At 62.5% G+C, this 56,209-nt stretch carries 51 protein-coding genes, 7 tRNA genes and 1 pseudogene (2 of these 59 only partly in view); 45 read left to right on the forward strand and 14 right to left on the reverse strand.

Annotated features, from left to right (window positions below; genetic code table 11):
- Together LOY53_RS07225 and LOY53_RS07230 are read left to right on the forward strand one after the other, a co-directional pair.
- On the forward strand, nt 1–1,150 hold the 3' portion of the coding sequence (locus LOY53_RS07225) for an autotransporter outer membrane beta-barrel domain-containing protein (protein WP_408981352.1). 1,049 nt of this gene lie to the left of the window's left edge; only the last 1,150 of its 2,199 coding nucleotides appear in the window; the start codon falls outside the window, past its left edge; it ends in the stop codon at nt 1,148–1,150.
- Nucleotides 1,151–1,210: 60 nt separating this feature from the next.
- Nucleotides 1,211–2,710, forward strand: coding sequence for a hypothetical protein (locus LOY53_RS07230; RefSeq protein WP_258703793.1), 1,500 nt, complete (start codon nt 1,211–1,213; stop codon nt 2,708–2,710).
- A gap of 8 nt (nt 2,711–2,718) precedes the next feature.
- Here LOY53_RS07230 and LOY53_RS07235 read toward each other — a convergent pair whose 3' ends face one another.
- From LOY53_RS07235 to LOY53_RS07250, 4 genes are all read right to left on the reverse strand, one after another.
- Nucleotides 2,719–3,450: a molecular chaperone gene (locus tag LOY53_RS07235; protein ID WP_258703794.1), complete on the reverse strand. Its 732-nt coding sequence runs from the start codon at nt 3,448–3,450 to the stop codon at nt 2,719–2,721.
- Between the two features lie 77 nt (nt 3,451–3,527).
- Nucleotides 3,528–4,073 carry a fimbrial protein gene (locus tag LOY53_RS07240; protein WP_252827101.1) on the reverse strand — a complete coding sequence of 182 codons (546 nt, stop codon included), beginning with the start codon at nt 4,071–4,073 and terminating at the stop codon, nt 3,528–3,530.
- Nucleotides 4,074–4,279: 206 nt separating this feature from the next.
- Nucleotides 4,280–4,690, reverse strand: a complete 411-nt coding sequence (locus tag LOY53_RS07245; protein WP_258703795.1) for a PA2817 family protein — start codon at nt 4,688–4,690, stop codon at nt 4,280–4,282.
- Nucleotides 4,691–4,777: 87 nt separating this feature from the next.
- On the reverse strand, nt 4,778–7,225 hold the full coding sequence (locus LOY53_RS07250) for an acyl-CoA dehydrogenase (RefSeq protein ID WP_252827105.1): 2,448 nt from the start codon (nt 7,223–7,225) through the stop codon (nt 4,778–4,780).
- Nucleotides 7,226–7,509: 284 nt separating this feature from the next.
- On the opposite strand from LOY53_RS07250, the gene LOY53_RS07255 reads away from it, so the two are divergent.
- From LOY53_RS07255 to LOY53_RS07265, 3 genes are all read left to right on the forward strand, one after another.
- Nucleotides 7,510–8,133: a glutathione S-transferase gene (locus LOY53_RS07255; RefSeq protein WP_099453294.1), complete on the forward strand. Its 624-nt coding sequence runs from the start codon at nt 7,510–7,512 to the stop codon at nt 8,131–8,133.
- Between the two features lie 133 nt (nt 8,134–8,266).
- Nucleotides 8,267–9,199 carry an ABC transporter ATP-binding protein gene (locus LOY53_RS07260; protein WP_252827106.1) on the forward strand — a complete coding sequence of 311 codons (933 nt, stop codon included), beginning with the start codon at nt 8,267–8,269 and terminating at the stop codon, nt 9,197–9,199.
- Entirely contained in the window at nt 9,196–9,975 is a 780-nt protein-coding gene (locus tag LOY53_RS07265; RefSeq protein WP_016500910.1) for an ABC transporter permease, read from the forward strand. The genes LOY53_RS07260 and LOY53_RS07265 overlap by 4 nt, the downstream gene beginning before the upstream one ends.
- Here LOY53_RS07265 and LOY53_RS07270 read toward each other — a convergent pair.
- Nucleotides 9,859–10,485: a DUF2062 domain-containing protein gene (locus LOY53_RS07270; RefSeq protein WP_252827107.1), complete on the reverse strand. Its 627-nt coding sequence runs from the start codon at nt 10,483–10,485 to the stop codon at nt 9,859–9,861. The two genes, LOY53_RS07265 and LOY53_RS07270, sit on opposite strands and share 117 nt — an antisense overlap.
- A gap of 141 nt (nt 10,486–10,626) precedes the next feature.
- Here LOY53_RS07270 and LOY53_RS07275 point away from each other — a divergent pair, with 141 nt between their 5' ends.
- From LOY53_RS07275 to murB, 8 genes are all read left to right on the forward strand, one after another.
- A complete protein-coding gene (locus LOY53_RS07275; protein WP_252827108.1) occupies nt 10,627–12,843 on the forward strand; it encodes a DNA internalization-related competence protein ComEC/Rec2 in 2,217 nt (738 codons plus the stop codon).
- 156 nt (nt 12,844–12,999) lie between these two features.
- Nucleotides 13,000–13,635 carry a MotA/TolQ/ExbB proton channel family protein gene (locus LOY53_RS07280; RefSeq protein ID WP_027596066.1) on the forward strand — a complete coding sequence of 212 codons (636 nt, stop codon included), beginning with the start codon at nt 13,000–13,002 and terminating at the stop codon, nt 13,633–13,635.
- Nucleotides 13,632–14,066 (forward strand): biopolymer transporter ExbD, encoded by a 435-nt coding sequence (locus LOY53_RS07285; protein ID WP_027596067.1) that lies wholly within the window; start codon nt 13,632–13,634, stop codon nt 14,064–14,066. Before LOY53_RS07280 ends, LOY53_RS07285 begins: the two co-directional genes overlap by 4 nt.
- Complete coding sequence (gene lpxK, locus LOY53_RS07290; protein WP_252827109.1) at nt 14,066–15,076, forward strand: tetraacyldisaccharide 4'-kinase; 1,011 nt, start codon at nt 14,066–14,068, stop codon at nt 15,074–15,076. The genes LOY53_RS07285 and lpxK overlap by 1 nt, the downstream gene beginning before the upstream one ends.
- Before the next feature lie 43 nt (nt 15,077–15,119).
- Nucleotides 15,120–15,305: a Trm112 family protein gene (locus LOY53_RS07295; RefSeq protein ID WP_003247142.1), complete on the forward strand. Its 186-nt coding sequence runs from the start codon at nt 15,120–15,122 to the stop codon at nt 15,303–15,305.
- Nucleotides 15,302–16,066 (forward strand): 3-deoxy-manno-octulosonate cytidylyltransferase, encoded by a 765-nt coding sequence (gene kdsB, locus LOY53_RS07300; protein WP_099453299.1) that lies wholly within the window; start codon nt 15,302–15,304, stop codon nt 16,064–16,066. The genes LOY53_RS07295 and kdsB overlap by 4 nt, the downstream gene beginning before the upstream one ends.
- Entirely contained in the window at nt 16,066–16,530 is a 465-nt protein-coding gene (locus LOY53_RS07305) for a low molecular weight protein-tyrosine-phosphatase (RefSeq protein ID WP_258703796.1), read from the forward strand. Before kdsB ends, LOY53_RS07305 begins: the two co-directional genes overlap by 1 nt.
- Nucleotides 16,527–17,546 (forward strand): UDP-N-acetylmuramate dehydrogenase, encoded by a 1,020-nt coding sequence (gene murB / locus LOY53_RS07310; protein ID WP_258703797.1) that lies wholly within the window; start codon nt 16,527–16,529, stop codon nt 17,544–17,546. Before LOY53_RS07305 ends, murB begins: the two co-directional genes overlap by 4 nt.
- Nucleotides 17,547–17,737: 191 nt before the next feature.
- On the opposite strand, the gene rne is transcribed toward murB, so the two are convergent.
- Nucleotides 17,738–20,947 carry a ribonuclease E gene (rne, locus tag LOY53_RS07315; protein WP_258703798.1) on the reverse strand — a complete coding sequence of 1,070 codons (3,210 nt, stop codon included), beginning with the start codon at nt 20,945–20,947 and terminating at the stop codon, nt 17,738–17,740.
- Between the two features lie 801 nt (nt 20,948–21,748).
- On the opposite strand from rne, the gene rluC reads away from it, so the two are divergent.
- Genes rluC through sppA form a run of 3 tightly spaced genes read left to right on the forward strand, consistent with a single transcriptional unit; the run spans nt 21,749 to nt 24,381 of the window.
- On the forward strand, nt 21,749–22,705 hold the full coding sequence (rluC, locus tag LOY53_RS07320) for a 23S rRNA pseudouridine(955/2504/2580) synthase RluC (RefSeq protein ID WP_252827113.1): 957 nt from the start codon (nt 21,749–21,751) through the stop codon (nt 22,703–22,705).
- A gap of 3 nt (nt 22,706–22,708) precedes the next feature.
- Complete coding sequence (locus tag LOY53_RS07325) at nt 22,709–23,368, forward strand: HAD family hydrolase (protein ID WP_258703799.1); 660 nt, start codon at nt 22,709–22,711, stop codon at nt 23,366–23,368.
- A 23-nt stretch (nt 23,369–23,391) separates the two neighbouring features.
- The gene (sppA, locus tag LOY53_RS07330; RefSeq protein ID WP_252827115.1) at nt 23,392–24,381 is read left to right on the forward strand and encodes a signal peptide peptidase SppA; all 990 of its coding nucleotides are present in this window, start codon (nt 23,392–23,394) and stop codon (nt 24,379–24,381) included.
- 157 nt (nt 24,382–24,538) lie between these two features.
- Here sppA and LOY53_RS07335 read toward each other — a convergent pair whose 3' ends face one another.
- On the reverse strand, nt 24,539–25,117 hold the full coding sequence (locus LOY53_RS07335) for a nucleoside triphosphate pyrophosphatase (protein WP_252827116.1): 579 nt from the start codon (nt 25,115–25,117) through the stop codon (nt 24,539–24,541).
- A 96-nt stretch (nt 25,118–25,213) separates the two neighbouring features.
- On the opposite strand from LOY53_RS07335, the gene LOY53_RS07340 reads away from it, so the two are divergent.
- The 12 genes from LOY53_RS07340 (at nt 25,214) to LOY53_RS07395 (ending at nt 35,106) form a co-directional block, all read left to right on the forward strand.
- The gene (locus LOY53_RS07340) at nt 25,214–25,741 is read left to right on the forward strand and encodes a YceD family protein (RefSeq protein WP_252827117.1); all 528 of its coding nucleotides are present in this window, start codon (nt 25,214–25,216) and stop codon (nt 25,739–25,741) included.
- 13 nt (nt 25,742–25,754) lie between these two features.
- Nucleotides 25,755–25,937 (forward strand): 50S ribosomal protein L32, encoded by a 183-nt coding sequence (rpmF, locus tag LOY53_RS07345; RefSeq protein WP_003247154.1) that lies wholly within the window; start codon nt 25,755–25,757, stop codon nt 25,935–25,937.
- A gap of 3 nt (nt 25,938–25,940) precedes the next feature.
- Nucleotides 25,941–26,951: a phosphate acyltransferase PlsX gene (gene plsX, locus LOY53_RS07350; RefSeq protein ID WP_099430112.1), complete on the forward strand. Its 1,011-nt coding sequence runs from the start codon at nt 25,941–25,943 to the stop codon at nt 26,949–26,951.
- A 126-nt stretch (nt 26,952–27,077) separates the two neighbouring features.
- Nucleotides 27,078–28,016 (forward strand): ACP S-malonyltransferase, encoded by a 939-nt coding sequence (gene fabD / locus LOY53_RS07355; RefSeq protein ID WP_252827118.1) that lies wholly within the window; start codon nt 27,078–27,080, stop codon nt 28,014–28,016.
- 15 nt (nt 28,017–28,031) lie between these two features.
- Nucleotides 28,032–28,772 (forward strand): 3-oxoacyl-ACP reductase FabG, encoded by a 741-nt coding sequence (gene fabG, locus LOY53_RS07360; protein ID WP_252827119.1) that lies wholly within the window; start codon nt 28,032–28,034, stop codon nt 28,770–28,772.
- Nucleotides 28,773–28,976: 204 nt separating this feature from the next.
- A complete protein-coding gene (gene acpP, locus LOY53_RS07365; protein WP_008096410.1) occupies nt 28,977–29,213 on the forward strand; it encodes an acyl carrier protein in 237 nt (78 codons plus the stop codon).
- A gap of 188 nt (nt 29,214–29,401) precedes the next feature.
- Nucleotides 29,402–30,646 (forward strand): beta-ketoacyl-ACP synthase II, encoded by a 1,245-nt coding sequence (gene fabF / locus LOY53_RS07370; protein WP_027596081.1) that lies wholly within the window; start codon nt 29,402–29,404, stop codon nt 30,644–30,646.
- A complete protein-coding gene (gene pabC, locus LOY53_RS07375; protein WP_258703800.1) occupies nt 30,646–31,461 on the forward strand; it encodes an aminodeoxychorismate lyase in 816 nt (271 codons plus the stop codon). Before fabF ends, pabC begins: the two co-directional genes overlap by 1 nt.
- Nucleotides 31,462–31,465: 4 nt before the next feature.
- Entirely contained in the window at nt 31,466–32,668 is a 1,203-nt protein-coding gene (gene mltG / locus LOY53_RS07380; RefSeq protein WP_252827121.1) for an endolytic transglycosylase MltG, read from the forward strand.
- A gap of 9 nt (nt 32,669–32,677) precedes the next feature.
- The gene (tmk, locus tag LOY53_RS07385) at nt 32,678–33,310 is read left to right on the forward strand and encodes a dTMP kinase (protein ID WP_258703801.1); all 633 of its coding nucleotides are present in this window, start codon (nt 32,678–32,680) and stop codon (nt 33,308–33,310) included.
- Nucleotides 33,303–34,289 carry a DNA polymerase III subunit delta' gene (locus LOY53_RS07390; RefSeq protein ID WP_258703802.1) on the forward strand — a complete coding sequence of 329 codons (987 nt, stop codon included), beginning with the start codon at nt 33,303–33,305 and terminating at the stop codon, nt 34,287–34,289. Before tmk ends, LOY53_RS07390 begins: the two co-directional genes overlap by 8 nt.
- Nucleotides 34,290–34,320: 31 nt before the next feature.
- A complete protein-coding gene (locus LOY53_RS07395; protein WP_258703803.1) occupies nt 34,321–35,106 on the forward strand; it encodes a TatD family hydrolase in 786 nt (261 codons plus the stop codon).
- Nucleotides 35,107–35,328: 222 nt separating this feature from the next.
- On the opposite strand, the gene LOY53_RS07400 is transcribed toward LOY53_RS07395, so the two are convergent.
- The gene (locus LOY53_RS07400; protein ID WP_258703804.1) at nt 35,329–36,462 is read right to left on the reverse strand and encodes an aminotransferase class V-fold PLP-dependent enzyme; all 1,134 of its coding nucleotides are present in this window, start codon (nt 36,460–36,462) and stop codon (nt 35,329–35,331) included.
- A 72-nt stretch (nt 36,463–36,534) separates the two neighbouring features.
- Between LOY53_RS07400 and LOY53_RS07405 the strand changes: the two genes are divergently transcribed.
- The 4 genes and pseudogenes from LOY53_RS07405 (at nt 36,535) to LOY53_RS07420 (ending at nt 39,477) form a co-directional block, all read left to right on the forward strand.
- Nucleotides 36,535–37,170, forward strand: a complete 636-nt coding sequence (locus tag LOY53_RS07405; protein ID WP_027596088.1) for a TetR/AcrR family transcriptional regulator — start codon at nt 36,535–36,537, stop codon at nt 37,168–37,170.
- A gap of 96 nt (nt 37,171–37,266) precedes the next feature.
- Nucleotides 37,267–38,234, forward strand: a pseudogene (locus LOY53_RS07410) (GTP 3',8-cyclase MoaA).
- Between the two features lie 66 nt (nt 38,235–38,300).
- A complete protein-coding gene (locus tag LOY53_RS07415) occupies nt 38,301–38,906 on the forward strand; it encodes a DUF4823 domain-containing protein (RefSeq protein ID WP_085273686.1) in 606 nt (201 codons plus the stop codon).
- 10 nt (nt 38,907–38,916) lie between these two features.
- Entirely contained in the window at nt 38,917–39,477 is a 561-nt protein-coding gene (locus tag LOY53_RS07420) for a DUF1285 domain-containing protein (RefSeq protein WP_258703805.1), read from the forward strand.
- 158 nt (nt 39,478–39,635) lie between these two features.
- On the opposite strand, the gene LOY53_RS07425 is transcribed toward LOY53_RS07420, so the two are convergent.
- Nucleotides 39,636–39,711, reverse strand: a tRNA-Asn gene (locus LOY53_RS07425).
- A 73-nt stretch (nt 39,712–39,784) separates the two neighbouring features.
- On the reverse strand, nt 39,785–40,981 hold the full coding sequence (locus LOY53_RS07430) for an amino acid aminotransferase (RefSeq protein WP_099453315.1): 1,197 nt from the start codon (nt 40,979–40,981) through the stop codon (nt 39,785–39,787).
- Between the two features lie 287 nt (nt 40,982–41,268).
- Between LOY53_RS07430 and uvrB the strand changes: the two genes are divergently transcribed.
- Entirely contained in the window at nt 41,269–43,284 is a 2,016-nt protein-coding gene (uvrB, locus tag LOY53_RS07435; RefSeq protein WP_027596093.1) for an excinuclease ABC subunit UvrB, read from the forward strand.
- Between the two features lie 74 nt (nt 43,285–43,358).
- Here the strand turns inward: uvrB and LOY53_RS07440 are convergent, their stop codons facing one another.
- Nucleotides 43,359–44,849: an MDR family MFS transporter gene (locus tag LOY53_RS07440; RefSeq protein ID WP_172961391.1), complete on the reverse strand. Its 1,491-nt coding sequence runs from the start codon at nt 44,847–44,849 to the stop codon at nt 43,359–43,361.
- A gap of 49 nt (nt 44,850–44,898) precedes the next feature.
- On the reverse strand, nt 44,899–45,954 hold the full coding sequence (locus LOY53_RS07445; RefSeq protein WP_186682014.1) for an HlyD family secretion protein: 1,056 nt from the start codon (nt 45,952–45,954) through the stop codon (nt 44,899–44,901).
- 143 nt (nt 45,955–46,097) lie between these two features.
- Here LOY53_RS07445 and gltX point away from each other — a divergent pair, with 143 nt between their 5' ends.
- The 12 genes from gltX to LOY53_RS07505 all read left to right on the forward strand — a co-directional run bounded on the left by gltX (nt 46,098) and on the right by LOY53_RS07505 (nt 52,364).
- On the forward strand, nt 46,098–47,579 hold the full coding sequence (gene gltX / locus LOY53_RS07450) for a glutamate--tRNA ligase (RefSeq protein ID WP_027596096.1): 1,482 nt from the start codon (nt 46,098–46,100) through the stop codon (nt 47,577–47,579).
- A 280-nt stretch (nt 47,580–47,859) separates the two neighbouring features.
- A tRNA-Ala gene (locus LOY53_RS07455) sits at nt 47,860–47,935 on the forward strand.
- A gap of 72 nt (nt 47,936–48,007) precedes the next feature.
- A tRNA-Glu gene (locus LOY53_RS07460) sits at nt 48,008–48,083 on the forward strand.
- A 53-nt stretch (nt 48,084–48,136) separates the two neighbouring features.
- Nucleotides 48,137–48,212: transfer RNA gene (locus LOY53_RS07465), tRNA-Ala, on the forward strand.
- A gap of 41 nt (nt 48,213–48,253) precedes the next feature.
- Nucleotides 48,254–48,329: transfer RNA gene (locus LOY53_RS07470), tRNA-Glu, on the forward strand.
- Between the two features lie 65 nt (nt 48,330–48,394).
- Nucleotides 48,395–48,470 (forward strand) — tRNA-Ala (locus tag LOY53_RS07475).
- Nucleotides 48,471–48,512: 42 nt separating this feature from the next.
- Nucleotides 48,513–48,588, forward strand: a tRNA-Glu gene (locus LOY53_RS07480).
- A gap of 165 nt (nt 48,589–48,753) precedes the next feature.
- Nucleotides 48,754–49,293 carry a TetR/AcrR family transcriptional regulator gene (locus tag LOY53_RS07485; RefSeq protein ID WP_027596739.1) on the forward strand — a complete coding sequence of 180 codons (540 nt, stop codon included), beginning with the start codon at nt 48,754–48,756 and terminating at the stop codon, nt 49,291–49,293.
- 25 nt (nt 49,294–49,318) lie between these two features.
- Nucleotides 49,319–50,152: an alpha/beta hydrolase gene (locus LOY53_RS07490; protein WP_099453318.1), complete on the forward strand. Its 834-nt coding sequence runs from the start codon at nt 49,319–49,321 to the stop codon at nt 50,150–50,152.
- Between the two features lie 49 nt (nt 50,153–50,201).
- Nucleotides 50,202–50,636, forward strand: coding sequence for a thioesterase family protein (locus LOY53_RS07495; RefSeq protein ID WP_099453319.1), 435 nt, complete (start codon nt 50,202–50,204; stop codon nt 50,634–50,636).
- A 51-nt stretch (nt 50,637–50,687) separates the two neighbouring features.
- Nucleotides 50,688–51,659 carry a tRNA-dihydrouridine synthase gene (locus tag LOY53_RS07500; protein ID WP_252827130.1) on the forward strand — a complete coding sequence of 324 codons (972 nt, stop codon included), beginning with the start codon at nt 50,688–50,690 and terminating at the stop codon, nt 51,657–51,659.
- A gap of 261 nt (nt 51,660–51,920) precedes the next feature.
- On the forward strand, nt 51,921–52,364 hold the full coding sequence (locus LOY53_RS07505; RefSeq protein WP_099453321.1) for an Hsp20 family protein: 444 nt from the start codon (nt 51,921–51,923) through the stop codon (nt 52,362–52,364).
- Nucleotides 52,365–52,420: 56 nt separating this feature from the next.
- Here the strand turns inward: LOY53_RS07505 and LOY53_RS07510 are convergent, their stop codons facing one another.
- Nucleotides 52,421–55,717 (reverse strand): bifunctional diguanylate cyclase/phosphodiesterase, encoded by a 3,297-nt coding sequence (locus LOY53_RS07510; protein WP_252827131.1) that lies wholly within the window; start codon nt 55,715–55,717, stop codon nt 52,421–52,423.
- A 61-nt stretch (nt 55,718–55,778) separates the two neighbouring features.
- Nucleotides 55,779–56,209, reverse strand: partial view of a LysR family transcriptional regulator gene (locus LOY53_RS07515; RefSeq protein WP_027596733.1) — the final stretch only. 448 nt of this gene lie beyond the right edge of the window; 431 of the gene's 879 nt are visible here — the last part of the coding sequence; its start codon lies off the right edge, out of view — the gene reads right to left on this strand; the stop codon is at nt 55,779–55,781.

Below are 56,209 nucleotides of genomic sequence, written 5' to 3' on the forward strand. Positions count from 1 at the left end.
TTTTGCCAATGGCCAGACCGACTTCCTGGAGGTGGGCACGGCAACTGGCAGCCATACACTGCAAGTGGGCAGTAGCGGCAACGAACCGAGCGAGCAGAACTCGCTACGTCTGGTACATGCAGGCGCAGGTGATGCGAGCTTCTCGTTGCTCAATGGGCCGGTTGACCTGGGCGCCTTTTCCTACGAGCTTGAGCAGCGCGGTAACGACTGGTTCCTTGATGGTTCGCGCAAGGTCATCAGCCCTGGGACGGCGGCGAGCCTGGCCTTGTTCAACACCGCACCCACCGTCTGGTATGGCGAGTTGAGCACGCTGCGCACGCGCATGGGCGAGCTGCGGTTGGATGAGCGCAAGTCGGGTGGCTGGATACGCACCTATGGCAACAAATTCAACGCTACCCCTGCCTCCGGGGCGTCGTACTCGCAAGTACAGCAGGGTGTATCGCTGGGGGCGGATGCACCGCTGCCCATTGGCGATGGACAATGGCTGGCCGGTGTTCTGGCGGGTTACAGCAGTTCTGACCTGGATGTCGCGCGGGGGGCCTCAGCCACTGTCAAGAGCTACTACTTCGGCTTGTACGCCACGTGGCTGGATGCTGCCAGTGGTTACTACTTCGATGGTGTGGTCAAACTCAACCGCTTCGATAACAGCACTGAGGTCAACCTCAGCGATGGCAAGCGCAGTGAGGGTGATTTCAACAATAACGGGGTCGGCGCCTCGTTGGAGTTTGGTCGTAACATCCCGCTGAGGGGGGGGTACTTCATCGAACCTTACACCCAATGGTCGGTGGTGAGTATCCAGGGAGCGAGCTATAGCCTGGACAATGGCCTGCGCGTCAAGGGCAGCGACACCCGTTCACTGCTCGGCAAGGCGGGGGCAACCGTGGGGCGCAACTTCGACCTGGGTGACGGCCAAGTAGCGCAACCCTATGTGCGCCTGGCCTATGCCCATGAGTTTGCTACCAACAATGAAGCCAAGGTCAATGGTCATCAATTCGACAGCGACTTGTCGGGTTCCCGAGGCGAACTGGGGGTTGGTGTCGCCGTGTCGTTGGCAGAGCGCTGGCAGGTGCACGCCGACTTTGACTACAGCAATGGTGAAAGAATCGAGCAGCCCTGGGGCGCTAACCTGGGTCTGCATTACAGCTGGTGAAACTGAACGAGGGAAAGCGTTGGCTTTCCCTTTTTTGATGGTTCGTTGGAGTGCTGCTTCATGGGCATCAGTACCAAAGTTTGGTTCGCAGCGTTACGCGGTTGGCTGAAGATCGTCTTCGGGTTCTCGGGGGGCAGGGGTGTAAGGTTGGTAGACAAAACGCCACGCGTGCCGCAAATGCTGGGAAACGTGCCTGGTGGTCAGGTAAACCTGTTACCCGTCAGCGCGCTGACGCAACCGCTGCGCGTCGATGTGCCGATGTGGCCGTCCTCCAACCCCTCAGTACAGTACCCGGAGTCGCTCACCCTGTTCTGGAACGGTGATATTGTTACCAAGAGAACCTGGGTGGCGCCAATCCCCGAAGCGGACCTCACTTTTTACGTTTCCATCGATAGACTTGGGGAGGGCAACCCTGTCCTGACTTACCGGGTTGTCATGTTCACTGGGGAGCCCGGAGACTCTGATCCGCTGATGCTGACCATTGACCGCCAAGCCCCTCTGCTGCCGACCGAAAATATGTTGCTGCTCCCCCCCGAGGTGATTGCAGGGGGCGTGACTGTGGAGTATCTGGAGCAGAACGGCGATGAGTTGTGGGCAACATTGCCTGCCTACGATGCCCCCCAGGTAGGCGACTGTATCAGCTACTACTGGGACCGGGAGCAAGGTCGCCACGAGCTCGTTGATCGGCGTGTGCTCACCCAGGCCGATCTAGAGGAGAGGGAGCTGAAACTGAAGTATTCCGGTGAGATGATTCGTGACCGTGGTGATGGCCCACGTTACCTGCACTATGTAATCGAAGACCGTGCCGGCAACCAAGGCGCCGCAGCCAGTAGCAGGAGGTTGGAGGTGGCGGCGACGATTCCTCCGCGTGTTTTGTCCTGGCCGGAACTGCCTAAGGCATTGGGTGAAGGGCAGAATATCGTGCTTGAGACCGGTTCTGTAAGAGAAGAGTTGGTCGCATTGATTCCGGACGAGGCGGGTGTAGGTAGCCAGGAGCCTGTACAGATGCAGTGGGGAGAGCCCGGCAAATTAGGCGCTGTAACCATTTCTGATGTGCCTGGTACCCGTCGATTTCTCGTGCCGTTGGAACACCTTGCCGCGCACAGTGGCAAAACCATACCGTTGTATTACGTGGCCTCCGGCGATGAGTCGACCCGGCGTGAGGTCAGGCTCACGGCATTCAGGCCTGACGCGCCGCCGCCGCAGATCAAAGAGGCACAGGTCGATACCCTGAGCCTGCGTGCCGTTACAACGGTCGCTCATGTTACTCAGGAGGCCTGGTCGCTTATCAGCACCGATCAGCGGGTCTCGATCAAAGTTGTTGGTCGCAACTCGAGTGGCCAGTCGCAACAATATGTCGTGGTCGCGCAGCACACGGTAACCGTGGAGGAGATGTTAGCGGGGCTGGGTGGAGGAGGCGGGCATACCATACCCAAAACGTTTTTGCTGACATTGGCCCTGAACAGCAGGCTGACCGTCGAGGTGACGGTCAGCCTGGACGGCGGTGAGACTTGGCCCGACTCGGCAAGTTTCGTACTCCAGTTGACACTGGTCGCTTGAGGCGAGTTTTAATGAAGGTCGCTGGTTTGTTCCTTGGATGCTGCACCGTAATCGTTGAGAATTGAAAACGTCACCTTGCCATCGGGCGCCAATCGCTTATCAGCTAACGCATAGGTCTGTTGAGCAAATGGCGCCACCATCGCGGTGGCTTGCACGCTTTGTTCATGCCCACTGGCATGGACTTTCAGGCGGCTGAACGTGAAGTGGTAGGGTGAGGGGTTTTCAACGGCCAGATGAGGTTTGCCGTTGAGTATTTTCACCGACCATTTCAGCGCCTTGAGGTGATCTTCTGGGCGGCTTTTAAGTTCGCTTGAGCGGTAGAACAGCTTGATGCGGGTGCGCAGTGCGATGTTGAGGATGTTCGCGTCTGTTTTCTCCTGCTGGGGGATCTCCTGCACATTGAAAAAGAACAGTGACTCACGGTCTTGTGGCAATTCGTTAGGCAACCTGTTGATCTGGACCATCTGCTCCGTGCCCGGGTCGAGGCGGAACAGTGCGGGTGAAGCAATCATGGGAACAGGGGTGACAGTATCGTCCTGCTCGGTGTTGACCCAGGCCTGTGCGGCGAAGGTGCGATCGCTGGGGTTGGCGACAATCACCGATGAGCTGCGTGAATCGGTACTATGGACAATGCGTGTGGTACTGATTGTCAACGCTGCTTGTGCCGTAGATAGCGTGGTTGCCAGGCAGGTCGCGAGTGCGACATGACGTAAAAAGGAGTTTCGCTGGATGATGGACATCGAGAGGGTGAACCTTGGTTCGAGGCTGGCTGCATCTGTAGGACCTCAGGTGCTGAGTTCAGCACCTGAGGCGATGATCAGTTGATCGCCACTACGTAAGTGATAGTGGTCGCGACCTGGCCTTCATCCACCGTTGCAGCTGTTGTCTGCAGACGGGCCGAGAAAATCATCTCGGTTGGATCGGTTTCGCTCAGCGGGTAGTCCATGGATGCCGTGTCTGGATCCAGCTGTCCACCGGTCCGATCAGAAATCTTCAGGGCCAGGCCATTGGTGTATCCGAGGCCATTCTGCAAGGCGTAGAGTTTGCCGCTGCCATCCTGACCATAAGCCGGGGTAAAGGTGATGTTGCCGACTGCACCCGGGGGGATGGTGCAAGTAGCATCAGGAGTGATCCGCAGTGCAAATCCGATTTGTGGTGTTTCTTGACCAATAGCGGTGAAATCCTTTTTCTTGAAGTCACCCAGGTTCAGCAGCGGCAGGGGGGTGCCGGTACCGGGTGTTACGACATCAATAGGGCAGGTGCCGCCAGTGCTGACAGTTCCGGTGAAGTTGATCGTGCCGGTGCTGGCCATTGCTACGCTGCTGGTCAACGTGATGGCGAGTATGGAGAGTATTTTTTTCATGCGTCTTCCTAATTGGCGTAAAGCTTGAGCAGTCTGTGCCATGCGTGTCCGTATTGTGACGGGATGGCACCTGCAGGGTAAGGAAGGCGAACGGTGAGGTCTGTAGGAGAAAGTAGTTGTTCTACTGGGATTAAAACACAGTGTGCCTGATGCGCGTGCACAGTCTGGATACTGCTGCCCAGAAGCCTGAGCAGCAGTATTCAGGACTAGTGGCTGAGACCCTGATTTGAGGCGTTCAGCAGTTGCTTTTCCTGACTCCAGTCGAAGGGTTCATCGTTCTGTTGCGCTTCGTAGCGCCGCTCTTCCAGTCGTTGATACAGGTCCAGTTCTTCGTCAGGCATGAAGTGCAGGCAGTCGCCGGCAAAGAACCACAGCAAGTCGCGGGGTACCAGGTGAGCGATTTGCGGGTAACGCTGGATCACCTGGCAGATCAGGTCCTGGCCCAGGTACTGGCTTTCGAGTGGGTCTTGAGGCAGCAGGGTCAGCAGTTCGTCGAAGCGCTCGAGGAACAGGGCGTGGCTTTCCTCCGGCACCTGTTCGGCTTCACCCAGGGCCACCAGGATGGTGCGCAGGTGGTTTAGCAGTTGCAGGTGGTATTCCAGGTGGGGGTTGGCCATGGCGGTGGTCCTCGGGGGTGGTTAAAACGGGCGCGGAGTATACGCCGGTCGGGGAGGGGGCCGCAAAACGGCCCCCCAGCCCCAGCCTCAGCGTACCTTGCCCGCTTCTGGCAGCAACTGCGCCTTGTCGAAGGCATCCACGTCGATCACTGCCCGGCGTGCTTGCTCCGCCGCCTGCAGGCGTTGCCCTTCGCCGGGCTGCAGTACGCCGTTTTCGACTGCTGCCTCGATCAACGACTGCCCGGGGGCCGGCCGCACCTTGCCCTCCTTGACTGCCTGGTGCAGTGCCTTGTGCAGGGGCACAGCCTCGTCCAGCAAATCGCAAGCCCGTTGCAGGGCGGCCACCGGGTCGCCTTCAGCTTGTGGCCTGAAGCAACCGGCGAGCAGCTCTTCCAGCGCCGGGTCGCCTTTGCTGCGGCCAATCAGCGCCGCCACCTCGGCATCCAGTTCATCGCTCGGCCCGGTATGGCGGCGGCCGAAGGGGAACACCAGCACGCGTAGCGCACAGCCAACAAAACGATTGGGGAAGTTGTCGAGCAGGCGGTCCAGGGCCGTTTCGGCCTGCCCCAGGCTTTCTTCCATGGCCCAGCGCAGCAAGGGCTGCATGTGTTCGGGCGAGCCGAGGTCGTGATAGCGCTTGAGCGCGGCACTGGACAGGTACAGGTAGCTGAGCACATCGCCCAGGCGTGCACTCAGGCGCTCACGGCGCTTGAGCGCGCCGCCCAGTAACATCATCGAAAGGTCCGCCAGCAGCGCGAAGGCGGCGGCCTGGCGGTTGAGGGCGCGGAAGTAGCCTTGGCTCAAGGCATCACCCGGTACGCGCTCCAGGCGGCCCAGCCCCAGGTTGAACACCAGCGTGCTGGCGGCGTTGCCGGCGGCGAACATGATGTGTTTCATCAACAGGTCGTCGAACTCGTGCAGTGCCTGGCCGTGGTCTTCGCGACCCGCCAGGGCCATCTCCTTCAGCACGAATGGGTGGCAGCGGATCGCACCCTGGCCGAAGATCATCAGGTTCCGCGAGAGGATGTTCGCCCCCTCGACCGTGATGAAGATCGGCGCCCCTTGCCAGTTGCGGCCCAGGTAGTTGTTCGGGCCCATGATGATGCCTTTACCGCCATGCACGTCCATGGCGTGTTGGATGCATTCGCGGCCGCGCTCCGTCAGGTGGTACTTGAGGATTGCCGACAGCACCGAAGGCTTTTCACCCAGGTCGACGGCCTTGGCCGTCAGCAAGCGGGCGCTGTCCATCAGCCAAGCGTTGCCGCCGATGCGTGCCAGCGATTCCTGGATGCCTTCGAAGGCCGCCAGCGGTACGTTGAACTGTTCGCGGATGTTGGCGTATTGGCCGGTGACCAGGCTGGTGTACTTGGCCGCGCCGGTGCCGACTGCCGGCAGGGAGATCGAACGGCCCACCGACAGGCAGTTCATCAGCATCATCCAGCCCTTGCCGAGCATGGCTTGGCCGCCGATCAACATGTCCAGCGGGACGAACACGTCCTTGCCACTGTTGGGGCCGTTCATGAAGGCGGCGCCGAGCGGCAGGTGGCGCTTGCCGATGTCTACGCCGGGCGTGTCGGTAGGGATCAGGGCCAGGCTGATGCCCAGGTCTTCCTCGTCACCCAACAGGTGGTCCGGGTCGTAGGCCTTGAATGCCAGGCCCAGCAGGGTGGCGACCGGGCCCAAGGTGATGTAGCGCTTTTCCCAGTTGAGGCGCAGGCCGATGACTTCTTCGCCTTGCCACTGGCCTTTGCAGATGATGCCGGTATCTGGCATAGCGCCGGCGTCCGAGCCCGCCAATGGGCCGGTCAGGGCGAAGCAGGGGATCTCGTCGCCGCGCGCCAGGCGCGGCAGGTAGTGGTTGCGTTGGTCATCGGTGCCGTAGTGCAGCAATAGCTCAGCAGGGCCCAGAGAGTTGGGCACCATCACGGTGGACGCCAGGTCGCCGCTGCGGGTGGCCAGTTTCATCGCAACCTGCGAGTGGGCGTAGGCCGAGAAGCCCTTGCCGCCGTATTCCTTGGGGATGATCAGGGCGAAGAAGCCATTCTCTTTGATGTGCGCCCAGGCATCGGGGGGCAGGTCCAGGTCCTGGCCGATCTGCCAGTCGCTGACCATGGTGCACAGTTCTTCAGTGGGGCCATCGATGAAGGCCTGTTCTTCTTCTGTCAGCTTTGGTGCCGGGTAGGCCAGCAACGTGCGCCAGTCGGGGCGGCCGCTGAACAGTTCGCCATCCCACCAGACGGTGCCGGCGTCGATGGCTTCCCGCTCAGTCTGCGACATGGGCGGCAGAGTACGCTGGAACCACTTGAACACTGGGCCAGTGAACACCTTGCGCCGCCATTCCGGCAGGGCCACCAAGGCGATTTTCACGGCCAGCACAACCCACAGCAGGGCCAGCAGCCAGCCGGGTGCGCGGCTGAAAATACCCATCAGCAGCACGTAGGCCGCCATGATGCCCAGTATCTGCAAGGGCGCCAGGCGTCGGTGCGTGAGGTATGCCGCGCCGATCACCAGTACCACCAACCACAACAGCAACATAATCGGTCCTCCTTGGAACCAAGGGCTTGAGCCGTCCCAGACAGCTTAGACGCAACGCTGTGAACGGCCTGTTCAGAACAGTGACAGGGTGTGGCGATGGGAGTTTCAGATCATTGTTCGCCTGTGCCGGCCCTTTCGCGGGCAAGCCCGCTCCCAGAGGGATACCGGTGGTTTGAGGATTGTGGTGATTCCTGTGGGAGCGGGCTTGCCCGCGAAGAGGCCAGTACAGGCAATAAAACTCTGGAGTAGACTGTCCACCCACTGCATTCCATAAGGACGTTGCCATGCTGAAGATCTGGGGCCGCAAGAATTCGAGCAATGTGCGCAAGGCGCTGTGGATCGCCCACGAGCTGGGCCTTGATTTCGAATCCATCGACGCCGGCGGCGCCTTCGGCGTGGTCAACGAGCCGCATTACCGCGCCCGCAACCCCAACGGCCTGGTGCCGATGCTCGAAGACGGCGACCTGACGCTGTGGGAGTCCAACACCATCGTCCGCTACCTGTGTGCCGAGTACGGTGCCGAGCAGGGCTGGTACCTGGAAGACCCGCGCCAGCGCGCCTTGGCCGACAAGTGGATGGACTGGACTACCTCGTCCTTCGCCACCCCCTTCCGCCCGCTGTTCTGGGGCCTGCTGCGCACGCCAGAAGACCAGCGCGACTGGGTCGCGATCAACGCCGCGCACAAGCAGTGCGCACAATTGCTGGCGATCGCCGACGAAACCCTGGCCCAGCAGCCGTACCTGTCCGGTGACCAGATTGGCATGGGCGACATCCCACTGGGTAGCTTCATCTACGCCTGGTTCGAAATGCCTATCGAGCGCCCGGCCATGTATCACCTCGAGGCCTGGTACGCTCGCCTGAAGCAGCGCCCGGCCTACCAAGCGGCGGTGATGACTGCGCTGACCTGAACCTGCCTCGATAGTCATTATCAATACATGTGACTGTACTTGTGTGGCCGGGCCTTGCACCATGGCCGCACTCACTGCGCCAGTGACTTTGCCTGGCGTGTCCTGAACCTTTTTTCTCGGTAAATGGCCCGCTATGAGTTCCGCCCTGTCCATTCGACAGCTGACAAAGACCTACGGTAATGGCTTCCAGGCCCTCAAGGGCATCGACCTGGACGTTGCCGAAGGCGACTTCTTCGCCTTGCTCGGCCCCAACGGCGCCGGCAAATCCACCACCATCGGCATCCTCTCGACCCTGGTCAACAAGACCAGCGGCACAGTGAACGTATTTGGCCACGACCTGGACCGCGAGCCCTCGGCGCTCAAGCGTTGCCTGGGCGTGGTTCCACAGGAATTCAACTTTAACCAGTTCGAGAAGGTCTTCGACATCGTCGTGACCCAGGCAGGCTACTACGGCATCCCGCCCAAGCTTGCCAAGGAGCGCGCCGAGCAGTACCTGACCCAGCTGGGTCTGTGGGACAAACGCGACGTGCAGTCGCGTTCACTGTCGGGTGGCATGAAGCGCCGCTTGATGATTGCCCGTGCCTTGATCCATGAACCGCGCCTGCTGATTCTCGACGAACCCACCGCGGGTGTGGATATCGAACTGCGTCGCTCGATGTGGAGCTTCCTCACCGAGCTCAACCAGAAGGGCATCACCATCATCCTGACCACGCACTACCTCGAAGAGGCCGAGCAGCTGTGCCGCAACATCGGCATCATCGACCACGGCACCATCGTCGAGAACACCAGCATGCGCCAGTTGCTGGGCAAGCTGCACGTCGAGACCTTCGTCCTCGACATTAAGCAGGACCTGGCCTCGGCGCCTGTGCTGCAAGGCTACCCGTGCCGGCTGCTGACCCCGCACACCCTGGAAGTGCAGGTGGAGAAGGACATCGGCATTACCGCGCTGTTCGGCCAGCTGGCGCTGCAGAACATCGAGGTGCAAAGCCTGCGTAACAAAACCAACCGACTCGAGGAGCTGTTCGTGTCCCTGGTGGAAAAAAACCTGTCGAAGGTGGCCGTATGAGTGTGGAGCTGCGCACCAACTGGGTCGCCCTGAACACCATCGTCTACCGCGAAGTGCGGCGCTTCTTGCGTATCTGGCCGCAGACCCTGCTGCCGCCAGCGATCACCATGGTTTTGTACTTCGTCATCTTCGGAAACCTGATCGGCCGGCAGATCGGCGACATGGGCGGCTTCACCTACATGCAGTACATCGTGCCGGGGCTGATCATGATGTCGGTGATCACCAACTCCTACGGTAACGTGGTGTCGAGCTTCTTCGGCAGCAAGTTCCAGCGCTCCATCGAGGAGCTGATGGTGTCCCCGGTGTCGCCACACACCATTCTCGTGGGGTATGTGCTGGGTGGCGTGCTGCGAGGCTTGGCGGTCGGAGTGATCGTCACCATCCTGTCGATGTTCTTCACCGACCTGCAGGTGCATCACCTGGGTGTGACCGTGGTCGTGGTGCTGCTGACGGCAACCATCTTCTCGTTACTGGGCTTCGTCAACGCGGTGTTCGCGCGCAACTTCGACGATATCTCGATCATTCCAACCTTCGTGCTGACGCCGCTGACCTACCTGGGCGGGGTGTTCTACTCGATCAACCTGCTGCCGCCGTTCTGGCAGACCGTGTCACTGGCCAACCCGGTGCTGCACATGGTCAATTCGTTCCGCTACGGCATCCTAGGGGTGTCGGATATCAGTATCGGGACGGCGATCACCTTTATGTTGGTGGCTACCGCAGTGCTGTACACCCTGTGCATCCGCCTGCTGGTCAGCGGCCGCGGCATGCGTGCCTGAGCCTTTGAGTTTGCGCCGGCGCCACTGCCGGCCCACCCACCATCGCCAGTACAGCAAGGTGGTGAAGTAGGCGAGGATGCCCAGCACCACGCCACACACCACCGAGCCGAGCAGGAAGGGTTGCCACAGGGTCGACAGCTGGTCGGTGATCCATTCGAAGGTCAGGTCGTCGGGCAGGGTGCGCGGCGGTATCTGCAGCAGCCAGGCGCCGGTCATGTAGGTGACCAAGAACACCGGTGGCATGGTCAGCGGGTTGGTCAGCCACACCAGGCTGACCGCGATCGGCAGGTTGCCGCGCACCGGGATCGCCAGCGCAGCGGCCAGCAGCATCTGCATGGGGATGGGGATCAGCGCCGCGAACAGGCCCACGCCCATGGCCCGGGCCACCGAGTGCCGGTTCAGGTGCCAGAGGTTCGGGTCGTGCAGCAACGTACCGAAAAAGCGTAAGGACTTGTGTTCCCGAATGCTGGTCGGATCCGGCATGTAGCGTTTGAAAAGTCGGCGCGGCATGTAGGCTCCCGGGGTGTTGATCGGGGCAGTATGCCTTGATTACTTAACGGCCTCGTTTAGAGTTTGTGACAATTGTTGAGCAAGCTTTGCCGGCATTTGCGCTATGCCTGAGAAGGTCATTTCGCAGCGGAGCTCTACCTCATGCGCACAGGGATGTTTGCGCTCGCGCTCGGGCTGCTCTGCCTGGGCTTTCTCCCCGTATTGCCATCGGTCGGATGGCTACTTCTGCTGTTAGTCGGCGCTGTCGCCTGCCTGTTCACGCGGTTTTGGCCAGTGGGCTGTTTTCTGTTGGGCCTGTGCTGGGCGTGCGGGTCGGCCCAGCGAGCGCTAGATGACCGACTCGCGCCTGAACTGGATGGCCGCACGTTATGGCTGGAGGGCAAGGTTGTCGGCCTGCCGAGCCGCACCGCGCAAGGCGTGCGCTTCGAGCTGGAGCAACCCTACTCACGGCGTGCCGAACTGCCGCGGCGCCTGCAACTGAGCTGGTTCGACGGGCCGCCGGTGCGTGCAGGCGAGCAGTGGCGCTTGGCAGTGGCCCTGCAGCGGCCTGCCGGGCTGCTCAACCCCCATGGGCCTGATCGAGAGGCACAATTGCTGGCACGGCGGGTGGGGGCTACTGGCACGGTCAAGGCCGGGCAGGTGTTGAGCGCTGTAGCGGGCAGCTGGCGAGACGAACTGCGGCAACGGTTGTTGGCGGTCGAGGCCAATGGCCGGCAAGCGGTGTTGGTGGCCTTGGTGTTGGGCGACGGTGCGGGCCTGGCCCGCGAGGACTGGCAGACGCTGCAGGCCACGGGCACGGTGCACCTGCTGGTGATTTCCGGGCAGCACATCGGCCTGGTGGCGGGTTTGCTCTATGGCCTGGTTGCCGGGTTGGCACGTTGGGGCCTGTGGCCCGCGCGGCTGCCCTGGCTGCCCTCGGCTTGCGGCCTGGCGATGGCAGGCGCGCTGGCCTACGGCTGGCTTGCCGGTGGCGGCGTGCCGGTGCAGCGGGCCTGCCTGATGCTGGCAGTGGTGTTGCTTTGGCGTCTGCGCTTTCGTCACCTTGGCGCGACGCTGCCGTTGCTGCTGGCGCTGGTCGCCGTGCTGTTGTTCGAACCCTTGGCGGCGCTGTTGCCGGGGTTCTGGCTGTCGTTTGCCGCTGTGGCGACCTTGATCTACTGCTTCAGTGCCCGCCTGGGTGGCTGGCGGCCCTGGCAGGCCTGGACGCGTGCGCAATGGGTGATCGCCATCGGCTTGCTGCCGGTGCTGCTGGCCACTGGCTTGCCGGTGAGCCTGAGTGCGCCCCTGGCCAACTTGCTGGCGGTGCCGTGGGTCAGCCTTGCGGTGTTGCCGTTGGCTTTGCTGGGGACGCTGCTGTTGCCCGTGGCGGGTGGAGGAGAGGCTTTGCTGTGGCTGGCCGGGGGCTTGCTGGAGGTGCTGTTCAGGGTCTTGGCCCTGGCCGCGAGCTGGCGCCCAGCGTGGGTGCCGCCGGCCTTGCCGCTGTGGGCCTGGTCAGTGGTGTGCCTGGGCGCGCTGCTGGTGCTGCTACCCCGTGGCGTGCCCTTGCGAGGGTTGGGCGGGCTCATGCTGCTGGCGTTATGGGTGCCTAGGGCGTCGGTGCCCTTGGGGCAGGTGGAGGTCTGGCAGTTGGACGTCGGCCAGGGGCTGGCGGTGCTACTGCGTACCCGCAATCACAGCCTGCTCTACGATGCCGGGCCAGCAAAAGGGGAGTACGACGCGGGGGCGCGTGTGGTGCTGCCGACCCTGCGCAAGCTGGGCGTAAGCCACTTGGATGCGATGCTGATCAGCCACGCCCATGCCGACCATGCTGGGGGCGCGCCGGCCATTGCGCAGGGCATGTCTGTCACGCGGGTGCTCGGTGGCGAGGAGTTAGAGGGCCTTGGGCTGCAGCCGTGTGTCACCGGTGAGCAATGGGAGTGGGATGGCGTGCGTTTTTCCCTCTGGCATTGGGCTGAAGGGCAGAGCAGTAACGACCGCTCATGCGTGCTGCTGGTCGAGGCGCAAGGGGAGCGCTTGCTGTTGGCCGGCGACCTGGAGGCCGCAGCTGAACGGGCCTGGCTGGCGTCTACTGATACACCCCGCATCGACTGGCTGCAGGCCCCGCACCATGGCAGTCGCAGCTCGTCCATCGAGGCATTCATCCGCGCCACGGCGCCACGTGGAGTGCTGATATCGCGGGGGCGCAACAATGGTTTTGGTCATCCGCATGCCCAGGTGCTCGAGCGCTATCGGCGGCATGGGCTGGCGATTCATGATACGGCGCTGGAGGGTGCGTTGCGCTTGGTGCTGGGGCGTCAGGGTGACGTTGAGGGTGTGCGGGGGCAGCGGCGCTTCTGGCGTGAAGCGGGCAGTGGCTGATCGGGCCCTTTCGCGGGCAAGCCCGCGAAAGGGCCCGCCAAGGCAACCGAGAACCCACGGTGGCAACTGGGTCCGGCCAATTCCCTGACCTTCGGCAGATGAGCCCCCGGCGGTCCTATGGTAGAGTGGCGGCCTTTTTCCGAAGGGGCGTTTACTGTGTGGGAATTGGTCAAGTCCGGTGGTTGGATGATGCTGCCGATCATTCTGAGTTCCATCGTTGCCATGGCTATCGTTGTCGAGCGCCTGTGGACCCTGCGCGCCAGTCGCGTGACCCCGCCACACCTGTTGGGCCAGGTCTGGATGTGGATCAAGGACAAGCAACTCACCAGTGACAAGCTCAAGGCCCTGCGCGCCGATTCGCCGCTGGGCGAAATCCTTGCCGCAGGCCTTGCCAACTCGCGCCATGGCCGCGAAATCATGAAAGAGTGCATCGAGGAGGCCGCATCGCGCGTCATCCACGAGCTGGAGCGCTACATCAGCACCCTTGGCACCATCGCTGCGATGGCCCCGTTGTTGGGCCTGCTGGGCACCGTGCTGGGCATGATCGACATTTTCAGCGCCTTCATGGGCTCGCAGATGACCGCCAACGCCGCCGTATTGGCCGGGGGTATTTCCAAGGCCCTGGTCACCACTGCAGCGGGCTTGATGATCGGTATCCCGGCGGTGTTCTTCCACCGTTTCCTGCTGCGCCGCATCGATGAGCTGGTGGTCGGCATGGAACAAGAGGCGATCAAGCTGGTGGAAGTGATCCAGGGCGACCGTGAAGTCGAAGTGGCCGGAGGCAAGGCGTGAAGTTTCGGCGCAATCGCCAGCGGGAGAACGTCGACATCAACCTGGCGTCGCTGATCGACGTGGTGTTCGTCCTGTTGCTGTTCTTCGTAGTCACCACCACCTTCACCCGCGAGACGCAACTGCGCGTCGAACTGCCCGAGGCCGCCAGCGCCGAGCAGCCACCGGCCGATGAGCGCAAGCTGGTGGAAGTCACCATCAGTGCCGAGGGCGTGTATTCGGTCAACAACAACCTGCTGCCCAAAAGCGACCTGGCCACCTTGAGCGAGGCCATTGAGCGTGAGTCGGGCGGTGATCACACGTTACCGCTGGCGATCAGCGCTGACGGCAAGACACCGCACCAGGCCGTGGTGACCGCGATGGATGCGGCCGGCAAGCTCGGGTTCAGCCAGCTGCGCATGACCACCGTCGAGGCAGCCCAGGGGACGCCTTGATGGCCTTTGCCGACCGTTTGCTCGCCGCCTGGTACGCCGGGCACCCGGCCCTGGCGCTGCTACGCCCGCTTGAAGCCCTGTACCGCCGCGTGGTGACGCGCAAGCGTGCGCGTTTTCTCAGCGGCGAAAGTCCCAGCTATCGCGCGCCGGTGCCGGTGATCGTGGTGGGCAATATTACCGTGGGAGGCACTGGCAAGACGCCGATGATCCTCTGGCTGATCGAGCATTGCCGCCGGCAGGGGCTCAAGGTCGGTGTGGTCAGCCGCGGTTATGGCGCCAGGCCAGCGCACCTGCCTTGGCGCGTTGAGGCCGACCAGGCTGCCGACCAAGCCGGTGACGAGCCGCTGTTGATCGTCCAGCGCACGGGCGTACCCTTGATGATCGACCCCGATCGGTCGCGCGCGGTGCAGGCGCTGCTGGCCAGCGAGCCGCTTGACCTGGTCCTGTGCGATGACGGCATGCAGCACTACCGCCTGGCGCGAGACCTGGAGCTGGTGTTGATTGACGCCGCCCGTGGTCTGGGCAATGGCCGCTGCCTGCCCGCCGGGCCGTTGCGCGAGCCGGCCGAGCGCCTGCAAGAAGCCGACGCGGTGCTGTTCAACGGTGCCCGCGCCGACTCACCAGCCGGCTTTGCCTTTAGCTTGCAGCCCTCGGCACTGGTCAACGTGCGCAGCGGTGAGCGGCGTGGTTTCGATCTGTTCCCGGCTGGCCAGCGCCTGCACGCGGTGGCGGGCATCGGTAACCCGCAACGTTTCTTCAATACCCTGCAAGGGCTAAACTGGCAGCCGGTGCCGCACCCGTTCGCCGACCACGCGCAGTTCAGCGCCGAGCGGCTGACGTTCACGCCGCCGTTGCCGTTGGTGATGACCGAGAAAGACGCGGTCAAATGCCGTGCCTTCGCTGCTGACGACTGGTGGTACCTGGCCGTCGAGGCGCAGCCGTCGCCTGCCTTCAGCGCCTGGTTCGACAGCCAGTTGCAGCGCCTGCTGCCTGGGCACCGAACGCCCTGAGCCCCTTTTCAATTTCCGGCCACCTGGCCTCAAGGAAGCTTTCATGGACACCAAACTGCTCGATATCCTGGCCTGCCCGATCACCAAGGGCCCGCTCAAGCTCAGCGCCGACAAGACCGAGCTGATCAGCAAGGGCGCGGGCCTGGCTTACCCGATTCGCGACGGCATCCCGGTGATGCTGGAAAGCGAAGCGCGTACCTTGACCGACGATGAGCGCCTGGACAAATGAGCCTGGACTACACGGTAGTGATCCCCGCCCGCCTGCGCTCTTCGCGCCTGCCGGGCAAGCCGCTGGCGCTGATTGCCGGTAAGCCGATGGTCCAGCACGTGTGGGAACAGGCGCGCAAGAGCGCGGCCAGCCGTGTGGTCATCGCCACGGATGACGCCAGCATCGTCGAGGCCTGCCAGGCATTTGGGGCCGAAGTGCTGCTGACCCGCGCCGACCATGAATCCGGTACCGACCGCCTGGCCGAAGTGGCGGCGCACCTCGGGTTGCCCGCCGACGCCATCGTGGTCAACGTGCAGGGCGACGAGCCGCTGATTCCGCCGGTGATCATCGACCAGGTGGCGGCCAACCTGGCGGCCCACCCTGAAGCCGGTATCGCCACGTTGGCCGAGCCGATCCACGAGCCACAGGTGGTGTTCAACCCCAATGCGGTCAAGGTGGTCTGCGACAAGAATGGCCTGGCCCTGAGCTTCAGCCGCGCGCCGCTGCCCTGGGCGCGTGATGCCTTCGCCGCCAACCGCGAGCAACTGCCGGAAGGCGTGCCTTATCGTCGCCACATCGGCATGTATGCCTACCGCGTGGGCTTCCTTCAGGACTTCGTCGGTTGGGGGCCGTGCTGGCTCGAGCAAACCGAAGCCTTGGAGCAATTGCGTGCCTTGTGGCATGGCGTGCGCATTCATGTCGAAGACGCCCTTGAGGCACCTGCGGTGGGCGTCGATACCCCTGAAGACCTGGAGCGCGTTCGGCGCTTGCTGGAGGCTTGATGCGCGTCCTGTTCGTTTGCCTGGGCAACATCTGTCGCTCGCCTACCGCCGAAGGCGTACTGCGCCATCAGTTGCAGGCCGCGGGGCTTGCCGAGCAGGTGCACGTGGCGTCCGCCGGTACCGGTGACTGGCACGTCGGCAAGGCGCCCGACAGCCGCACCTGCAAGGCCGCCATGGCGCGGGGCTACGACCTTTCGCAGCAGCGCGCCCAGCAGGTCAATGTGGCCCACTTTGCCGAGTACGACCTGATCCTGGCCATGGACGAAAGCAACTTGAGCCATTTGCGAGCCATGCGCCCGCAGTCTGCGCCCGGCGAGCTCGACCTGTTCCTGCGTCGCTATGGCGCGAAGCTGGATGAAGTGCCAGACCCGTACTACGGCGGCGCTGATGGTTTCGAGCAGGTCCTGGACCTGATCGAGGACGCGTGCGAAGCGTTGGTCGTGGAAATCAAGGGGCGGTTATGACAGCGCTGTGGCAGGAGCACGTTTCGCTCAAGCCTTACAACACCTTTGGCATTGACGTCAGGGCCCGGCATTTCAGCCAGGTGCATGATGACGACGAGGTGCGTGAGGCGCTGGCCGAAGCGCACCGCCGAGGCGTGCCGGTGCTGGTCATTGGCGGTGGCAGCAACCTGCTGCTGACCGGTGATGTCGACGCGTTGGTGCTGCACATGGCCAGCCGTGGCCGCCGCGTGGTCAGCGATGATGGTGAGCACGTTGTGGTCGAAGCCGAGGCGGGCGAGCCTTGGCACCCGTTCGTGCAGTGGACGCTGGCACACGGTTTTTGCGGGTTGGAGAACCTCAGCCTGATCCCGGGCACGGTGGGCGCTGCACCCATGCAGAACGTGGGCGCCTATGGCGTCGAGATCAAGAACGTGTTTGCCGGCTTGACCGCACTGGACCGCCAGACCGGCGAGCTACGTGACTTTGGGTTGGAAGAATGCGCCTTTGGCTACCGCGACAGCCTGTTCAAGCGTAACCCTGGGCGCTGGCTGATCTTGCGCGTGCGCTTCATGCTGACCCATACGCTGCAAGCCCACCTGGACTATGGCCCTGTGCGCCAGCGTTTGGTGGAGCAGGGCGTAGCGCAGCCGAGTGCGCAGGCGATCAGTGATGCCATCTGCAGCATTCGCCGCGAGAAGTTGCCGGACCCCGCCGAGTTGGGCAATGCCGGGAGCTTTTTCAAGAACCCTGTGGTGTCTGCCGCGCTTGTCGAGCGTATCCGGGGGCAGTTCCCGGGTGTCGTGGCTTATCTCCAGGCCGATGGCCAGGTGAAGCTGGCGGCAGGGTGGTTGATCGAACAGGCGGGGTGGAAGGGCTATCGCGATGGCGATGCCGGCGTGCATCGGTTGCAGTCGTTGGTGCTGGTCAATTATGGCCAGGCGAGCGGGGCGCAGCTGCATGACCTGGCGCGGCGGATTCAGGCAGATATCTACGAGCGATTCGGGGTTGAGCTGGAGATGGAGCCTAACCTGTACTGAGGCGTGCTGTAGGAGCAGTCTTGTGCTGCGAAGAGGCCGGTGAAAGCACTGTAGATCTTTGGTGTTTGCACTGGCCTCTTCGCAGCACAAGGCTGCTCCTACCTGATCCGGGTTGAGGCCTGAAATAGAGGCAAGCAAGAAAAAGCCCCGCCAGTTCGCACTGGCGGGGCTTTTTCATTCAGCCTTGGCTATCAGCCGTGATGAGGTTTGTGCTCATCAGCGGTTTCCAGGGCAGTTTCCTGCGTCGATGCAGCAGCTTCCTGCGCAGCTTTAGCAGCAGCCTCGGCTTCACGCTTGCGGCGACGCACTTCACGTGGGTCGTTAGGCGCGCGGCCGTTTGGCAGCATTACAGTGGCGGTTTCGACCACCGCAGGTGCTTCGACCGGTGCAGGCTCTACCGCAACTGGAGCAGGCTCAACGACCACTTCCGGCTGGGCTTCAACAACCGGAGCAGGTGTTTCGATAGCCGGTGCTTGTTCGATGAAGGCCGGGGCCTTTTCGATTTCACCGGCTTCGACCGCTGCCGCTTCCACTGGGGCTTCGGCAGCCACTGCAGGTTCGGCCGCAGGGGCTTCTTCCGCGACCGGTTGTGGCGCAACTTCAACCACAGGTTCGGCGGTCGCTTCCACCACTACGGGTTCGCTGACAGGTTGTTCGACCACCGGAGCAATGGCGACGTCCTCGGCCTGTGCAACGGCTTCGACCTGCTCGGCGGGCTTGGCGACTTCGCGGGTGTCGGTTTCGGCGACTTCGGCGGTAGCGCGCTCGGCCTGCTGGTTGGCTTGAGCTTCGGCATCGGCACTGATGCTGCTGCTGGCAACAGCCGCGGTCACGGCCAAGCCGGCAGCCAGTTCGGCACCCAGCTCGCTGGCCTGGTGCTGTTGTGGCTGCTCTTCGCTGCCGTCGTCTTCGCTGCCTTCGATCAGCTCACCGTTGGCATTGCGCTGACGCTCGCGACGGTTGCTGCGACGACGCTGGCCGCGGGAACGGCGGCGCGGACGCTCGCCATCGGCGCCTTCCTGCTCGTCTTGCAGAAGTTCTTCGTTCGGCAGTTGCTCTTCGGCAAGCTCTGCAGCCTGCTCGGTGGCTTCTTCGCTGGCACGTGGCTGGCGCTCTTCACGTGGTGGGCGTGGGGCACGCTCTTCACGTGGGGCACGTTCTTCGCGAGGGGCGCGTTCTTCACGCGGAGCACGTTCTTCACGTGGCGCGCGCTCTTCGCGAGGGGCACGCTCTTCACGTGGTGCGCGTTCTTCACGCGGTGCACGCTCTTCGCGTGGGGCGCGTTCTTCACGTGCTACACGCTCTTCACGTGGCTGGCGCTCTTCACGTGCAGCGGGTGCCGGCGTGGCTTCCAGCGGCTCGCGCAGTTCGCGTACCGGGCGTTCTTCGCGGTTGCCACGACGGTCTTCGCGAGGCTGACGTGGTTGGCGCTCTTCGCGCGGTGCACGTTCTTCACGCGGGGCACGTTCTTCACGTGGTGCGCGTTCTTCGCGAGGCTGACGCTCTTCGCGTGGGGCGCGCTCGGCACGCTCTTCGCGTGGCTTGCGCTCTTCATCGCGGCGGCCGTTACGGTTGCGGGTCTGCTGGCGGCCGTTGCGACGCTCTTCGTTGCGCGGGGTGCGTTCAGCAGCTGGTTTTTCGGCAGTGACGGCCGGTGCGGCGACCGGTTCGTCCTTGCCGGCGAACAGGCTGACCAGCGACTTGACCAGGCCTTTGAACAGGCTTGGCTCTGGGGCGCTTGGCGCCGGGGCTGCCGGTGCGGCAGGCTGCTGCGGCTCTTCGACAGTGCTCGGCACCGGCGCATTGGCGCGGGCCGGGGCAGTCTTGACCGCGGCTTCCTGGCGAACCAGGGTGCGGGTGGCGGTCGGCTGCGGCGCTTCTTCGGTTTCGGTGGCTGCGATCTCGTAGCTGGACAGGTTGTTCAGCACTTCCGGGTTGTCGTCGCGCAGGCGCTGGACTTCGAAGTGCGGGGTTTCCAGGTGATCGTTCGGCAGGATGATGATGCGTGCACGGGTGCGCAGTTCGATCTTGGTGATCGAGTTGCGTTTCTCGTTCAGCAGGAAAGCCGCGACCGGGATCGGCACCTGGGCGCGCACTTCGGCAGTGCGGTCCTTCAGCGCTTCTTCCTCGATCAGGCGCAGGATGGCCAGCGACAGCGACTCGACGTCACGGATGATGCCGGTACCCGAGCAGCGTGGGCAGACGATGCCGCTGCTTTCGCCCAGCGATGGGCGCAGGCGCTGACGGGACATTTCCAGCAGGCCGAAGCGCGAGATGCGGCCAACCTGAACGCGGGCGCGGTCGGCCTCAAGGCACTCACGCACACGCTCTTCGACGGCGCGCTGGTTCTTCGCCGGGGTCATGTCGATGAAGTCGATGACGATCAGGCCGCCGATATCACGCAGACGCAGTTGGCGGGCGATTTCCTCGGCCGCTTCCAGGTTGGTCTGCAGGGCGGTTTCCTCGATGTCGCTGCCTTTGGTGGCGCGCGCCGAGTTGATGTCGATGGAGACCAGGGCCTCGGTCGGGTCGATCACGATCGAACCGCCGGACGGCAGGTCGACGACGCGCTGGAAGGCGGTCTCGATCTGGCTCTCGATCTGGAAACGGTTGAACAGCGGAACGCTGTCTTCGTACAGCTTGACCTTGCTGGCGTACTGCGGCATCACCTGGCGGATGAAGGTCAGGGCTTCTTCCTGGGCGTCCATGCTGTCGATCAGCACTTCGCCGATGTCCTGGCGCAGGTAGTCGCGGATGGCGCGGATGATGACGTTGCTTTCCTGGTAGATCAGGAATGGCGCGGCGCGGTCAAGGGAGGCTTCCTTGATGGCGGTCCACAGCTGCAGCAGGTAGTCCAGGTCCCATTGCATTTCTTCGCTGCTGCGGCCAAGGCCGGCAGTGCGCACGATCAGGCCCATGTCGCCCGGCACGGTCAGGCCGTTCAGGGCTTCGCGCAGTTCGTTGCGCTCTTCGCCTTCGATGCGGCGGGAGATGCCACCGGCGCGTGGGTTGTTGGGCATCAGCACCAGGTAGCGGCCGGCCAGGCTGATGAAGGTGGTGAGGGCGGCGCCTTTGTTGCCGCGCTCTTCCTTTTCGACCTGGACGATGACTTCCTGGCCTTCGCTGAGGACGTCCTTGATATTGACGCGGCCTTCGGGGGACTTCTTGAAGTACTCGCGGGAGATTTCTTTCAGCGGCAGGAAGCCGTGACGTTCGGAGCCGAAGTCGACGAAGGCGGCTTCGAGGCTAGGTTCGATGCGGGTGATCTTGCCTTTGTAGATGTTGGCCTTTTTCTGCTCACGGGCGCCGGACTCGATGTCCAGGTCGTAGAGGCGTTGGCCGTCCACCAGGGCTACACGCAACTCTTCGGGTTGAGTTGCGTTAATCAGCATTCTTTTCATGTTGTACCGTCGGTTTCCGGGCTGCCGGAAACGGCGTTCGGCACACACGACGTCTCATGGTCGGTGCCAAGGTGCGCAAAGGGTGGCGGGGCCACCCCCGTGTCGAGCGACGTTCGGCACCAGCCGGTTGCCCAGCCTGCCGTTGTCACGACGACGCGTCCTGTTTGCTGCGGTGCCTACCAGGCCCTTGTGGCTTTCGAATAGGTATCCGAATCAACCCAGCGGGCCAAGTGCACTCAGTCAGGAGGAGGAATCAACCTTCAGCCGTGGACGCCCGGAGGCATCTGTTTCAGGACCTTATCCGCTCGCCGCCCATGTCAGTGGGCCGGTGGCCGGACGCGGTGCTACACGGTCCGAGGGCTGTGCATCTCCACCCTGCACGTATCCCTGATAATTCGGGTGCTGCCGCGCGCTGAATCCGCAACGGGTTGCATTTTTCGCCAGCGCGGGTTCCGCGCTGGCGCCATTCATGTCCAAGGCAGGTATTTCCGAAGCATTCGCCGTGCGTTGCGTGGAAGCGACGAGGCGGGCAGAGGTGCAGCGAAAAGAATCGGGTAAGCAGGTGAAACACCGCACTTGTCGTTTTTTTTCGGTCTTCTCTACACAGCGCTGGTGGCGATTCCAGGCAATTCGGTAAACTGGCGAAAACCCCGTAGGACGGCCTCGCGTCCTGGAGAATTGCGAAGGTCAGGGACCGGCGAAGAGCCTGGTGCCGCTGGCCTGCCGCTTTTGGCGGCGTTCGCGACTATAGCAGCAATGATTAAGTGCTTCAATTCCATAAAAAATTGTTATGATCCCTTGATGACGACCAATACCCCTCCGACTTCCGGCGTTCAGCTGATCGAAGTCGCGCCGGAGCTTGCCGGCCAACGCATCGACAATTTCCTCATCACGGCCCTCAAGGGCGTGCCCAAGACGCTTGTCTACCGCATCCTGCGCAAGGGTGAAGTGCGGGTCAACAAGGGTCGGGTCAAGCCTGAGTACAAGATTCAGGCCGGCGATATCGTGCGGGTACCACCCGTCCGCTTGCCCGAGCGTGATGCGCCTGCGCCGGTTGCGCAAGGCCTGTTGCAGCGTCTGGAAGCGGCGATTGTCTATGAAGACAAAGCGCTGATCGTGATGAACAAGCCGGCCGGTATCGCCGTGCATGGCGGCAGTGGCCTGAGCTTCGGGGTGATCGAGGCGCTGCGCCAGCTGCGCCCGGACGCCAAGGAGCTTGAGCTGGTGCACCGCCTGGACCGCGACACGTCCGGCCTGCTGATGATCGCCAAGAAGCGCAGCATGCTGCGCCACCTGCATGCCGCATTGCGTGGCGACGGTGTCGACAAGCGCTACATGGCCTTGGTGCGCGGCCACTGGCCGACTGCCAAGAAGCAGGTGAACGCACCGTTGCTCAAGAGCAACCTGCGTTCTGGTGAGCGTATGGTCGAGGTCAATGACGAGGGCAAGGAAGCGCTGACCCTGTTCCGTGTGCTGCGCCGTTTTGGCGACTTCGCGACCATTGTCGAGGCGCGCCCGATCACCGGTCGCACCCACCAGATTCGTGTGCACACCTTGCATGCCGGGCACATGATCGCGGGTGACAGCAAGTACGGCGACGAAGACTTCAGTCGCGAAATCCGCGAGCTGGGCGGCAAGCGCTTGTTCCTGCATGCCTACGCCCTGACCGTGCCGCTGCCTGACGGCGGTGAGCTCAAGCTCGAGGCGCCGGTGGATGAGGTATGGGCTAAGACGGTTGAGCGTTTGAGTGTGTCCTGAGCGATGAAAAAGCCGTATGAACTGCTGATATTCGACTGGGATGGCACCCTGGCCGATTCCATTGGCCGCATCGTCGAGGCCATGAATGCCGCCGCCGAGCGTGCCGGTGAGGCGCCAAGCCACGAAGAGGCGGTCAAGGGCATCATCGGTCTGGCCCTGGGGGAGGCGATCCATACCTTGTACCCGCACCTGACGCCGGCAGCCCTGGAACGCTTCCGGCAGCACTATGCCGACATCTACATGGCGCTCGACCAGCAGCCCTCGCCGTTGTTCGAGGGCGTGGTCGAATCGCTGGATGCCTTCCGTGCAGAGGGTTACCGCTTGGCGGTGGCGACCGGCAAGGCGCGTCGCGGCCTGGATCGGGTGCTCAAGGCCAATGGTTGGGAGCAGTTCTTCGACATCACCCGTGCTGCTGACGAGACCCGTGGCAAGCCGCACCCGCTGATGCTCGAGGAAATTCTCGGCCATTGTGGTGTCGAACCAGGAGGTGCGCTGATGGTCGGCGATTCGGCGTTCGACCTGCAGATGGCCAGCAATGCTGGTATGCATTCGGTGGCTGTCGGGTATGGCGCGATGTCGTTGCAGTCATTGGCCGAATTCGGCCCGCAGCTGTGCATCGATCATTTTTCCCAGTTGCGTGAGTGGCTGGGCCGTTCCGCGTAATTTCACGCCCAAGGCAGGTAAGCATGGCAGACGAATGGAAAGCCCCTGAGTCCGAACCCGAGGAGCGCGAAGAGCGCAAGAGTTGGAAGCTGTTGGAAAAGACCCTGCTGGCGGGCGTCCAGGAGCAGCGTCGCGCGCGGCGCTGGGGGATCTTCTTCAAGCTGCTGACCTTTGTCTACCTGTTCGGCATGTTGGTGCTGTTCACGCCGCTGATGGACATGGACAAGGCGGCTTCGCGCAGTGCCAGCCATACAGCGCTGATCGAAGTGCGAGGCGTGATCGCCGACCAGGAGGCTGCCAGTGCCGATAACCTCGTCAAGAGCCTGCGTGAGGCGTTCAAGGACGCCAAGACCAAGGCGGTGGTGCTGCGCATCAACAGCCCAGGTGGCAGCCCGGTGCAGGCGGGTTATGTCTATGACGAAATTCGTCGCCTGCGTGCCGAGTACCCGGCCATCAAGCTGTATGCGGTAATTACCGACTTGGGCGCTTCTGGTGCTTACTACATTGCCAGTGCGGCGGACGAGATCTACGCCGACAAGGCTAGCCTGGTTGGCTCCATCGGGGTGACGGCAGCGGGTTACGGGTTTGTCGGGTCGATGGAGAAGCTCGGGGTCGAGCGACGCACGTACACTGCAGGCGAGCACAAGGCCTTCCTGGATCCGTTCTCGCCAGAGAAGCCGGAAGAACGGGCGTTCTGGCAGGGTGTGCTGAACACCACGCACCAGCAGTTCATCGCCATGGTCAAGCAGGGGCGGGGTGACCGCCTGAAAGACAAAGAGCACCCGGAGCTGTTCAGTGGCCTGATCTGGACCGGCGAGCAGGCCAAAGCGCTGGGTCTGGTGGATGGCCTGGGCAGTGCCAGCTATGTCGCGCGGGAGGTTGTCGGCGAGAAGGAGTTGGTGGATTTCACGGTCGAGGAATCGCCGTTTGATCGTTTCTCGAAGCGGCTGGGTGCCAGTGTGGCGGAGCATCTGGCGATGTATATGGGGTTCCAGGGGCCGTCGTTGCGTTGAGGGTTCGCCGTCGCAGTTTCGGTGCCTGTGAGATCAAGCGCCGCCCGCGCGCCGGTGCCCCAGGAATAATTGGCCCGAAACAACTGTAGGAGCAGCCTTGTGCTGCGAAGCGCCGCGCGGGCGGCGCTCGACCTCATAAGCGCCACAAATGTTGAGCCTAAGGTATCTCCACCCCTTCCTTCATCAGCATATCCACCAGCCGAATCAGCGGCAGCCCCACCAGGCTGGTCGCATCGCACCCGTGCGTGCTTTGGAACAGGCTCACCCCCAGTCCCTCCGCCTTGAAGCTCCCGGCGCAATCTAGCGGCTGTTCTGCCGTCACATAGCGCTCGACCTGTTTGCGGCCCAGTTCACGCATAGTGACGGTAAAGGGCACGCAATCGACCTGGCAGTGCCCTGTGGCGCTGTTCAGCAGTGCCAGCCCGGTCAGAAAGGTCACCTGCTGCCCGCTCGCCTCCAGCAGCTGCTCGCAGGCGCGGGCGAAGGTGTGTGGCTTGCCCAGGATCTGTTCACCCAGCACGGCGACCTGATCAGAGCCGATGATCAGGTGCCCAGGGTGGCTGCCCGCCAATGCCTCTGCTTTTTGCCTGGCCAGGCGCCGTACCAGCTCCACGGCAGGCTCGTCACCCAGTCGCTGCTCGTCTATATCGGGGCTTACGCAGGTAAATGGCAGGCGCAGGCGGGCGAGCAGTTCGCGTCGATAAGGGGAGCTGGAAGCCAGTAATAAGGGAAGCATGGTAGACTCCTGGTCAGTTGAACCAAATTCTAACATGCAACATGCCGCCTAATTTCCTTTGACAGGTGCGGGGGGCATCCCTAGAATGCTGCGCCTATGTTGAATGACCCGATTCCACCTCACGTTGACCCGCGCAAATTAGCCGATCGTGGCGTAACCCTTGAAGGTTCGCTGCAACTCGCTGATTTGGAAAGACTCTGCGACCCGCTTTCCGACAATGTCGGTACGGTGCAGGCGAAGTTAAATTTTGAACGAGATGAACAGCACGTGGTGGTTATCCACAGCGAGCTCGACGTCGAGGTCAAGATGGTTTGCCAGCGTTGTCTTGAGCTGGTCACCCTGCCGATCCACAGCGAATGTACTTACGCCGTGGTGAAGGAGGGTGCGAATACCCAGTCGTTGCCGAAAGGCTATGACGTGCTGGAACTGGGCGAAGATCCATTGGATCTGCAGGCGCTGGTCGAGGAGGAGCTTCTGCTCGCCTTGCCAATCGTGCCTGCTCATCATCCGGAAGAATGCCAGCAGCCGGCGGGCGCAGACGAGCCCGATTCGAGCAAGGACGAGGTATCGCGGTCCAACCCGTTCAGTGTTTTGGCGCAGTTAAAGCGTGACCCAAACGTTTAGGAGTTAATCAATTATGGCTGTTCAGCAGAACAAAAAATCCCGCTCTGCCCGTGACATGCGCCGTTCGCACGACGCTCTGTCGGAAAACGCGCTGTCGGTAGAGAAAACCACCGGTGAAGTTCACCTGCGCCACCACGTATCGCCAGAAGGCGTATACCGTGGTCGCAAAGTGGTCGACAAGGGCGCTGACGAGTAATCCTTGTCCGCTCAGATCATCGCGATCGACGCAATGGGCGGGGACTTCGGTCCCCGCAGCATTGTCCAGGCTAGCATTGCCTGCCTTTCGGCTACTCCCTCGCTGCACCTGACCCTCGTCGGTCAACCCTCCCTCCTTGAAGATCTTGTCAGCGGCCTTGCGGCGGCGGATCGCGCGCGCCTGCAGATTGTCGCGGCCAGCGAGGTGATTGGCATGGACGAGCGGCCATCCCAGGCGTTGCGTGGCAAACCGGATTCGTCGATGCGCATTGCGCTCGAACTGGTGCGTGACGGCAAGGCTCAGGCCTGCGTGAGTGCCGGCAACACCGGGGCGCTGATGGCGTTGTCGCGTTTCGTGCTCAAGACCCTGCCGGGTATCGATCGGCCGGCCATGGTGGCGGCCATCCCGACCCAGGCGGGGTACTGTCAGTTGCTCGACTTGGGTGCCAATGTCGATTGCAGTGCCGAGAACCTCTTCCAGTTCGCCGTGATGGGCTCGGTGGCTGCCCAGGCGCTGGGCGTGCATCGGCCGCGCGTGGCGCTGTTGAACATCGGCACCGAGGACATCAAAGGCAACCAGCAGGTCAAGCTGGCGGCCACCTTGCTGCAGAACGCCCGTGGGCTCAACTATGTAGGCTTCGTCGAAGGGGATGGCCTGTACCGCGGCGAGGCTGACGTGGTGGTGTGTGACGGTTTTGTCGGCAACATCCTGCTCAAATCCAGCGAGGGCCTGGCGACGATGATCGCTGCGCGCATCGAGAAGCTGTTCAAGGGTGGCGTGTTGTCGCGCGCCGCCGGCGCGCTGGCCATGCCATTGCTCAAACGCCTGCAGGCCGACCTGGCGCCGGCGCGGCACAACGGTGCGAGTTTCCTGGGTTTGCAGGGGATCGTCATCAAGAGTCACGGTTCGGCGGGGGTGCAGGGCTTTCAGAGTGCGATTCAGCGGGCGCTGATCGAGATTCAGGAAAACCTGCCGCAGCGGCTGCATGGCCGCCTTGAAGACCTGTTGCCTTAGGCAATTCGCCGATGAAGTGCTTAAATGTGACCGCTTGGTCCGCGTCTCCATCCAAGTTTTCAGATTCCGCGTCAGGCTGATGCCCGGCGCACCCTATCCGACGACAAGATCATAAGGGCTTGTTCAATGTCTGCATCCCTCGCATTCGTCTTTCCCGGTCAAGGTTCCCAGTCGCTCGGCATGCTCAAAGAATTGGGCGCCGAAAAGCCGGTGATCGTTGAGACCTTCAAGGAGGCCTCCGAGGCTCTGGGCTATGACCTGTGGAAGCTGGTCCAGGAAGGCCCGGAAGAACAACTCAACCAAACCGACAAGACCCAGCCGGCCATCCTCACTGCCTCGATCGCCCTGTGGCGCCTGTGGCTGGAAGAGGGCGGCGCGCAGCCGGCGTTCGTTTCCGGCCACAGCTTGGGTGAATACAGTGCCCTGGTTGCCGCTGGCAGCCTGTCGCTCAAAGATGCAGTGAAGCTGGTCAAGCGCCGTGGCGAACTGATGCAGGAGGCCGTGCCTGCCGGTCACGGCGCCATGGCCGCGATTCTCGGCCTGGACGACGCCGTAGTGGTCGATATCTGTGCCAAGGCCGCCGAAGATGAAGTGGTCAGCGCGGTGAACTTCAACTCGCCAGGCCAGGTCGTGATCGCGGGCAACAAGGCTGCCGTGGACCGTGCCATGGCGCTGTGCAAAGAGGCCGGTGCCAAGCGCGCCCTGCCGCTGGCGGTCAGCGTGCCGTCGCACTGCGCCTTGATGAAGCCGGCTGCCGAGCGTTTTGCCGAATCGGTCAACGCCATTGAATGGACGGCTCCGCAGATCCCAGTGGTGCAGAATGTCACCGCCGCTATCGCCGCCGACCTCGATGCGCTCAAGCATGACCTGCTGGCCCAGCTTTACCAGCCCGTGCGCTGGGTCGAGTGCGTGCAGACCCTGGCCGCCAATGGCGCGGTCAACCTGGTCGAGTGCGGCCCGGGCAAAGTCCTCGCCGGCCTCAACAAGCGTTGCGCCGACGGTGTCACCACCTACAACCTCAATACCCCTGACGCCGTCGCCGCCACCCGTGCGGCGCTGGCCTGAATTGGAGAAGCTTGCATGAGCCTGCAAGGTAAAGTTGCACTGGTCACTGGCGCCAGCCGTGGCATCGGCCAGGCCATTGCCCTCGAACTGGGCCGCCAGGGCGCGACCGTGATCGGCACCGCCACGTCGGCTTCCGGCGCCGAGCGCATTGCCGCCACCCTCAAAGAGCACGGCATCGCCGGCACCGGCATGGAGCTGAATGTGACCAGCGCCGAGTCCATCGAAGCGGTGCTGGGTGCCATCAGCGCACAGTTTGGTGCGCCGACCATCCTGGTCAATAACGCCGGCATCACCCGCGACAACCTCATGCTGCGCATGAAGGACGACGAGTGGTTCGATGTGATCGACACCAACCTGAACAGTCTCTACCGTCTGTCCAAGGGCGTGCTGCGCGGCATGACCAAGGCGCGTTGGGGTCGTATCATCAGCATCGGCTCGGTTGTCGGTGCCATGGGTAACGCTGGTCAGGCCAACTACGCGGCGGCCAAGGCCGGCCTCGAAGGCTTCAGCCGCGCCCTGGCGCGTGAAGTGGGCTCGCGTGGTATCACCGTCAACTCGGTGACCCCGGGCTTCATCGACACCGACATGACTCGCGAGCTGCCAGAAGCGCAGCGCGAAGCCCTGCAGACCCAGATTCCGCTGGGCCGCCTGGGCCAGGCCGAGGAAATCGCCAAGGTGGTTTCCTTCCTGGCCTCCGACGGCGCAGCCTATGTAACCGGCGCTACGGTGCCGGTCAACGGCGGGATGTACATGTAACAACTGCAACTCAATGTGACGGATTTCGTAAAAAAAGAGTCATACTGCGAGCCTAAAATCCGTTATAAAGCTGCAACCAGATTCCAGGCAGCGGGTGCGGTGACTAATCCGAAGGTGCGTTTAGCTTGAAAAGCGAACGTCTTTCTATAAAATTGGTCACCGGCCAGCTGCCTGACATATGTCCATTAGGAGTGAAAACTAGGTATGAGCACCATCGAAGAACGCGTCAAGAAAATCGTCGCCGAGCAACTGGGCGTCAAGGAAGAGGAAGTGACCAACGAGAAGTCCTTCGTCGATGACCTGGGTGCCGATTCGCTTGACACCGTTGAGCTGGTGATGGCTCTGGAAGAGGAATTCGAGACCGAGATTCCTGACGAAGAAGCCGAGAAGATCACTACCGTTCAAGCCGCTATCGACTACGTCAACAGCCACAAGGCCTAAGACGCAGTAGTCGACGCTTCTTGTCGGGAAAAACCGCACTGCCATTGCTGGCGTGCGGTTTTTTCTTTGCGAGCCCCCTGCCTTTAGCTCAAGGGTATCGTTCACCGCGCACCGAGAGCCTGTTGTCATTTCATTCCATCGCATGAATGCAATGCCAAGAGACTCTGTTATTAGAAAAGGAGAGTACTGTGTCGCGTAGACGCGTCGTGGTCACCGGTATGGGTATGCTGTCGCCACTGGGTACCGATGTACCGAGCACCTGGCAGGGCATTCTGGCTGGCCGCAGTGGCATCGGTCCGATCGAACATACGGATCTGTCTGCCTACTCCACCCGTTTCGGCGGCTCGGTGAAAGGCTTTGAGGTCGAACAGTACCTGTCGGCCAAAGAGGCCCGCAAACTTGACCTGTTCATCCAGTACGGCCTGGCGGCCGGGTTCCAGGCCGTGCGTAATGCGGGCCTGGAGGTCAACGACAGCAACCGTGAGCGCATTGGCGTGGCCATGGGCTCGGGCATTGGTGGTCTGACCAACATCGAAGAAACCAGTCGGACCCTGCACGAGCAAGGCCCGCGGCGTATTTCGCCATTCTTCGTGCCGGGTTCGATCATCAACATGATCTCCGGTTTCCTGTCGATCCACCTGGGGTTGCAGGGCCCGAACTACGCCATTGCCACCGCCTGTACCACGGGCACCCACTGCATCGGCATGGCTGCGCGCAACATCGCCTACGGCGAAGCCGACGTGATGATCGCCGGTGGCGCCGAAATGGCCGCCTGCGGCTTGGGCATGGGCGGCTTCGGCGCATCGCGTGCGCTGTCGACCCGCAATGATGAGCCAAGCCGTGCCAGCCGTCCTTGGGACAAAGGCCGTGATGGTTTCGTGCTGTCTGACGGTGCCGGTGCCCTGGTGCTCGAAGAGCTCGAGCACGCCAAGGCCCGTGGCGCGACCATCTATGCCGAGCTGGTCGGTTTCGGCATGAGCGGCGACGCTTACCACATGACCTCGCCACCCGATACCGGCGAAGGCGCTGCCCGTTGTATGGCCAATGCCCTACGCGATGCGGGTATCCAGCCTGAAGAGGTCAGCTACATCAACGCCCACGGCACTTCGACCCCGGCCGGCGATATCGCCGAAGTGGCGGCGATCAAGCGTGTGTTTGGTGAGCATGCCTACAAGCTCGCGGTCAGCTCGACCAAGTCGATGACCGGCCACCTGCTGGGTGCTGCAGGCGCGGTGGAAGCGATCTTCAGCGTGCTGGCGATCAACAGCCAGATGGCGCCGCCGACCATCAACCTGGACGAGCCGGACGAAGGGTGTGACCTGGACTTCGTGCCGCACCAGGCGCGCAGCATGCCGATCGATGTGGTGCTGTCCAACTCGTTCGGCTTTGGTGGCACCAACGGCTCGCTGGTGTTCCGCCGGTTCGCCGGTTGATGCACAGCTGGGTCGACGGCCAGCCGGAGGATGCAGTCAACCTGCAAAACCGCGGCCTGGCATACGGCGATGGTCTGTTCGAGACCATCGCCGTGCGCGGTGGCCGGCCCAGTTTGCTGGCGGGCCACCTCGCACGCCTGGCGCTGGGTTGCCAGCGCCTGGCAATCGACGTCGACCTGGCGTTGGTTGAAGACGAGCTTCTGCGTTACGCCAACCAGCTCGGTGATGGCGTCGCCAAACTCATCCTGACCCGTGGCGACAGCCAGCGCGGCTATGCCCCGGTTGCCGGTGCCGCGCCGCGGCGCATCCTTCAGGGCAGCCCGCTGCCCAGCTATCCTGTCGAGCATGCCGAGCGTGGCGTGCGTTTGTTCCCGTGCCAGACTCGGCTTGGGGAACAACCGCTGCTGGCCGGGCTCAAACACCTCAATCGCCTGGAGCAGGTGCTGGCGCGTGCCGAATGGCAGGACAGCGAGCATGCCGAAGGTCTCATGCGAGATGGGCAGGGCAGGGTGGTCGAAGGGGTGTACAGCAATCTTTTCCTGGTGCGTGACGGCGTGCTACTGACCGCAGACCTCAGCCGATGCGGCGTCGCGGGCGTGATGCGTGCCGCATTGTTGCAGCAGGCCCAGGCGCTGGCCATTCCCGTCCAGGTTCGTGACCTGGCATTCGATGAACTGCAGCAGGCGGATGAAGTATTCGTTTGCAACAGTGTCTATGGGGTTTGGCCTGTGCGGGGAATTGCCGCGCTGAACTGGTCGCCAGGCCCACTCACCCGTAAACTGCAGGCCGTTGCCCGTACGTTACTGGATACCTGAATTCGTGAGACGCAAATTCCTGCTGCTGCTGGAAATGGGGTTGATCCTGGCTGGCCTGGCATTCGGCTGGTCGGCCTGGAAGGTCAACTCGGTCCTGGAGCAGCCCTTGCACGTGACGCAGGAGCGCCTGCTCGATGTGCCCAATGGCACCAACCCCAACCGCATGTTCTACCGCATGCAGAACGAGGGGTTGCTCGATGACGCCTTTTGGCTGCGGCTTTACTGGCGCTTCAACATGGCCGGTACGCCCCTGCACACCGGTGAGTACCGCCTGACCCCGGGCATGACGGTCGAACAGTTATTCGATGCGTGGCGCCGGGGCGATGTCGTGCAGTACAACCTGACCCTGGTCGAAGGCTGGACCTTCCGCCAGGTACGCTCGGCGATCGCCAAGCACGAAAAGCTCAAGCACACGCTGGACGGCCTGTCCGACGCCGAGGTCATGGACAAGCTTGGCCACACCGGGGTGTTCCCTGAAGGCCGCTTCTTCCCGGACACCTATCGCTTCGTGCGTGGCATGAGCGACATCGAATTGTTGCAGCAAGCCTACATGCGCCTGGACGAAGTGCTGGCCAAAGAGTGGTCGGAGCGCACCACCGACCTGCCTTATCGCGACCCCTACCAGGCGCTGATCATGGCCTCGTTGGTGGAGAAGGAAACCGGCATCCCGCAAGAGCGTGGGCAGATTGCCGGCGTGTTCGTGCGGCGCTTGCGCCTGGGCATGATGCTGCAGACCGACCCGACAGTGATCTATGGCATGGGCGAGCGCTACAACGGCAGAATCACCCGTGCCGACCTGCGTGAGCCAACGCCCTATAACACCTACACCATTACCGGCCTGCCGCCGACGCCCATCGCCATGGTCGGCCGCGAGGCGATTCACGCTGCGCTCAATCCGTCCGATGGCACCAGCTTGTATTTCGTCGCTCGTGGCGATGGCAGCCACGTGTTCTCCGACGACCTGGACGATCACAACTCGGCGGTGCGCGAGTTCCAGCTCAAGCGGCGGGCGGATTACCGCTCCAGCCCGGCTCCGCAGGCCCAGCCGGGAGCGGGGGAGGCCGTGGAGCCCGAGGCGCCCGCAGCGGACCAGCCAACCGCGCAGCCTGAGCCCGATGAGGCGCCCGCGCAGGATGCAGCCCCGGCCAGCGACCCTGCCCCCGTCGATGCACCGGCCACTGCGCCGGCGCCCGACGAACAACATTAAGGACTGCCTGTGAGCGGCTTGTTTATTACCTTGGAAGGCCCCGAAGGCGCGGGCAAAAGCACCAACCGTGAATACCTGGCGGCGCGCCTGCGCGAGCAAGGCCTGGATGTGCTGTTGACCCGTGAGCCGGGCGGTACGCCCCTGGCCGAGAAGGTGCGTGAACTGTTGCTGGCACCCAGCGATGAAACCATGGCGGCCGATACCGAGCTGTTGCTGGTGTTCGCTGCACGCGCCCAGCACCTGGCGCAGGTGATCCGCCCTGCGCTGGCCCGTGGCGCCGTGGTGTTATGTGACCGGTTTACCGATGCCACCTACGCTTATCAGGGGGGGGGGCGTGGGTTGTCCGTCGAGCGTATCGCCACCTTGGAGCAATTCGTCCAGGGCGACCTGCGCCCTGAACTGACCCTAGTCTTCGACCTGCCCGTGGAAGTCGGCCTCGCCCGCGCCGCTGCGCGTGGCCGCCTTGACCGTTTCGAGCAGGAAGGCCAGGCCTTCTTCGAGGCCGTGCGCCAAGCCTACCTGCAGCGTGCCCATCGTGAGCCGCAGCGCTACAGCCTGCTGGACGCCGCGCAACCGCTGGAGGCCGTGCAGCGCGCCATCGATGCGCTGCTGCCGGGTATTCTGGAGCGTTGCCGTGGCTGAAGCCTACCCCTGGCAGCAGGCCATCTGGCAGCAGCTGGCCGGTCGCAGTCAGCACGCCCACGCCTACCTGCTGCATGGGCCGCAGGGCATTGGTAAGCGGGCCCTGGCCGAGCGGCTGATGGCGCGCCTGCTGTGTCAGCAGCCGCAGGGCCTGGATGCCTGTGGTAGCTGTAAGTCCTGCTTGCTGCTCAAGGCCGGTAGCCACCCGGACAACTATGTACTGGAGCCCGAAGAGGTCGACAAGCCGATCAAGGTCGACCAGGTGCGTGAGTTGGTGGCTTTCGTGGTGCAGACTGCGCAGTTGGGTGGGCGCAAAGTCGTGTTGATCGAGCCGGTCGAGGCGATGAATATCAATGCCTCCAACGCCCTGCTCAAAAGCCTTGAAGAGCCCTCCGGCGACACCGTTCTGCTGTTGGTCACGCACCAGCCCAGCCGCCTGTTGCCGACCATCAAGAGCCGTTGCCAGCAGGTCGCTTGCCCGCAGCCTAGCCTGGCCCAGAGCCAAGCCTGGCTGGCCCATGCGCTGGCCGACAGCGATGAAGCGGAGCGCGATGAGTTGCTGACCCTGGCCGCTGGGTCGCCATTGATGGCGGTGAGCTTGCAGGCGCAGGGCGTGCGCGAGCAGCGTGCGTTGGTCACCGACGGTGTGAAGAAACTGCTCAAGCAGCAGCAATCGCCCAGTCAGTTGGCAGAGGCTTGGAATGGCGTGCCGTTGTTGCTGTTGTTCGACTGGTTCTGCGACTGGTCGCACCTGATCCTGCGCTATCAGTTGACCCAGGACGAAGAAGGGTTAGGCTTGGCCGATATGCGCAAGGTTGTGCAGTACCTGGCGCAAAAAAGCCGCCAGGCCAACGTGCTTCAGGTGCAGGCGTGGATCCTGGAACAGCGCCAGAAGGTGCTGGGCAAGGCTAACCTGAACCGCGCCCTGCTGCTCGAAGCGCTGCTGGCGCACTGGCAGCAGTTGCCAGGCGCCCGCTGACTTTCCCTTTTTTCATGTGTGCCGTTATCCCATGCTCGTAGATTCCCATTGCCACCTTGACCGTCTTGACCTGAGCGCCCACCAGGGCTCCCTCGATGCCGCCCTGCAGGCTGCACGTGAACGCGGGGTGGGGCACTTCCTGTGCATTGGCGTCAGCGCCGAGAACGCTGGTGCGGTCAAAGCGCTGAGTGAGCGGTACGCCGATGTCGATTGTTCGGTGGGGGTGCACCCGCTCGACCTGGCACCGGGCGAAACCCCGGCCCTGGAGTGGCTGTTGCGTGAGTTGGCGCATCCGCATGTGGTGGCGATCGGTGAAACCGGCCTGGACTACCACTACGAGCCGGAAGCCGCCGAGTTGCAGCAGGCATCGTTTCGCCTGCACCTGGAGGCCTCGCGCCAGACCGGCAAGCCGGTGATCGTGCATACCCGTGCTGCGCGGGCTGACACCCTGGCGCTGCTGCGCGAGGCGAACTTGCCCCAGGCCGGTGTGCTGCACTGCTTCACCGAAGACTGGGACATGGCCAAGGCGGCGCTGGACCTGGGTTACTACATCTCGTTGTCGGGCATCGTCACCTTCCGCAATGCCGATGCCTTGCGTGAAGTGGCGCGCCAAGTGCCTGTCGACCGCTTGCTGGTGGAGACCGACTCGCCGTACCTGGCACCGATTCCGCACCGGGGCAAGCCTAACCTGCCGCAGTATGTGCGTGAGGTGGCCGAATACGTCGCCTCGTTGCGAGGGGCTAGTTATGAGCAGTTGGCGGAGCAGACCACCGCCAACTTCAAGCGGTTGTTCCCGCTGGCTCGCGTGGCCGGGTAGCGCGACAGGCAAAAAAAACCCGGGTTCTGGGGGAGGGAATCCGGGTTAAGACCATTAGGAGTAAAACAAAGGTACGCGGTCCCTGAGCACCTTTATCGGCGCGCCACTTGGGGGGGATGCGCCGCGCCAACACTTCAAGTATTGGTCAGGTTTGGCGCAGTGCCAGTGGCTGTTGGTCGTTTTTTAAACAGATTTGGAATACGCCCGCGTTCGGTTGCACTCTCAGTGCATGGCCAGGCGCCGCACCTGCTGAACAGTTTCGTCGATCAGCTGCTCACTGGTATAGAAATGCGGTGAAAATCGCACACCGCCGCCGCGCAAAGCGCAACTTGTGCGCTCGGCCATCAAGGCCTTGTGGATGTCCACGCTGGCCTGCCCTTTGATACTGAATGTGACGATGCCCGCTCGTCTGCCTGGGTCAGCCGGGGTGTGCAGCACAACACCGGGCACTGATGCCAAACCTTCATACAACTGGGCCACGCGCTGCTGCAATTGCTGCGCGACCGTGCCGATACCGACCTCCTCCAGGAGCGACAGGCTTGCCTCCAGCGCATGGGCGCCGAGCATGTTAGGGCTGCCACACTCGAAACGCCGCGCGCTGTGTGCGGGCTGCCATTGGCGTCGGTCGAAGTCGCCCAGGTGTTCCAGCATGTGCCAGCCATAGGCATTGAGTTCAAGTTGCGGGCGGAGCGCGGCGCGGCAATAGAACATTCCCAGCCCCTCAGGGCCGAGCATCCACTTATGGCCATCGGCCACGGCAAAATCACACTGAAAGCGTTGTACGTCGAAGGGCAGGGCGCCGACCTGCTGAATGGCATCGATGCAGAACAGTACATTACGCGCCCTGCAACCTTCACCCAGGCGCGCCAGGTCCAGGCGCAGGCCGCTGCCGAACTGCACCGCGCTGACCGCCAATAGCCGGGTGCGCGGGCCGCAGGCCGTCAGCAAGGTGGCTTCGGGGTCTGGGCCGGCCAGGCTGGCCTCGATCACCTGCACGCCACGGTCGGCCAATGCCTCCCACACCACGCGGTTGGAAGGGAACTCCTCGTCGCTGATCACCACCTGGTCGCCCGCTGCCCAGTCCAAGCCAAAGGCAACCAGCGACAGCCCTTCTGAGGTGTTTTTCACCAAGGCGATATCGCCAGGCGAGGGCGCATGAATAAGCCGCGCCAGCCGCGCGCGCAGGCGTCGCTCGGTGGCCAGCCAGGATGTGTACTCGCTGGCACCGAGGCAAACGTTGTCGCGGGCGAAGCGGGCCACTGCCTCGGCAGCCCGGCGTGGCCAGGGGGCGATGGCGGCGTGGTTCAGGTAGCGCAGCCCGGGAGCATGGTCGAACTCATCGTGAAACATAGACATGGTTGGATGATCCGTGCAATTTCCCGCAAGTTAGGCATAATAAACCGCTTCGATTGTCATCCAGTCCTTCCTATGCAGAAAGAACCTCGTAAGGTCCGTGAGTTTCGCCGTCGCGAACAGGAAATCCTCGATACCGCGCTCAAGCTGTTTCTCGAACAGGGTGAAGACAGTGTCACCGTCGAGATGATCGCTGACGCGGTAGGTATCGGCAAAGGCACGATCTACAAGCACTTCAAGTCCAAGGCGGAGATCTACCTGCGCCTGATGCTCGACTACGAGCGTGATTTGAATGAGCTGTTGCATTCGGCCGACGTCGACCGTGACAAGGAAGCCCTGTCGCGGGCCTACTTCGAGTTCCGCATGCGCGACCCGCAGCGCTATCGCCTGTTCGACCGCCTGGAAGAAAAGGTGGTCAAGGGTAATCAGGTGCCGGAGATGGTCGAGCAGTTGCACAGCATCCGCGCCTCCAACTTCGATCGCCTCACCCAGTTGATCAAGGGCCGTATCAGCGAAGGCAAGCTCGAAGACGTACCGCCGTACTTCCACTACTGCGCGGCCTGGGCGTTGGTGCATGGCGCCGTGGCGCTGTACCACTCGCCGTTCTGGAGCAATGTGCTTGAGGATCAGGAAGGTTTCTTCCAGTTCCTCATGGACATCGGCGTACGCATGGGCAACAAGCGCAAACGCGACCCGGAACCCACCCACTGACCGGTCCGGTGGCTCCAGCATGAACAAGGTGCTTGCAAAAACCTGATTTATGAGTCAGGTTTTGCCAGCCCCGCTTCATCCATGCTGGAGTCATCCATGATCGTCGATCGTCAAGGCAGGCGTTTTCGCAACCTGCGTGTCAGCCTGACGGCTGCCTGTAACTATGCGTGCACTTACTGCGTGCCCAATGGCAAGCGCCTGGTAGCGGCGCAGGACGAGCTGTCGGCGCAAGCCCTGGCGCGGGGCGTTGCTTATCTGATTGAAGCCGCGGGTATCGAGCGTTTACGCATTACTGGTGGCGAGCCGCTGGTCAGCCCCCGCCTGGATGGCTTTCTGGCTGCCATTGCCAAACTTCCCCTCGACGATATCTCGCTGACCACCAATGGCCAATTGCTCGCGCGCAAGCTGCCAGCGCTTCATGCCGCCGGCATCCGCCGTTTGAATGTGTCCCTCGATACCCTCGACCCGCTAGCGTTTCGCCGCATCGCCCGCGGTGGCGACCTGGCCAGTGTGCTGGCAGGCATGCAGCACGCCAGCGAGCAGGGCATGCGCATCAAAGTGAACATGGTGCCGATGCGTGGGCAAAACCTCGACCAGGTGTTGCCGATGTTGGATTACTGCCTCGAGCGGGGTTTCGAGCTGCGCTTCATCGAGCTGATGCGCATGGGCCACCTGGCCAGTGATCGCAATGCATTTTTGCAGCAGTTCGTGGGCCTTGATCAGTTGCTCGGGCTGATTGGTGCCGAGCATGCCTTCGAGCAGGTCGATGTGCCGGTGGATGCTACGGCCCTGCGTTACCAGATCCCGGGTAAAGGCCATTTCGGCGTAATAGCCAACGAGAGCGTGCCGTTTTGCCGCGGTTGCTCGCGGCTACGTTTGTCATCCACGGGTTGGCTGCATGGCTGCCTGTCGTCGAGCAACCGCCACTATGTCGGCGATCTGTTAGAAAAGCCGCGTCATCTAGCGCTTCCTGCCCTGCAGCGGCTGCTGGTCAAAGCCCTGGCAGACAAGCAGGATGTGGCGTTTTCCGGGGGGTTACGGTGATGAAGGTGATCGGCGGCTGAGTCTGGCGCAAAAGCTGCATCCGCCGGCTATTCGCCGGTTTTTCGTCGCCGGCCACTGGAGGAAAGATGCGTAGCCTGGTCTTGCTGCTGGCGCTGATGGCGTTGGGCGGCTGCATGAATGTCAGCGATATGGGCGAAGGCGTCCGTTACCACATGAGCGACGCCGGTCTGCTCGATCACAGCGATACCCGCAGGACCCTGTCTATCCGCCTGCAGCCCGACTCGTTCATCTTCATTGGCCAAGGCGCCTTTGTGCCGCCCGGTAAAGGGCCAGTACCGCAGCAGAATGTGGTTGCCGACCAGGCCTTCAAGAGCTTCGTCGAGTATTTCCCCCTAGTACGCCGTGCCCAAGGCCCGCTCGGCTTGGAGGACGCGATCGCCCAGGCGCGTTCGGTGGGCGCGGACTACGTGCTGTACACCCGTTTCGCACGTACCGATGACCGCATCGGCAACGGCGACGAATGGTATGACGAGCAGGCTGTTGACCGCCTCGGCTGGGACACTGGGGTGGTGCAGATGATGCTGATCGAAACCAATACCCGCTACTTGATCGACACCGCACGCATCAAAAGCCGTGGCGGTTTGTTGACGTTCCACGACAATACGCCGGAAGATTTGCTTGCCGCGCCGATGCGCGAGTACGCTCGTAGCCTTCTGGGCATGAGCGAATGAGGCAAGCGTGATGAGCGATTCCGGCAAGGCCAATGACCTTCTGGCGCAAATCCCCAAGGCGAAGGGCCTACCGCCCGTGCACCTGTGGAACCCGGACTTCTGCGGCGACATCGACATGCGCATCGCCCGCGACGGCACCTGGTATTACCTGGGCACGCCGATTGGGCGCAAGCCGATGGTGCGGTTGTTTTCCACGATCATCCGCCGCGACGGCGATGACTATTTCCTGATAACCCCGGTGGAGAAGGTCGGCATCCGTGTCGACGATGCGCCCTTTGTCGCGGTTGTCCTGGAGGTACAGGGCGAGGGTGAGCAACAAGTATTGCGCTTCACCAGCAATGTCGACGACCAGGTCGAGGCGGGGCCGGATAACCCATTGCGGGTCGAGCTCGATCCTGTCACGCAAGAGCCATCCCCCTACGTACTGATGCGCAGCAACCTTGAAGCGCTGATTCATCGCAATGTGTTCTACCAACTGGTCGAGCTGGCGGTGCCGCGCATTATCGACGGTGAAGAGTGGCTGGGGGTATGGAGCCGGGGCGAGTTCTATCCGATCGGGCGTACCGGCTGACACCTTGTGGCGGCTGGCATGTGCCTGTCTTGAGCAGTGTGGTGTCATTAGGATCGAGCGCCGCGCGCGCGGCGCTCGGTCTGCCAGGCGCTGCAGCATTCCAGCCGTACAACGAAAAAGCCCCCGGTTGCTTGCGCACCCGGGGGCTTTTAAGTGTTTGGCTCCGCGACCTGGACTCGAACCAGGGACCCAATGATTAACAGTCATTTGCTCTACCGACTGAGCTATCGCGGAATCTGCGCATATCTTACTGATCACCAAAGGGAAGTCAAGCTTCCCCCTGGTAAATCAGAATCGAATCAAGCAGTTACAGCACTTCGACGATGGCCTTGGTGACCACGTGGATGTTGCTTTGATTCAGTGCGGCGACGGCAATGCGGCCAGTGTCCAGCGCGTAGATGCCGAACTCGTTCTTCAGGCGAGCCACTTGCTCGACGGTCAGGCCGGAGTAGGAGAACATGCCCACTTGGCGGCCAACGAAGCTGAAGTCGCGCTTGGCACCGTAGGTGGCCAGCAGCTCGACCATCTGCTTGCGCATGCCGTGGATGCGCTGGCGCATTTCGCCCAGTTCCGCTTCCCACATCTGACGCAGCTCGTCGTTGTTGAGCACGGTGGCGACGATGGTCGCGCCATGGGTCGGCGGGTTGGAGTAGGTGGTGCGGATCACACGCTTGACCTGGGACAGCACGCGGGTGCTTTCGTCCTTGGAACCGGTCACGATCGACAGGGCGCCGACGCGCTCGCCATACAGCGAGAACGACTTGGAGAACGAGCTGGAAACAAAGAAGTCCAGGCCCGACTCGGCGAACAGGCGCACGGCGAAGGCGTCTTCAGCGATGCCGTCACCGAAGCCCTGGTAGGCCATGTCGAGGAATGGCACGTGGCCCTTGGCCTTGACCACTTCCAGGACGTTTTTCCAGTCGTCCAGGTTAAGGTCGACACCGGTCGGGTTGTGGCAGCAGGCGTGCAGAACGACGATCGAGCCGGACGGCAGGCTGTTCAGGTCTTCGAGCATGCCGGCGCGGTTAACGTCGTTGCTCGGCGCGTCGTAATAGCGGTAGTTCTGTACCGGGAAGCCCGCGGTCTCGAACAGGGCGCGGTGGTTTTCCCAGCTAGGGTCGCTGATGGCAACCACGGCATTGGGCGACAGGCGCTTGAGGAAGTCGGCGCCAATTTTCAGCGCACCGGTGCCGCCAACGGCTTGCACGGTGACGACACGGCCAGCGGCCAACAGCGGCGATTCGGCGCCGAACAGCAGTTTTTGCACGGCCTGGTCGTAAGTCGCGATACCGTCGATCGGCAAGTAGCCGCGCGAGGCATGCTGGGCAGCACGCTGGGTCTCGGCTTCGATCACGGCGCGCAGCAGCGGAATGCGGCCTTCCTCATTGCAGTAGACGCCCACGCCCAGGTTGACCTTGTCAGTACGTGGATCGGCGTTGAATGCTTCGTTGAGGCCCAGAATAGGGTCGCGGGGTGCCAGCTCGACAGCGGAAAACAGGCTCATTGTTACCTTGGCTCTGATTGGAGAGTGATAGGACGTACACGCTCCAGCCGAATGCACTGAAGCGGTGCACAAACGGGGAGTCAGTATAGTGATACCGACCGGTCACTGCGACACTCTGGCGCAGCTTTTCCGGCCATTTACGCAAATATTTTTTGACCATTGGTCTTATTGCCGTGTCCACAGCAATAAGCGTTCACACCTGGGGCTTGAAACCGGCCCCGAGCGAGCGCATTTGGGTATAGACTACTGGCTAAATTTACAGTTGCTGCGACACCGCGAGGTCCCTCATGTCCGAGTTCCAGCTCGTCACCCGTTTCCAGCCGGCCGGCGATCAGCCCGAAGCCATTCGCCAGATGGTCGAAGGCATCGAGGCGGGGCTTTCGCACCAGACGTTGCTCGGCGTGACCGGCTCGGGCAAGACGTTCAGCATCGCCAACGTCATTCAGCAAGTGCAGCGCCCAACCTTGGTGCTGGCGCCGAACAAGACCCTGGCGGCGCAGCTGTATGGCGAGTTCAAGGCGTTCTTCCCGAACAACGCGGTCGAGTATTTCGTTTCCTACTACGACTACTACCAGCCCGAGGCCTATGTCCCGTCGTCCGATACCTTCATCGAGAAGGATGCATCGATCAACGACCATATCGAGCAGATGCGCCTGTCGGCGACCAAGGCCTTGCTCGAGCGGCGCGACGCGATCATCGTCACCACCGTGTCGTGCATCTATGGCCTGGGCAGCCCCGAGACCTACCTGAAGATGGTCCTGCACGTGGACCGCGGCGACAAACTCGACCAGCGCGCCTTGCTGCGCCGCCTGGCTGACTTGCAGTACACCCGCAACGAGATGGATTTCGCCCGCGCCACCTTCCGTGTGCGCGGCGACGTAATCGACGTGTTCCCAGCCGAATCCGACCTTGAAGCCATCCGCATCGAGCTGTTCGATGACGAAGTGGAGAACATCGCTGCCTTCGACCCGCTCACGGGGGAAGTCTTTCGAAAGCTGCCGCGCTTCACGTTCTACCCCAAGAGCCACTATGTGACCCCGCGTGAGACGCTGCTCGACGCTGTCGAAGGCATCAAGGAAGAGCTCAAGGACCGGCTCGAATACCTGCACAAGGGCAACAAGCTGGTGGAGGCGCAGCGGCTGGAGCAGCGCACCCGTTTCGACCTGGAAATGATCCTGGAGCTGGGTTACTGCAACGGTATCGAAAACTACTCACGCTATTTGTCTGGGCGCCCCTCCGGCGCGCCGCCACCCACCCTATACGACTACCTGCCCGCGGATGCGCTGCTGGTGATCGACGAGTCACACGTCAGCGTCCCCCAGGTCGGCGCCATGTACAAGGGCGACCGCTCGCGCAAGGAAACCCTGGTCGAATACGGCTTCCGCCTGCCTTCGGCGTTGGACAACCGGCCCATGCGCTTCGATGAATGGGAGTCGGTCAGCCCGCAGACTATTTTCGTTTCGGCAACCCCCGGTCCCTACGAGGCCGAACATGCCGGCCGCGTGGTCGAGCAGGTGGTGCGGCCCACCGGTCTGGTCGACCCGCAAGTGGAGATACGCCCGGCGTTGACCCAGGTCGATGACCTGCTGTCGGAGATCCGCAAGCGTGTCGATGCGGGGGAGCGGGTGCTGGCGACCACGCTGACCAAACGTATGGCCGAGGACCTCAGTGATTACCTGGCCGACCACGACGTGCGGGTGCGTTACCTGCACTCGGACATCGACACGGTCGAGCGGGTGGAAATCATCCGCGACCTGCGCTTGGGCACCTTCGATGTGCTGGTGGGCATCAACCTGCTGCGTGAGGGGTTGGACATGCCTGAGGTGTCGCTGGTGGCGATTCTCGATGCCGACAAGGAAGGCTTCCTGCGTTCCGAGCGGTCACTGATCCAGACCATTGGTCGGGCCGCGCGTAACCTCAATGGCCGGGCCATCTTGTACGCCGACCAGATGACCGGCTCGATGCAGCGGGCCATCGATGAGACCGAGCGGCGCCGGGAGAAGCAGATTGCCTTCAACCTGGCCAACGGTATCGTGCCCAAGGGGGTGGTCAAGGACATCACCGACATCATGGAAGGCGCTACCGTACCCGGCTCGCGCAGCAAGAAGCGCAAGGGTATGGCCAAGGCCGCGGAGGAGAGCGCCCGCTACGAAGCCGAGCTGCGCACGCCGGGCGAGATCACCAAGCGTATCAAGCAGCTGGAAGAGAAGATGATGCAGTTCGCGCGGGACCTGGAGTTCGAAGCCGCAGCGCAAATGCGCGACGAGATCACCCAGTTGCGGGAGCGGCTGATCACCAGCTGAACCTTTGCTCCCGGTTAGGCCTCTTCGCGGGCTTGCCCCGCGAAGAGGCCGGCACAGGCAACAAACAAATCAGCTCAATGAGCCTCCCCAGCCTTCAACCCTTCCGGCAGCTTGCGCGTCAACAGCACCGCTACCATGCTCACCGCCAAGCCGATGCCGACAAAGTGGAAGGCATCGTTGTACGCCATGATCTGCGCCTGCTGATGGGTAATCTCGCTCAGCTTGCCAAGCGCCGCCGTCTCACTGCCCAGTCGCTCCGCCAGTTGCGCCAGGCGCTCTGCCACCTGTGGGTTGCTGGGCACCACCGATTCGCGGAGGTAGTCGAAGTACACCTTGGTCCGCGCATCCAGCAAGGTGGCAAGCAAGGCAATGCCAATGGCCCCACCCAAGTTGCGCAGGATGTTGAACAGGCTCGATGCCGACCCGGCATCTTGTTGCTGGATATAGGCCGTGGCAATCAACGAAATGGTCACCATGATCATCGGTTGCCCCAGTGCCCGAATGATCTGGATGTGGTTGAACTGCGGCCCCGCAAAGTCCGGGTTAAGCACCCCCGAGCCAAAGCTGGCGGCCCCGAACAGGCAGAAGCCTACAGCGCACAGTATCTTCGGCGAGACCACTTTCATCAGCTGCGGCACCAGCGGAATCAGAAACAGCTGCGGTACCCCCATCCACATGATCACCTCGCCGATCTGCAGGGCGTTGTAGCCCTGGATCTGCGCCAGGTACAGCGGCAACAAGTAGATTGAGCCATACAGCCCGACCCCCATGCCCAGGCTGGCAATACTCGACAAGCCAAAGTTGCGGTTGCCGAGGATGCGCAGGTTGATCAAAGGGTGCGGCTTGGAAAACTGCAGGATGACAAAGGTAATCAGGCTGATCAGGGCGACGGTGCCCAGGCTGACGATCAGGTTTGATTCCAGCCAATCCTTGCGATGGCCTTCCTCAAGAAAGACCTGCAGGCAGCCCAGCCCCAGGCCGAGCGTGACGATGCCGGCATAGTCGGTGCTCTTCAGCAGCTCCCAATGCGCCTCTTTTTTCTCTAGCCCGTACAGCAGCCCAGCGATCATCACCAAGCCTGGCGGGATGTTGATGTAGAAAATGTACTCCCAGCCCCAGTTCTCCGTCAGCCACCCACCCAGGGTCGGGCCGATTGAGGGCGCGAAGGTGGCCGTCATGGCGAACATGGCCATGCCCTTGGCGCGGTGGTGCTCGGGTAGCTTGATCAGGGTCAGCGTGAAGGCCAGGGGGATCAGCGCGCCACCGGTAAAGCCCTGCAGGGCACGGAACATGATCATGCTCTCCAGGTTCCAGGCCATGGAGCAGAGCAGGGACGACAGCAAAAAGCCGGCTGAAACCCACACCGCCAGACGTCGGGCGGACAGCAACTGCACCAGCCAGGCGGTCAGCGGAATCATGATGATTTCCGCCACCAGGTAGGAGGTGGAGATCCACGAGCCTTCTTCCAAGGTCGCGGAAAGTGCGCCCTGGATGTCCTTTAGCGACGAGTTGGTAATCTGGATGTCGAGCACGGCCATGAAGGCGCCGAGCATCACGCTCATCACCGCAATCCAGTCGCGCCGGCTGGGCTCGGCAGTGGGCCGGAGCAACTGATCACCGGCCATTGCGGCCTTCATCCTCGGTGCGGATATCGACAGTGGCGGTGACCGACATGCCGGGGCGGATGCGGCCATGCAGCGGGTTGTCGGCGCTGAAGGTCAGCTTCACCGGGATGCGCTGCACCACCTTGGTGAAGTTGCCGGTGGCGTTGTCCGGTGGCAGCAGGCTGAACTGGGCGCCGGAGGCTGCAAACAGGCTGTTGACCCGGGCTTCGATGGGGGTGTCTGGGTAGCTGTCGAACAGCAATTCGGCGCGCTGCCCTGGTTGCATGTGGCCAATCTGGGTTTCCTTGAAGTTGGCCTGCACCCAGATGTCTTCATCGGGCACGATCGACAGCAGGTAGGCACCGGCCTGTACCACCTGACCGTTGCGTGCGTTGCGTTGGCCGATGGTGCCGCTGATCGGGGCGCGGATCTCGCAGCGGGTCAGGTTCAATTCGGCCTGGGCAAGGTCGGCACGGGCATTGGCGATCTGCGCATCGAGGCGTTTGAGCTCGGCAGTCAGGGCATTGACCTGCTGGCGCTGGCTTTGCAGGTCAGCGCGGGCCTTGTCGACCTGGGAGCTGGCGACGTGGCTTTCTGCCGAAAGGGTGGTCACCCGCTCCTCGGACACGAAGCCAGGCTTGCGCAGGGCTTCTGCACGGTTGAGGTCCAGGCGTGAGCGGTTGAGCGTGGCCTGATTGGCGGCGACCTGGGCCTGGCCTGCAGCGATCAAGCTGCCTTGTTGCGTTAGGCGGCTTTCAGCCTGCACGTGTTCCGCTTCACGGGTTGCCAGGGCGGCTCGCGCGCGCTCGACGGCGAGTTGAAAATCGGCGGCCTCCAGGCGTACCAGCAGTTCGCCTTTGACCACGTGCTGGTTGTCCTGCACCCGTACATCTTCGATACGGGCGCCAAGTTGGCTGGAAATACGGGTGATTTCGCCCTGAACGTAAGCGTTGTCGGTGCTTTCGTAAAAGCGCCCCTTGAAGTACCAGTGGGCCAGGAAGGCGAGGGCGATGGCCGCAACCACGACAAAGAAGATCAGCAGGCGGCGTTTGAGTTGAGCAGGCATGAGGACTATGGTTCCAGAAATGTAAACAAATTTAACAGCGACGGACGGCAGTTCGACAAGTGTCGTTCGCGCCATTGCTGGAGCCGGGTGCCTGCTCCCTGCTAACATCCCGCCTTTGTTTCATCTTTCGTTCGAGACCTTCCATGACCACCGTACGCACGCGTATCGCGCCATCGCCCACGGGCGACCCCCATGTCGGCACCGCCTACATCGCCCTGTTCAATTACTGCTTTGCCAAGCAGCACGGCGGCGAGTTCATCCTGCGCATCGAAGATACCGACCAACTGCGCTCCACCCGCGAGTCGGAACAGCAGATCTTCGACGCCTTGCGCTGGCTTGGCATCGAGTGGAACGAAGGCCCGGACGTCGGTGGCCCGCACGGCCCGTACCGGCAGAGCGAGCGTGGCGAGATCTACGCCAAATACGCCAAGCAACTGGTCGATGCCGGCCACGCGTTCTACTGCTTCTGCACCGCTGAAGAGCTGGAGCAGATGCGCGCCGAGCAAATGGCCCGTGGCGAGACCCCGCGTTACGACGGCCGTGCCCTGTTGCTGAGCGCTGAAGAAGTGCAGCGCCGCCTGGACGCCGGCGAGCCCCACGTGATCCGCATGAAGGTGCCGAGCGAAGGCATCTGCGTGGTGCCAGACATGCTGCGCGGTGACGTCGAAATCCCATGGGACCGCATGGACATGCAGGTGCTGATGAAGAACGACGGCCTGCCGACCTACTTCCTGGCCAACGTGGTCGACGACCACCTGATGGGCATCACCCACGTTCTGCGTGGTGAAGAGTGGCTGCCATCGGCGCCCAAGCTGATCAAGCTGTACGAGTACTTCGGCTGGGAGCAGCCCAAGCTGTGCTACATGCCGCTGCTGCGTAACCCGGACAAGTCCAAGCTGTCCAAGCGCAAGAACCCGACCTCGGTCACCTTCTACGAGCGCATGGGCTTCATGCCCGAGGCGATGCTCAACTACCTTGGCCGCATGGGCTGGTCGATGCCGGACGAGCGCGAGAAGTTCTCCCTGGCCGAAATGGTCGAGCACTTCGACCTGTCGCGCATCTCCCTGGGTGGGCCGATTTTCGACATTGAAAAACTGTCCTGGCTCAATGGCCAGTGGCTGCGCGAGCTGCCGGTCGAACAGTTCGCCGCGCGCTTGCAGAAATGGGCGTTCAACAGTGATTACATGATGAAGATCGCCCCGCATGTTCAAGGCCGGGTCGAGACCTTCAGCCAGGTTGCGCCGCTGGGTGGCTTCTTCTTCGAGGGCGCGCTGAAGCTCGATGCCAAGCTGTTCGAGAGCAAGAAGCTGTCGGCTGATCAGGTGCGCCAGGTCATCCAGTTGATCCTGTGGAAGCTCGAAAGCCTGCGCCAGTGGGAGAAGGACCGCATCACCGGTTGCATCCAGGCCGTGGTCGAGTCGCTGGAGCTGAAACTGCGTGACGCCATGCCGCTGATGTTCGCCGCCATTACCGGCCAGGCCAGCTCGGTGTCGGTGCTCGATGCCATGGAAATCCTCGGCCCGGACCTGACCCGCTACCGCTTGCGCCAGGCTCTGGACTTGCTGGGTGGTGTGTCGAAAAAAGAAAACAAAGAGTGGGAAAAGCTGCTGGCGAACATCGCCTGACACAGCAGCCCGTAGCGATGTAGGCGCAGCCTTGTGCTGCGAAGACGTCGGTACAGACGCCAGCAATGTTGCTAGTGTGTACCGGCCTCTTCGCAGCACAAGGCTGCTCCTGCAAGGGGCAGGGCGGTAAGTGATTGTTATCTGTGAAAAAACTTTTGAATATTTTCAAAAATTCGTTTGACAGCCGTGCAATCCGATCTTAATATGCGCCCCGTCCACAGCGATGAGCGAAACGAAACGCCAGGCACCCAGCCAGCGATTCTGCTCAGAGCGACATAGTGGGGCTATAGCTCAGCTGGGAGAGCGCCTGCATGGCATGCAGGAGGTCAGCGGTTCGATCCCGCTTAGCTCCACCAAATTCCGCTTAGCAGCCACGGCTGATAAGCAAGACCGGGTACAGCAACCGGGTCTTGAAGGTAAGAAGGTTCGTCCCCTTCGTCTAGTGGCCTAGGACACCGCCCTTTCACGGCGGTAACAGGGGTTCGAGTCCCCTAGGGGACGCCAGTTTTACACAAGCGATGTTTCACGATGTCGCTGGGCCGCGAGGCTAAAAATCTGGGGCTATAGCTCAGCTGGGAGAGCGCCTGCATGGCATGCAGGAGGTCAGCGGTTCGATCCCGCTTAGCTCCACCAATTTGCCGCGGTACGTGAAAACGGACCGGCACGAAGGTTACGTCCCCTTCGTCTAGTGGCCTAGGACACCGCCCTTTCACGGCGGTAACAGGGGTTCGAGTCCCCTAGGGGACGCCACTTTTACCCGCGTTTTGCGGGGCTTAAAGAGGCTCATTCGTCTATTGGATGAGCCTTTTGTTTTCGGGGCTATAGCTCAGCTGGGAGAGCGCCTGCATGGCATGCAGGAGGTCAGCGGTTCGATCCCGCTTAGCTCCACCAATTTTGCCGCGGTTTGTGAAAATGAACCGGCACGAAGGTTACGTCCCCTTCGTCTAGTGGCCTAGGACACCGCCCTTTCACGGCGGTAACAGGGGTTCGAGTCCCCTAGGGGACGCCATGTTTACCCGCGTTTTGCGGGACTTTAAAGGCTCATTCGCTTATTGAATGGGCCTTTTGTTTTTCTCCCTTTCCCATTTTTTCGGGCACCGACAGGTGGTCGCTAATTTCGCTTGCCAAAAAATATGATGCTTATAATATTACAAGCATCATATTCGAGGTGGCCATGAACGACAAAAAGAGCAAAACCCGCGAGCGGATTCTCGAAGCTGCGCGCAGCGCCTTGATCCAGCATGGGCCGGCTGAACCGAGCGTCAGCCAGGTCATGGGGGCTGCAGGCCTGACGGTAGGGGGGTTCTATGCCCATTTCGAGAGCAAGGACGAACTCATGCTGGAGGCGTTTCGCCAGTTATTGGGCGAACGGCGGGACTTGCTGGCGCAGGTCGACCCCAGCCTGGATGGCGAGGCGCGCCGGGCGTTGGTGACGGCGTTCTACCTTTCGCGCAAGCACCGCGACGCGCAAGTGCATGCCTGCCCGCTGCCCAACGCCCTGGGCGAAATGCAGCGCCTGCCAGAGGTGTTCCGCGAGGTGCTGGCCGAGCACATCGAGCTGATGACCGCGAAAATGGTCGATCGCCCCGAAGACATCGACAAAGCACTGGCCGACCTGGCGCTGATGGTCGGTGGCCTGGCACTGGCGCGCGCCTTGGGCACTGGCGAGCTTTCTGACCGTGTATTGCGTGCCGCCAAGTCGGCGGTGATCTGAATAACCACAATGCTGGAGCAAGGTGATGACTACCCTGAGCTGGATTCGCGGCATCAATGGCACCCTTGGCCACCTGGCGCCTGAGCATGTGGCCGGCAAGATGCGCCGCGCATTCATGACCCCGCGCACGCTGCCCCCCAGAGCGTGGGAGTTACCGTTACTCGCCAAGGCCGAGCGCATCACCCTGCGCTTCGGGCTGTCGGCGTTGCGTTGGGGCAAGGGGCCGACAGTATTGCTGATGCACGGCTGGGAAGGGCGCCCCACCCAGTTTGCCGCGTTGATCGAGGCCCTGGTCCAGGCCGGGCATACGGTGGTGTCGTTGGAGGGGCCGGCGCACGGTCGCTCTCCAGGCCATCAAGCTCACGTGGTGTTGTTCGCACGGGCACTGCTGGAAGCGGCCGCCGAGTTGCCACCGTTGCGCGCGGTGATAGGCCACTCCATGGGCGGAGCCAGTGTGTTGCTGGCGTTGCAGATGGGGCTGCGCGCGGAGGCGGCAGTAAGTATCGCTGCACCCGCCCGGTTGCTCGGCGTGTTGCGCGGCTTCGCGCATCGCCTGGGGCTGCCGGCGCGCGCACGAGCCGCATTCATTCGCCAAGTGGAGCGCGATGTGGGGATGCAGATCACGCGCCTGGATGTCAGTGGTTACCAGTTGGAACTGCCAGGCTTGGTGGTGCATGCGGCTGACGATGGCCTGGTGGCTGTCGATGAGGCCCATATCATCCATAAGGCCTGGTTCGACAGCCGCTTGCTGCTGCTGGAGGAGGGCGGGCACCAGCGAGTGCTGGCCGACCCACGTCTGGGCGAGGCGGTGCTTGAATTGCTTGCACGGGCCAGCGCGCCGGCCCGGCAAAGGGCCTGAGCATCCGTTACACTGGCTTTCAGTTGTGTTTTTGTTATTAGGAGCGTGCATGAGCTGGGACTTGGCAACACCCTTCATCATCGACCTGCGTGTCGGCAGCGAGGACATCGACGGCCTCGGCCACGCCAACAATGCTACCTATGTCACGTGGCTCGAACGCTGCGCCTGGCGCCACTCTCAGCGCCTTGGCCTGGACCTCGCCGAGTACCGGCGCCTGGACCGGGCCATGGCGGTGGTGCGCCACGAAATCGACTACCTGGCTGCGGGCTATGAAGATGACGAGCTGCAGCTGGCGACCTGGATCATCGAGTGGGACCAGCGCCTGCGCATGACCCGCCGCTTCCAGCTCAAGCGCCCGCGTGATGGCGTGACCCTGCTGCGCGCGCAGACCACTTTCGCCTGTATCGAATTGTCCAGCGGCAAGCCCAAGCGCATGCCTGCAGAGTTCATCGAGGGGTACGGCCAAGCGCTGATCGGTGCCTGAAGGGCTGTGGTTTTTTGTTAGACTGCCGCCTTTTCCCGCCGAGACCCACACATGCAAATTGCCCTGGCCCCCATGGAGGGGCTGGTTGACAACATCCTGCGCGACGTCCTGACCCGAGTGGGTGGCATCGATTGGTGCGTCACCGAGTTCATCCGCGTGTGCGACCGCCTGCTGCCGCCATCCTCGTTCGACAAGCTAGCGCCTGAATTGCGCCAAGGCGCGCGGACTGCGGCCGGGGTGCCGATGCGTGTGCAACTGCTGGGCTCCGACCCGGTCTGCCTGGCCGAGAACGCAGCGTTGGCCTGTGAGCTGGGTGCCCCGGTGATCGACCTGAACTTCGGTTGCCCAGCCAAGACCGTGAACAAGTCACGAGGCGGCGCGGTGCTGCTCAAGGAGCCAGAGCTGCTGCACGCCATCGTCCGCGAAGTGCGCCGTGCGGTGCCGGCGCATATCCCGGTGACGGCGAAGATGCGCCTGGGCTTCGACAGCCCGGATGGCGCGCTGGACTGCGCCACGGCTCTGGCCGAAGGCGGTTCGGCGCATCTGGTGGTGCACGCCCGCACCAAGGTCGAGGGCTACAAGCCGCCGGCTCACTGGGAGTGGGTGGCGCGGGTGCAGGATGTGGTCAAGGTGCCGGTGTTCGCCAATGGCGAAATCTGGACCGTGGACGACTGGCGCCGCTGCCGTGAGGTCAGTGGTGCCGAACACATCATGTTGGGGCGTGGACTGGTGTCGCGGCCCGACCTGGGCATACAGATTGCCGCTGCCCGCGAGGGGCGCGACTACCAGCCGATGAGCTGGGACGATTTGCTGCCGCTGCTGCGCGAGTTCTGGCGCCAGGCCCAGGCCAAGCTGTCGCCGCGCTATGCGCCGGGGCGGATGAAGCAGTGGTTGGCGATGCTGACCCGCAGCTACCCGGAGGCGGTCGTGCTGTTTGCCGAATTGCGTCGCGAAGATGATTGCGCGCGGATCAGCCGGTTGTTGGGGGTTGAGGTGCAGGCATTCGAGGCGTGTGTTGCCTGATCGCGCGGAATCGCCCGATTCACGGTAGGCGCAGCCTTGTGCTGCGAAGAGGCCGGCGACCCCAGTGATTTCTCGCTGCGGGCACTGGCCCCTTCGCAGCACAAGGCTGCTCCTACACCGGTTGTGTTGGAACGTATACCCGCTCAAAAAATTTTCGTGGCCCCTCTTGAAAGCCATTTCACCGACCCTATCTTTTGAGTACGCGATGCCGAACTCGGGTCGCGCAGTGACTTACTTGCTGAATCTCAGGAGTTTATGACCATGACCACCGCTTTCTCTCTCGCTCCACTGTTCCGCCATTCCGTTGGTTTCGACCGTTTCAACGACCTGTTCGAATCCGCGGCACGTAACGAGGCCGGTAGCAGCTACCCGCCCTACAACGTGGAAAAACATGGCGAAGACCACTACCGCATCGTGGTTGCCGCAGCCGGTTTCCAGGAGCAGGACCTCGACCTGCAAGTCGAAAAAGGTGTCCTGACCGTCTCCGGTGGCAAGCGCGACAACGGCGCCGCTGAAGTGACCTACCTGCATCAGGGCATCGCCCAGCGCGCCTTCAAGCTGTCGTTCCGCCTGGCCGACCACATCGAGGTCAAGGCTGCGGGGCTGGCCAATGGCTTGCTCAGCATCGACCTGCTGCGCATCGTGCCTGAAGAAGCCAAGGCCAAACGCATCCCGATCAATGGCGACAAGCCAGCGCTGAACTGAGTGTAAGGCTGTGACAAAAAGGGCACCTTCGGGTGCCCTTTTTTGCTTGCGTGCAGTCAGTAATCCGCAGGCGCTTCCAGCAGCATCTGCCGGAATTCCTGCAACGGCAGCGGCCGGCTGTGCAGGTACCCTTGATACAAATGGCAGCCCAGTTTCTCCAGAAACTCCAGTTGCTCGGTCAGCTCCACCCCTTCGGCAATCACGGCCAGGTCCAGGCTGTGCGCCATGGCGACGATGGCGCGGACGATCTCGGCGTCGTTAGGGTCTATCGGTGCGTCACGCACGAAAGTCTGGTCGATCTTCAATGCATCCACCGGTAAGCGCTTGAGGTAGGTCAGTGACGAATAGCCCGTGCCGAAGTCGTCCATGGCGAAACTCACCCCGTAGCGCTTCAGTTCGCGCATCTTGCTGATGGTGTCTTCCAGGTTCTGGATGACGATGCCTTCGGTGATTTCCAACTTCAGCATCCGCCGTGGCAAGCGGTAGTCGTCCAGGCTGCGCAGCACCCGCCCGACGAAATCGTTCTGGCGGAACTGCCGCGGGCTGATGTTCACGCACAGGCTGAAATCATCGGCGTCGATCAACCCGTCCGAGAGCATGCGCGCGCAGGCGTCGCAGGCCTCGTCGAGGATCCAGCTGCCTACTTCGAGAATCAGGCCGCTTTCTTCCAATACCTGGATGAACTGTGCCGGTGGCTGCTGGCCAAGCTGCGGGTGGTGCCAGCGCAGCAGCACCTCGGCACCGACAATACGGTTGTCGCGGGCATCCACCTGGGGCTGGAAGTGAAGGGCCAGCTCACCCCGGGCGAGCGCCAGGCGCAGGTCGTTTTCCATGCGCAGGCGCTCGCTGGCAGCTTTTTGCATGGTGGTGTGGAACAGCTGGGTGGTATTGCGCCCGGAATCCTTGGCCCGGTACAAGGCGATATCGGCGCGCTTGAGCAGGTCGGCGGGGGTGGTGCCGTGGTCGGGGATCAACGCCACGCCGATGCTGGGGGTTACCTGCAGGCGCTGGCCATCCAGCGACATCGGTTCGGCCAGCAGTTCGCGCAGGGTGTCGGCCAGCTCGCGCACTTTGCTTTCGACCTGTTCGCGGCTGCCTTCCAGGCCGCTGAGCAGCACCACGAATTCATCGCCCCCCAGCCGTGCCACGGTGTCTTCCAGGCGCACGCTGGCCTCCAGGCGCGCGGTGATGATCTTCAGTACCGTATCGCCTACCGGGTGGCCCAAGGAATCGTTGATGTGCTTGAAGTGGTCGAGGTCAAGGAACAACAGCGCGCCACGCAGGTTGTGGCGCTTGAGCAGGGCGATCTGCTGGCTCAGGCGGTCCATGAGCAGGGCGCGGTTGGGCAGGTTGGTCAGCGGGTCGTGGTACGCCAGGTGGCGGATCTGCGCCTGGGCATTTTTCAGTTGGCTGACATCGCGGGCGGTCAGCAGCAGGCAGTCGGTTTCGTTGAGGGTGATCGGTTCCACCGACACTTCGACGGTGAGGATATCGCCGCGCTTGTTACGCCCGAGCATCTCCCGATGGTGCACCCGGCCACGCTCTTTGAGCTCGGCGAGCAGGGCGCTGCGCTGCTTGTCATCGGCCCAGATGCCCAGCTCATACACGCTGCGCCCGACCACCTCGGCCGCGCTGTAGCCGGTGAGTCGGCAGAATCCATCGTTGATTTCCAGGTAGCGGCCGCTGTAGCGCTCGGTGATGGTGATGGCATCAGGGCTGGAGTGAAAGGCCTTGGCGAACTTCTCTTCGCTGGATTTCAGCGCCGCCTCGGCCCGTTGTTGCTGGGTAATGTCGCGCAGGGTGGTGACGCTGCAGGGTCGGTCATCGACGCTGATCAGGCAGCTGGAAATCACGCAGGTCAAGGGCGCGCCGTTGCGGTGGTTGACCACCACCGCCACGTTGCTCAAGGCCTGTTCGCGGATGACCCGCTCGATGCGTTGCGCACGTTCGATGGACTCAGCCCACAGGCCGATTTCCTCGGCGGTGCGGCCGATCACCTGGTCGGCGCTCCAGCCGAAGGTCTGGGTAAAGGCCGGGTTGATCTCGATGAACTGGCCGGTGTCTTGGCGGGTCACGCAGATGGGGTCCGGGCTGACCTGGAACAAGCTGGCGAATTTTTCTTCCGAGGCGCTCAGGCGTTGCTCGCGCTCGACCTGGTCGGTGATGTCCAGCAGGGTGCCGGCCATGCGCAAGGGGTTGCCCTGGTCGTCCCGGTACAGCCGTGCACGGCTTTCGATATAGCGTGACGCGCCGTTCTCCAACTGCACGCGGTAAGTGATCTGATAATTGCCCGCAGGCCCTTCGCGCAGGCTGCGGTAGGCCTGGCGCATGACATTGCGCTCTTCCTCCGGTACGCCCTCGAAAAAGGCATCGAACGATTCGTGGAAGGGGATCGGGTCCAGCCCGTGCAGTTGCGCGGCACGGGCCGAGCCATAGAGCATGCCGCTGGGGATGTGCCAGTCCCAGGTGCCCAGCTGGGCTGAATCCAGGGCCAGGTCGAGGCGTTCCTGGCTGTCCTTGAGGGCCTGCTCGGCACGCTTGCGTTCGGTAGTGTCGACGAAAGTGCTGAGCAAAAACGTCACCCCCTCCAGTTCGATGGCCTGGGTGCAGAGGATGCCGTCGTGCACCTTGTCGTTGCTGGCCCGGAACTGCACTTCCATGATCAGTGGGCCACCGCCGGCGCGGGTGGCATCCAGCAGCTGGGGGCGCTGCTCGGGGTGCACCCACAGGCCCAGCTCCAGGCTGGTCTTGCCGATCACCTGGCTGCCTGGCCAGCCGAACATGTCTTCAAAATGCTGGTTGACCTCGAAGATCATACCGTCATGACGGCGGGTCAGGAGGATGGCATTGGGGCTCAGGTGGAACAGCGTGGCAAAGCGTTTTTCCGAGTTGATCAGCGCTGTTTCGCGCTCGCGCTGGCGGGTTATCTCACGGATGACCCCGATCATCTGCGGTCGGCCGTGGCGGTCGTGGGTCAGGCTGCCGTTGATCTCCAGCCAGTGCAGGCTGCCATCCGGCCAGCGTATGCGGTGGCGCATGGCTTGCTCCACGGGTTCGCCGTTGACCACCGCCTGGAACAGCTGGCGGGTGCGTGCACGGTCTTCTTCGGGCAGCAGGTCGAGGTAATCGATGTCGCTGGGCAGCGGGCGTTGCGGGTCGAAACCGAACAGCGCCTGGGTACCGCGTGACCAGCTGACCCGACCGGTTTCGATGTCCCACAGCCAGGCCCCCAGGCGGGCGCCGTTGAGCGCGGCGAGCAGTTGAGGGGCGTTTTGCCAGGCCTGCTCGGATTCCTGTGGGTCGGCCGCAGGAATGCGCGGCAGGCGCGGAAAGCGGTTTGCTGATTTGGGCATTGGTACCAGACCTTTGGCGTTTGACGCGTCCTTGAGTTGGAAATGCCGAACTGACGACCGGTCAGGCGGACCCTGCATGGCTGTCGAGCAGGGCCATGAAGGCCCTCGCCGCATTCGATAGCGTTCGCTCCGTGTGCAGAATGTAGCCTAGCTGGCGCGACAGCTGTATGCCGGGTAAAGCGATGGGTGCAACCTGATCATCGAGCATGGTGCGCGGCAGCACGCTCCAGGCCAGGCCAATGGAAACCATCATCTTGATGGTTTCCAGGTAGTTGGTGCTCATGGCGATGTTCGGCGTCAGGCCCTGGCTTTCGAACAGGCGCTGGACGATGTGGTGGGTAAAGGTATTGCCACCCGGGAATACCGCCGGGTGGCGCGCCACATCGGCCAGGCTAACCGCGTGGTTGTTGGCCAGCGGGTGTTCCGGGGCTGCCACGAAGTCCAGTGCGTCGTCCCAGACCGGGATCGCCTTGATCAGGTGGTGGGGCTCTG

Origin of the sequence: Pseudomonas sp. B21-031 (assembly GCF_024748985.1) — a bacterium.
Classification (GTDB): domain Bacteria; phylum Pseudomonadota; class Gammaproteobacteria; order Pseudomonadales; family Pseudomonadaceae; genus Aquipseudomonas; species Aquipseudomonas kermanshahensis.

Excerpts from the sequence above, each read along its gene's own strand:
- LOY53_RS07445 (WP_186682014.1), bottom strand. The coding sequence starts at position 45,954 with ATGCCTGCTCAACTCAAACGCCGCCTGCTGATCTTCTTTGTCGTGGTT.
- LOY53_RS07495 (WP_099453319.1), top strand. The coding sequence starts at position 50,202 with ATGAGCTGGGACTTGGCAACACCCTTCATCATCGACCTGCGTGTCGGC.
- uvrB (WP_027596093.1), top strand. The coding sequence starts at position 41,269 with ATGTCCGAGTTCCAGCTCGTCACCCGTTTCCAGCCGGCCGGCGATCAG.
- rne (WP_258703798.1), bottom strand. The coding sequence starts at position 20,947 with ATGAAAAGAATGCTGATTAACGCAACTCAACCCGAAGAGTTGCGTGTA.
- LOY53_RS07325 (WP_258703799.1), top strand. The coding sequence starts at position 22,709 with ATGAAAAAGCCGTATGAACTGCTGATATTCGACTGGGATGGCACCCTG.
- LOY53_RS07415 (WP_085273686.1), top strand. The coding sequence starts at position 38,301 with ATGCGTAGCCTGGTCTTGCTGCTGGCGCTGATGGCGTTGGGCGGCTGC.
- LOY53_RS07485 (WP_027596739.1), top strand. The coding sequence starts at position 48,754 with ATGAACGACAAAAAGAGCAAAACCCGCGAGCGGATTCTCGAAGCTGCG.
- LOY53_RS07255 (WP_099453294.1), top strand. The coding sequence starts at position 7,510 with ATGCTGAAGATCTGGGGCCGCAAGAATTCGAGCAATGTGCGCAAGGCG.
- LOY53_RS07265 (WP_016500910.1), top strand. The coding sequence starts at position 9,196 with ATGAGTGTGGAGCTGCGCACCAACTGGGTCGCCCTGAACACCATCGTC.
- LOY53_RS07260 (WP_252827106.1), top strand. The coding sequence starts at position 8,267 with ATGAGTTCCGCCCTGTCCATTCGACAGCTGACAAAGACCTACGGTAAT.
- fabD (WP_252827118.1), top strand. The coding sequence starts at position 27,078 with ATGTCTGCATCCCTCGCATTCGTCTTTCCCGGTCAAGGTTCCCAGTCG.
- LOY53_RS07305 (WP_258703796.1), top strand. The coding sequence starts at position 16,066 with ATGCGCGTCCTGTTCGTTTGCCTGGGCAACATCTGTCGCTCGCCTACC.
- LOY53_RS07405 (WP_027596088.1), top strand. The coding sequence starts at position 36,535 with ATGCAGAAAGAACCTCGTAAGGTCCGTGAGTTTCGCCGTCGCGAACAG.
- LOY53_RS07335 (WP_252827116.1), bottom strand. The coding sequence starts at position 25,117 with ATGCTTCCCTTATTACTGGCTTCCAGCTCCCCTTATCGACGCGAACTG.
- LOY53_RS07250 (WP_252827105.1), bottom strand. The coding sequence starts at position 7,225 with ATGTTGCTGTTGTGGTTGGTGGTACTGGTGATCGGCGCGGCATACCTC.
- LOY53_RS07500 (WP_252827130.1), top strand. The coding sequence starts at position 50,688 with ATGCAAATTGCCCTGGCCCCCATGGAGGGGCTGGTTGACAACATCCTG.
- rluC (WP_252827113.1), top strand. The coding sequence starts at position 21,749 with ATGACGACCAATACCCCTCCGACTTCCGGCGTTCAGCTGATCGAAGTC.
- LOY53_RS07490 (WP_099453318.1), top strand. The coding sequence starts at position 49,319 with ATGACTACCCTGAGCTGGATTCGCGGCATCAATGGCACCCTTGGCCAC.
- LOY53_RS07240 (WP_252827101.1), bottom strand. The coding sequence starts at position 4,073 with ATGAAAAAAATACTCTCCATACTCGCCATCACGTTGACCAGCAGCGTA.
- fabG (WP_252827119.1), top strand. The coding sequence starts at position 28,032 with ATGAGCCTGCAAGGTAAAGTTGCACTGGTCACTGGCGCCAGCCGTGGC.
- rpmF (WP_003247154.1), top strand. The coding sequence starts at position 25,755 with ATGGCTGTTCAGCAGAACAAAAAATCCCGCTCTGCCCGTGACATGCGC.
- LOY53_RS07295 (WP_003247142.1), top strand. The coding sequence starts at position 15,120 with ATGGACACCAAACTGCTCGATATCCTGGCCTGCCCGATCACCAAGGGC.
- gltX (WP_027596096.1), top strand. The coding sequence starts at position 46,098 with ATGACCACCGTACGCACGCGTATCGCGCCATCGCCCACGGGCGACCCC.
- LOY53_RS07235 (WP_258703794.1), bottom strand. The coding sequence starts at position 3,450 with ATGTCCATCATCCAGCGAAACTCCTTTTTACGTCATGTCGCACTCGCG.
- lpxK (WP_252827109.1), top strand. The coding sequence starts at position 14,066 with ATGGCCTTTGCCGACCGTTTGCTCGCCGCCTGGTACGCCGGGCACCCG.
- LOY53_RS07275 (WP_252827108.1), top strand. The coding sequence starts at position 10,627 with ATGCGCACAGGGATGTTTGCGCTCGCGCTCGGGCTGCTCTGCCTGGGC.
- LOY53_RS07430 (WP_099453315.1), bottom strand. The coding sequence starts at position 40,981 with ATGAGCCTGTTTTCCGCTGTCGAGCTGGCACCCCGCGACCCTATTCTG.
- LOY53_RS07245 (WP_258703795.1), bottom strand. The coding sequence starts at position 4,690 with ATGGCCAACCCCCACCTGGAATACCACCTGCAACTGCTAAACCACCTG.
- LOY53_RS07340 (WP_252827117.1), top strand. The coding sequence starts at position 25,214 with ATGTTGAATGACCCGATTCCACCTCACGTTGACCCGCGCAAATTAGCC.
- LOY53_RS07400 (WP_258703804.1), bottom strand. The coding sequence starts at position 36,462 with ATGTCTATGTTTCACGATGAGTTCGACCATGCTCCCGGGCTGCGCTAC.
- LOY53_RS07395 (WP_258703803.1), top strand. The coding sequence starts at position 34,321 with ATGCTCGTAGATTCCCATTGCCACCTTGACCGTCTTGACCTGAGCGCC.
- kdsB (WP_099453299.1), top strand. The coding sequence starts at position 15,302 with ATGAGCCTGGACTACACGGTAGTGATCCCCGCCCGCCTGCGCTCTTCG.
- sppA (WP_252827115.1), top strand. The coding sequence starts at position 23,392 with ATGGCAGACGAATGGAAAGCCCCTGAGTCCGAACCCGAGGAGCGCGAA.
- acpP (WP_008096410.1), top strand. The coding sequence starts at position 28,977 with ATGAGCACCATCGAAGAACGCGTCAAGAAAATCGTCGCCGAGCAACTG.
- LOY53_RS07230 (WP_258703793.1), top strand. The coding sequence starts at position 1,211 with ATGGGCATCAGTACCAAAGTTTGGTTCGCAGCGTTACGCGGTTGGCTG.
- murB (WP_258703797.1), top strand. The coding sequence starts at position 16,527 with ATGACAGCGCTGTGGCAGGAGCACGTTTCGCTCAAGCCTTACAACACC.
- LOY53_RS07510 (WP_252827131.1), bottom strand. The coding sequence starts at position 55,717 with ATGCCCAAATCAGCAAACCGCTTTCCGCGCCTGCCGCGCATTCCTGCG.
- LOY53_RS07270 (WP_252827107.1), bottom strand. The coding sequence starts at position 10,485 with ATGCCGCGCCGACTTTTCAAACGCTACATGCCGGATCCGACCAGCATT.
- LOY53_RS07505 (WP_099453321.1), top strand. The coding sequence starts at position 51,921 with ATGACCACCGCTTTCTCTCTCGCTCCACTGTTCCGCCATTCCGTTGGT.
- LOY53_RS07420 (WP_258703805.1), top strand. The coding sequence starts at position 38,917 with ATGAGCGATTCCGGCAAGGCCAATGACCTTCTGGCGCAAATCCCCAAG.
- pabC (WP_258703800.1), top strand. The coding sequence starts at position 30,646 with ATGCACAGCTGGGTCGACGGCCAGCCGGAGGATGCAGTCAACCTGCAA.